This window comes from Streptomyces sp. NPDC102406 (genome assembly GCF_044765725.1).
Lineage (GTDB): Bacteria > Actinomycetota > Actinomycetes > Streptomycetales > Streptomycetaceae > Streptomyces.
Window position 1 is genome coordinate 1 of sequence record NZ_JBIWKP010000016.1, and the last position, 53,522, is coordinate 53,522.

A 53,522-nucleotide genomic window follows, 5' to 3' on the forward strand; every position below is an offset into this window, starting at 1 on the left:
CCGCCGCCCCAGATGCCGCCGCCCCGGATGCCGCCGCGTCGGGCATCCCAGAGGCCCCCGCCTCGGCCTCCTCCTCCGCCTCCTCAGCCTCCCCCCCCCCCCCCCCGCGCCCAAAGGCCCCCCCCCCCCCCCCCCCCGGCGGCCCCCCCCCCCCCCCGCCCCCCCCCGGGGGGGGGGGCGGGGGGCGCCCCCCCCGCCACCTGTCGCCGAGGCGAGTTCGCGGATGCTCAGACGCGGTCGGCCGCGATCAGGACGTACTGGAACGACCCGTTCCTGTAAGAGTTGATGAACGCCTCCTCGATCCCCGTGACCAGCGAAGAAGTGGCGCGCAACTCCCAGTAGGGGAGCGTGTCGGGGGTGAGGTCGATGACGGCCTGCGGCACGAGGCGGTTGTCCGCCATGGCGCGCAGGTAGTCCCGGCGCGAGTGGATGTTGCACTCGAAGTGCGCGTTGATCTGGGACACCCACTTCGAGGGCTGGCCGTACCGCGGGTTCCAGCAGCCGGTGATGGTCACGTAGCGACCCCCGACCTCGAGAACGCGGGAGTGCTCGGCGAAGAGGTCGTGCAGGTCCACGTACATGCTGGACTCGTTGTTCCACGAGGCCGCGACCTGTCCGCTCTCGAACGGCGTGTCGAGCATGTTGCAGACACGAGCGCGGACGTGGTCCTCGATGCCGAGCTCGGCGGCACGCGCGTTGGCGAAGTCGGCCTGCTTGGCCGACAGGGTCACTCCTTCGACCTTGCACCCGAAACGCTGGTGCGCCATCACCATCGAGCCGCCCCGGCCGCAACCGGCGTCCATCAGGGTGTCGTCGCGTCCGATGTCGCCGAGGTGCTTCAGCAGGAGGTCGGCCTGCGCCGACTCCAGCCGGTGGAGCTCGGCGATCAACTTCTGCTCGCTGTCGGGGCTCCTGCCGTCGCCGAGCGCGGAGCGGTCGACCTCACCGATGCCGTAGTGGTGGTGATAGAGCCCGTCGACATCGCCGAGCCGCAGGTTCACGGGCCGCGCTTCCTTGTCCCAGTAGCGGGCGATGTCACCCTGGTAGGGCGTGGCCGGGCTGGGGAGGAACAGGGACATGTTCTGGGCGGGTTCGGTGAGTTCGGTGCTGGTCACAGAGGGATCCAATCTCCTACCAGAAGTCGGGCAGGCTGTAGCGATATGTGTTGTTCTGGTGCCAGTGGTGGTTGCCGTCGACCCACGCGGCGACACCGCGCAGGAAGCGCTGCACGTTCGGCAGCGGGCAGTCGGCGGCCAGCGCCGCGGCGTGTTCCTCGAAGTCGTGCATGAGGTCGTTGTGGACCTCGACCGATTTCAGATAGGCGTCCCGGTCGGAGAGGCCCTCACGTTCCGCGATCACGACCGGCAGATTCAGGTGCCGGCCGGGAGCGTCGAGTTCCTTGGTGTAGGAGTACAGGTCGTTGACGATGGTCGTCGCGTTTCCCGCGAGCGCGATGACCTTCTGCATGGCTGGTTGCGCGTGCAGATCCGCAGGCAGTTCGTAGCCGCCGACGGTGTCGGTGATGGTGGGGCAGGGACGGAAGTTGTTGAACTGGCGCATCGCCAGGTACTCCCACACCTCCGGCACGGCGTCGAGCTGCGCCCAGGCGGCCTCGGCGAGATAGCCCATGTGCAGCCGGGCCATGTCGTGCCGGAACCGGTCGGCCTGGGACGGGCTGCTCGCCCGGACGAAGTACTCCATCGCGGAGCGGTACGCCCGTCGCGGCGCGTCCGCGTGGAGCGACTTCTCCCAGTCCGGGCTGTACTCCCGCGTCGTGTGCAGGGGGTCGAGGGCGGTGTGCGCCAGCAGCAGGCGTTCGCCGAGGCCGATGGGCGAACCCCCGTGATCCTCGCAGTAGCAGTCGTCCACCGCGTTCTCGGCCACCATCAGCCGCGTGGCGATCATCAGGTGGTCGACGGTGGGCGCGTCGGGATGGCAGCCGACCATGTAGCTGCCCACGGAGAACCCGTCGAACTCCTCCTCCCAGTCGTCGGGGTACAGGGAGACCTCGTCGAGCGCCCAGGACTTGATCCTGCGGCTGACCTCCTCGACCCGTACGGGATCGGGGTCGGGCACCGGGTGGTGGTACAGGCCGGGGATCGGCGTACCGTGCGCGGCAGGCGGCGCCGGGGCGGGAGCCGGGGGTTCGGGGTGGTGCGAGGGCCGTGGACTGAGGCGCAGGCCCGCCGTGCCGAGACCGCTCGGGCCACGCAGGACCCGCTCGAAGCCGGTGCTCTGCGCCGGGACCGGGACCGGCACCGTAGTGGGCGCCGAGGCCGCGGCCGGCGGTGTGTCGGAGGGAGGCGGGGCGGGCGCGGGTGCCGGGGGCGTGGCGGGCGGAGAGGGCGCACCGGGCGGGCCGCCGGTGAGGGCGACGATGTCGCGTGCGCGGGCCGCGGCGTCGAGGAGGACCTGCGCCCCGTAACGGGGGTGTGTTTCCGGTGGGCTCGGCTGAGGAGGCGTCGGCTCAGACGGGGGCATCCATGTCTCCTTGAGGGCTCCTTGCTGGGATGGGCGGCTCTCCCTGGCCGCTTCGGGGCAGACGTGATCCACCACGCGGTCCACGTCCCGACGCCGAGGCGAAGGCGGTCCGCCGTGCGGTGCGGTCGGCTCCGCTACCTGGGCCAGTGCGAGATCTGCACGTTCTCCAGGACACCGACCGCGTCCGGCACGAGGATCGCGGCGGAGTAGTAGGTGCTGACCAGGTACGAGGTGATCGCCTTCTCGTCGACGCCCATGAAGCGGACCGACAGCCCCGGTTCGTACTCGTCCGGCAGGCCGGTCTGGCGCAGACCGATGACGCCCTGGTTCTCCTCGCCGGTACGCATGATGAGGATGGAGCTGGTCCGCTCCTTCGTGATGGGGATCTTGTTGCAGGGCAGGATCGGCACTCCGCGCCACGCCAGGACCTGCTGGCCACCGACGTCGACATGGTCCGGGTAGAGTCCGCGCGCGTTGAACTCGCGACCGATCGCCGCGATGGTCCGCGGGTGGGCGAGGTAGAACTTCGATCCGCGACGGCGGCAGAGGATCTCGTCCAGGTCGTCCGGTGTCGGTGGGCCGGAGTGGGTCTGGACGCGCTGCTTGAAGTCGGCGTTGTGGAGCAGGCCGAACTCCCGGTTGTTGATGAGCTCGTCCTCCTGCCGCTCACGCAACGCCTCGATGGTGAGCCTCAGTTGCTCCTTGGTCTGGTTCATCGGGTTGTTGTAGAGGTCGGCGACCCTGGTGTGGACCCGCAGGATCGTCTGCGCGGCGGAGAGTTCGTACTGGCGGGGATTGGTCTCGTAGTCGACGAACGCGCCGGGCAGCTCCTGCTCACCGCGGTGGCCGGCCGACATCGCGATCTCCGCCTCGCCCTTGCGGTTCTGGCGGCGATGCGAGAGTGACGTGAACGTGTCGACGTGCTCCCGCAGACTCGGCGCGCCGGCCATGACGGCGGCGAAGTCGGCGCGCGACAAGGTGAGCAGCGTGCCCGGTGTCTCGGCGACCGCGGTCTGCTCCCAGCGGGCGTCCTCGTCGAGCAGGGCGTCGTCGCCGAACCGGTCGCCGTCCGCGAGGACGTCGAGGGCGACCTCGGCGCCGTACTGCCCGACGGAGGACTGGCCGACCCGTCCGTGGGCGATCAAGTGCAGCCGGTCCGCCGGCGCCCCGCGCTCGACCAGGATCTCACCGGCCCGGAAGTCGCGCTGGACGCACCGTTCGGCGAGGGCGGTCAGCACGTCGACGTCGTCGAAGCCCCGGAGCGGGGCCAGTTCACCGAGTTCCCTGGGGATGACCCGGACAGTGGCGCCCTCCTGGACGAAGTCCGCCCTGCCGTCGCCGACGGTGTAGGTCAGGCGACGGTTCACCCGGTAGGTCCCGCCCGTGGTCTCCACCCAGGGAAGCATCCGCAGCAACCAGCGAGAGGTGATCTCCTGCATCTGCGGGGCGGACTTGGTCGTGGTGGAGAGGTTGCGGGCGGCGGCCGTGCCGAGGCTGGTCTGCCGGGGCGGCTCCAGGCGAGCTTCCTGAGTCGAGTCAACGGTCATCGGGAGGAGCTCTCCTTGGTCGGGCGGCGGCGCGGATGCCTGGGTGCGAACGGGAGACAGGAGTAAATACCCGGACAGGTACGGGAATTCGTCCGGATTTCGTGAGAACTGTAAGGTCCGCGCGGGTCGTCGGAGCAAGCGAAGTCGACGACATTAACCCGATACGCTGATCGCGGCGGCCTGAATGTTTGCGCAGGTGACGGTGGGAATCGGCCCAGTTCCCGCGATCTGTCCTCGCGCACGGCGGGCAGGCGTTCGCCCTCCGGGAACCGGTGCGGCGCAGGGCGCACCGGACCGGCGTAGCAGCAGGTCAACGGGTGAGCGCAGGCGTTCGGGGCGGACACCGGTTCGCTGGCGCTGCCGTTCACGCGCGTCATGGCCGCCCGTATGCGTCGCGGCCGACCCGGTGCCACGACGTCGGAAACCGGACAGGTACCGTCCCCGGTCCTACGGTGCCAAGGTGCGCGAGACGTCGAACTCGTTGCCCTCGGGGTCGGCCATGACCACCCAGCTCCGGCCCGCGCCCTGGCCCACGTCCGTCGTGGTGGCGCCGAGACCGAGCAACCTGGCCACCTCGTCCTCGGTGCCGGCGTCGACGGGACTGATGTCGAGGTGGAGGCGGTTCTTCACGGTCTTGCCCTCGGGGACCCGGATGAACTGGAGGGTGGGTGGCATCTGGCGGGCCCGGACGTCCTCGACGTTCGGCACCCAGGAGCCGATCTCGACCTTGCCCTCGCTCCGGTCGATCACCTCGAAGTCCAGGACCTCGCACCAGAAGGCGGCGAGCCGCTCCGGATCGTGGCAGTCGATGGTCAGCTCGGTGAACCTGCTTGTCATGACTCCCCCGGGGCGGTGCGGACGTGACCTTGAGTATGCCTCCCGCCCGACGACGGATCACCGCCCTGACGCCGACGGCTCGCAGCACCCTCGTCCTATGGTGGGCCGATGCGCGTACAACCCATTGACCGCCCGGCCGACCTCGACGTCGTTCGCGAGTCCTATGACCAAGTAGCTGACAACTACGCCGACTTGATGGTGACGACCGGTATGGGGGACATCCGCCGTCATCCCTGGCTCAAGGCGCCCATCGACGCCTTCGCCGACAGCGTGGGCGCCCTCGGACCCGTCCTCGACGTCGGCTGCGGCCCCGGCACCGTCACCGGTTACCTGGCCGAGCGCGGACTCGACGTGTCCGGGGTGGACCTCTCGCCCCGCATGATCGAGAACGCTCGCCGCCTCTACCCGCGATGCCGCTTCGGCGTCGCCTCCGCCACCGAACTCGACCTCGGGGAGGCGTCCCTCGGCGGCGTGCTCGGATGGTGGTCGCTGTTCAACCTTCCCCGAGAGGTACTGCCCCAGGTTCTCGACCACTTCGCGTACGCCCTGAAGCCGGGCGGATACCTGCTCACCGCCACGCACGTCGGTGACGAGGACGTGGAGCGCACCGAGGCGTACGGAGGGGTCCCCGTTCGGTGGACCACGCACCAGTGGCGGCCGGAGCGACTCGTGGACCTGATCGAACAGGCCGGGCTGCGCACGGTCGCCGAACTCCGGCTGGCGGCCGACGGGCAGACCGGACCGGGCGTGGTCGTCATGGCCCGGCGCCCCGCCTGACGAGCAGAGGGTACGTCCCTTCGCCGACCGGGCCGCCTCCGCCGCCCGGTCAGGCGGCCGGGGTCCAGTCGGCGGAGTCGGCGGACCGGGCGTCGCGTTCGCGGCGCTGGTGGCGCTTCTCGACGGCCCTGGCGAGGGCCCAGGCGACGGCGGTGACGGGGAGCGCGGCCCACAGCGCGTAGAGAGCGGGGTCGTACCGGTCGGCATCGAGCAGGACCGAGGCGGCGGAGCCGGTCATGGCGAGTGCGAGATGCCAGCACAGGATGCGGCCGACGTGGCGGGCGAGGGCTATGGCGGTGTGGGTGGTCACCGGGTGACTCCTGGCGGGGTGCCGGCCGTGCGGGGCCGGGGGGTGGTGTGCCGGGCAGGAGTGGGGGGAGATGGCGCGTGGAACTGACGGTGAAGCTGTGGGGTGATCTCAGAGTGCCCGTCGGGCGTGACGTGATGCCTGCCTGTTGCAGCCATTCTCGAAACAGGCTGATTGCAGGGCAAGTTGCTGCCTGAAAGGGAATGGATCGGTATGGAAGGTGTTCTTCCGTTGGTTCGGACCTGGCGTGAAAGGGAACGGCGTCGCCGCCCCGATCACGCCTCGGCGGGCCACGCCCTCAGGTGCCCGTGCCGTTGTTCAGCGCCGCGGTGATGAGCCGCCGCAGCAATCCCGCGCCGCCCTTGCCGCCCTTGGTGTCGGCCGCGACGATGACGGCGACGCCCACGGCGCCGACGGCACCGAGCAGGAGGAGGACGTCACGCACGGGCATGTGCGTGAAGACGCTCAGAGCGACGGCCGCGGCGAGGAACGCCACGATGACCAGCGCCTGCGCCATGCCGAAGAACGAGGCAGCGGCGGCGGCCGGTGGAGCGGAGGCGGTTGCCTCCTTGGTGCTTTTCACTGGGAAGACCCCCATGGGCTGAGGCCGACGGCGGTCGTCGGACCGCCGCCGGACTACGGGTCGCTTACTCACCGGGCGTGGTTCAGGTACGCGTGTGTGCGCGCAGGGCCCGGGCCAGGCGCCGGTCGGGACGGGGCACGATCACGCAGGGGGCGCCGTCGTCGGCGAGCCGGTCGACCTCCATCTCCAGGCCCCCCGTGAGCGGGGAGGCCGCGTCGGGTCGCGGGTACATGTAGCGGGCGAACGCCTCGATCTTGCTGAAGAAGGCGTCGTCCAGTTCCGTGCCGAGGTCTACGTTGACCTGGTGCCACCAGTGGGCGGCTTCGCGCTGTTCGCCGAGGGCGGTGTGGTGCAGATGGAGGCAGTACGCGGCGGCGCGATGCCCGGCCCCGGCCGCCAACTGCCACCAGAATTGCGCCGATTCGGGATGCTGTCCGGTCAGATGGAGCAGCGAGGCGAACACCGCGGCGCCTTCGACATCGAGGTTGTCCTCCTCGACGGGCAGGTCGGGGTCGCCCTGGGCGAGCTGGTCGACGTGGTGGGCGGCGTGCGGCGCGCTGAGGATCCAGCGGGCGATCACGGTCAGCCGCTGGGCGGCCTGCGCGACGCGGCGGTTGTCGGCGCTGGCCCGCGTACGACCGGCGTCGACGGCGAGCTTCTCCAGTGCGGCGCCGACATCGAACCTGCTGGGTGTGGTCACCGGCATGGCCGCGTCGGCGAGCACCTCATCGATCGTCTTCATCGTGTCCCCCCTCTTCTACTAGGTGTTCTGGGTGATCGAGGCGGCCTTCTTGCGGCGGTCCCCGTCGACGGGCAGGTGGAGCAGAACGCGCAGGCGCTCACGCCCCTTGCGTACGTGGTAGTCCACCGTGCGCGGATCGAGACCCATGTAGCGGGCGATGCGCGGGACCGGGTAGTTCAGTACGTACTTGAGCACGATCGCGTTGTACTGCCGCGTGGGAAGTTCCAGCATTGCCTCGTACAGCCCGGCGTTGCTGGGTGCCAGCTCCATCTCCGCGCGTATCGCCGCCAGGTTGCGGGATATGGGGGCGTTGATGACGAACGCCGGTGGCCGTCCGTCCCGGTCGAGGCGCTCGGTGACGTGCCGGCTGAGGACGGCCATCGCGCGCTGTTCGATGTCGGCCTCGGTGAGCAGTTCGCTCCAGGTCGTCAGGATCTCCAGGAACACGTCGTGCACGACGCGTTCGGCGGCGGCGCGATGGCCGAGGTGAAGCTCGGCGAAGGCGTGGAAGAACTCCTGCTGGCCGAGGTAGAAGCCCTCGAAGTCGATGGGCAGTCCTGTGCTGGGCGCGGAGGTCGGGTGGGGGCCGCCCTGGTGGGCGAGCCCGAACGCGTCCGTCAGCGCGTGATCGTCATTGGTCACGCGAGCCTCGCAGTGATCATTGCCTGTCCCTGTGCATACCGAAGGGTGGCGCGTGCCCCCACCAGGGGCGCTCACCGTCGAGCCGGGGCGGCTCATGTGACCACCATGTCGAGAATCGCGCCCGTTCACTCAACGTGATGCGAACAAAAATCACTTAGTGATCATGGGGCAGTGCGCACCGTGTTCACGATTGCCGCACATCAGTCCAGAGTGGGGTCCTGAGCAGCGGGAGTGAACTGTCGTTTACCTGCACATGATGGGTTCCGGGGCATCAAGTGGCATTCATCACAACCCAGTTGGGCGAAGTCGGACACCTCTCGTACGAGACCGGAACCCTCCGTGCGCATCCTGCGGCACGAGCGAACAGGAGTGATGCGACGTGCGGTCTCACTCCTCGGTGCCGGTGGAGGTGTGCGGGGCCCCGACCGGCTTGGACTCCGGGGAGCCGCGCTGACGCAGATAGACGGAGAGGATGGCCATGGAGGCGACGGCCAGGAGCTCGGACTGCCAGTTCTGGAGGGTGCGGCTCCAGAAGTCCGCGGACGTCAGGTAGGAGGCCCAGCCGATGGGGCCCTGAAGTTGCCTGAGCTGCTGCTCGTTGTAGGCGGCGACGCCCGCGACGGACTGGCCGAACCACGACAGAAGGAAGATCGCGGCCATCACCAGGCCGAGCGACCGCGAGAACACGGCCTGACGGAGTCCGCTCACCCCGGCCCAGCGGGGCGAGTCCGCACGGGCATGCGCCCCCATGCGCTGCTCCTCGTCGGATTCCGGCCCGGCCTCGGCCATGCTCTTCGATTCCGGCGAACCGCGTTGCAGCAGCCACACGGTGGCGAAGATGTAAAGAAAGAACTGTAGGTACTCGGACTGCCAGTTCTCCGTCACGTCCACGGCGAAATCCGAGGACGCCAGATAGCCGGGGAAGCCGATCTGCGCGAGGCCGTCGGTGGCGAGCTGATCGTTGAACTCCGACCATCCCGCGACGGCCTGCCCGGCCAGCGCGAGCAGAAAGGCGAGACCGAAACCCAGGCTCATCCCGTTCTCGTGCACGAAACCACGCACACCGTGCTTCTTGGCTTGGTCGTTCCTCTTGTCCTTCTTCTTGTCCTTCTTCTTGTCGTTCATCGCCGCATCAGTCCTACGGCGATGAAGTAGGCCAGACCGCCCAGTACGCAGATCAGGCAGAGCGCGAACATGGTGCGCATCCGTCAGCTTCCCTTCACCGCGCACTGGTACGGCTGTCCGGCGCGGGGCCTGCACCCGGCGGCGACGACCTTCCAACCCTCGGGGAACCGTGACAGGAACAGGGTGTCCGAGGCCAGCACGGCCCGTGCCTGGCGGCCGTAGACGTCGACATCACGCACGGGCCCCGCGGGCGAGAGGTCCTGTGTGCCGATGGCGTCGGCGCACGGCTTCTTCTCCGACCGCACCACCTCGCTCCGCGTTTCCGGGGCGAGGGCCGCACACAGCGCCGCATGCTCCCGGCCCGCCAGATGCCGTTCAAAGGCGTCGGCCGCCGCCGAAGCGTCTGCCTCGCGTTCCCCGGCACCGCCGCCACAGGCGCTCAGGAAAAGCGCGAGCGCAGGGCAGGGGAGAAGGAGCCGACAAAGTCGCCGATACCTTTTCTTCATTCGACGCCCTTTCCGGGAGAGGGGGGTGCTGCCCATCGTGGGCCCGCACGCACCGCTGTTCCCGGCAGACACGCCATTCGTACCGGCCCCCGACCTCCGTGGCCGCTACGGCTGACCGAAGCGTTCCACCGGACCCCAGGGGCCGGGTTGCTCCTCGATCACCCGCATGGCCTCGTCGATGGCCGCCGGGGCGATCCAGGCCAACGGTTTCACTTCCCGCACCAAAGGCTCGTTGTCCGGGCCGCGCCCACACTCACGTCCCTGGAGCAGCCAGGGCCGGACCCCGGTGCCTCGATGGCGCGGCAGGTGGCAGTAGTCGTAGAGGCGGCGTGCCACCCAGATGCGTACCGGCCGCTCCTGCCACCACGGCTCGACGTCCAGGGAATTGGCGGACAGGCCGGGCAGTGGCACACCGGTGAGTTCGTCGCGGCTGGACCCGACTCGTAGGTCCGTCTCCGGGCCGAGGGACCAGCGGACGTAGAGATGCTTCTGCCGACGCACCTCGTCCGCGACGTCATCGAGGGTGTGCAGGGTCGTCAGTGCCGTGTGCATGTTCCTTTTCCCTGGAGGTCGGTGCCGAGGCGACGCCCCGCCGGTCAGGCGCGGGCGGCGGCCACGGTGATGATCATGCCGCTGCGTGGGCGGGTCGGGATGCGGTTGAGGGGGATGCTCAGATCCTGTGGCGGGACCGTGTACGGCAGGTCGGCCAGCCGCTGGGACAGGGTCTCCAGGATTCCGACGGTCATGGCCTCGCCGGGGCAGCGGTGCCCGGCGCTCGGATCGCCGCCGCCCTGCGGGATCAGTTCGTCCCGGCCGGGCGGGTGGTCGAGGAACCGCTCGGGGCGGAAGGCGTACGGGTCTTTCCACAGGTGTTCGTCGTGGTTCTGGCCGTAGACGTCCAGCAGGACGAGTCCGCCCGCCGGGACCGTGCGCCCTTGCCAGGTCAGGTCGGTGACGGCTCGACCGCCCAGGAACGGGGCGAAGGGGTAGAAGCGACGGACCTCGTGCGCGAAGGCGGTGGCGAACGCGGTGTCGCCCGCCCTGAGCCGGTCGGCGTTGTCGGGCCGGCGGTGCAGGGCGTGCGCGGCGAAGGCGACGAACCAGCTCAGCGCCGCGGTCGGCCGGATGACGTTGAGCAGTTCCACCGCGGCGATCCGCGGCGGCAGTTCGGCGCCCGAGGCATCGGTGTGGTGGCAGACCCGGTCCAGCACGGAACCCGCCCGCACCTCGCGTCGGCCCGCCCGCGTCTGGGTGACCAGGTCGGCGAACCACCGTTCCTGGCGGGTACGGGCTTGCCGCGCGCGCCAGTGCCGGGCGGTCGCCGTGGCGAAACCGTCCACCATCGCCACGAGGTCACGCGCCAGCACCCGTTCCTCGTCGTGGGTGAGGGGGACGCCGGCCCAACGGCAGACACCGCGCGTGATCACCTCCGCGGCGGCGTCGAAGAGGACCACCTGAGGCTGTCGGCCCCACAGCGGTGCGGCTTCGTCCCAGGCGGCGGTGATGTGCTGCGCGGACCCGGCCACCGCCTCCGCCTCCAGCAGGGGCAGGAAGAGCGACTTGCGGTGCCGGTGCGCGTCGCCGTCGAGAGTGTGCACGGCCCCGTGGCCGAAGAGGGTGCTCAGTACGGGGCCGGGCAGCGCGCCGTGCCGCCGGACGTGTCGCTCGTCGTAGAAGAAGCGGACCGCCTCGGGGCCGCGCACGACCAGCGCCGGCCGGCCGAGGACGCGCAGGGCCAGCGTGGTGTCGCCCTGGGCGCGCGCGAGATCGGGCAGCCAGGCGTAACCCTCGCTCAGCGCGGCCAGCGACTCGGGAACCAAACGATGAGGACTCATGTCCGATAAGTTCCCAAAACGGCTCCGGCAACACAGGCACGCCCGCCCCACGCGTCACGACAGTCACCCGGGACGTACTCCGGTCAGGGCGAGGACACTGCGCGGGCAGTCGGCGCGGGGATGAGCGGCGCGGGGATGAGCGGCGCCCCTCTCGTCCGCCGCCCCCCGGCCTTCTCAGCCGAGGCCGCGATGGGCGGCCCACAGGGCCCCGGCCCGGTCGGCCGCGTCGGCGACCAGGGCCGCCAGCTCGGGTTCGTCGGGGACGGGGAACGAGACGTATGCGCCCCGGCCGCCGCCGACGGGCCGCCCGTAGGCCTTCGCTGCGAGTCGGCCGTCCGGGAGGAGCCGGACGTTGAGTGTGGTCAGCGTGAACGTCTGACCGCGTCGGGTGTCCGTCCAGCGCAGCGCCTGCGGAATCGTCACGTTGATGGCCAGAGCGCTCACTTCGAGGTCGCTGCTCATGGACGGATGATCTCACGTGTGGCGCGAGGGACGGCGGCGATCGGCAGCCGCCGGGGGGAGTTGGGACGACGGGCAAGCGATCAGGAATCGAGAAGCGCGGTGCCCGGACTGCCTCTAATGTGCCCGTCATGGACCTCACGATTCACACGAGCTCTCTGCCGCACGACGACCCGGACGCGTCGCTCGCCTTCTACCGCGACGTCCTCGGCTTCGAGGTACGCAGCGACGTCGGTCAGGGCAGGATGCGCTGGATCACGGTCGGTCCGCCCGGGCAGCCCGACACGGCGCTCCTCCTGGCGCCGCCCGCCGCCGACCCGGGCATCACCGAGGACGAGCGCCGCACGATCACCGAGATGATGGCCAAGGGCACCTACGGCTGGATCCTGCTGGCCACCGGGGACCTCGACGCCACGTTCGAGAAGGTGCAGGCCGGCGACAGCGAGGTGGTCCAGGAGCCGACCGAGCAGCCGTACGGCATTCGCGACTGCGCCTTCCGCGACCCCGCGGGCAATCTGGTCCGCATCCAAGAACTCCGCTGACCCGCACGGGCGTCGACGCGACACCGGGCGTCCGTGGGAGTGGCGGAGGAAGCTGAGAAGAGGGGGAGGGTTCTCATGTGTCAGCCCGAGTGGCGGCGCGCACGTGTGCAGGCGCAGCGCCTGACGGATCTCGCGCGACTGCGCCGCGTCCGTGACCGGATCGACCGGCAGTACGCGCAGCCGCTGAACGTGGAGGAGCTGGCCCGCGACGCGCACATGTCCGCCGGGCACCTCAGCCGGCAGTTCCGGGCCGCGTACGGCGAATCGCCGTACGCGTACCTGATGACACGTCGCATCGAGCGCGCGACCGCACTGCTGCGACGCGGTGACCTCAGCGTCACCGAGGTGTGTTGGGCGGTCGGCTGCGCGTCGCTCGGCACGTTCACCACCCGCTTCACCGAACTGGTCGGCGTGCCGCCCGGCGTGTTCCGGCACCAGGCGGAGGCCGGGGGCGACCGCGCCGACGCGGGGCCCGCGGTCACCGTCGAGGGGATGCCGGCATGCGTGGCGAAGCAGGTGACAAGACCGGTCAGGAATCGAGAAGCCCCGGACGCCCGTCAGCCCGTAGCGTCATGACCATGGCCCGCGGGCGCCACCGGTTCGCGCCCCAGCCCACCCTGACCACGTGCTACGAGAGGAAACCACCATGTCGTCCACGAAGTCGGCCGCCGAGAGTTACGACGGATTCACCGCCGAGGAGCGGGCGGCGATGAAGGAGCACGCGCAGGAGCAGAAGAAGTCGGTGGCGCGGCGGGGCGCGTCCCGGGCGGAGAAGGAGGCGGCGGCGGAGAAGGACGTACTCGCGAAGATCGCAGAGATGCCGGACGCGGACCGCGTCCTCGCCGAGCGGATCCACCAGATCGTCAAGGCCGCCGCCCCCGGCCTCGCCCCCAAGCTCTGGTACGGCATGCCCGCGTACGCCCGGGACGGCAAGGTCGTCTGCCACTTCCAGAGCGCGCAGAAGTTCAAGACCAGGTACGCCACGCTCGGCTTCAGCGACGAGGCGGCGCTCGACGACGGTGCCCTGTGGCCGACGGCCTTCGCGCTGAAGGAGCTGACGGCCGCCGGCGAGGAGCGCATCGCAGCGCTCGTCAAGAAGGCGGTGGGCTGACCCCCGTCGCCCCCTTGCCGGAGATCACAGCAATCGGTCGACCAGCCCGTCGATGTAGTCCGGGGTGAGCGGGCCCATGCCGAACAGGACGCGGATGTACATGGGGGCCAGGATGTGGTCCAGCACGCCGAGCGCGTCGGGGACGGACTCGCCCCGTTCGCGGGCGCGATCGAGCATGGACTGCAGTTGCCGCATGCGCTCGGCGCGCAGGGCGTCACCGGCCTGTCGGCCCTGCTGACCGTTGCCGGAGAGCGCGACGGCCAGGTGCAGCACCGCCGGACCGTCGGGCCCGGTGATCTCGCGGGCCACGTTGGCGGCGTACGTGCGCAGGTCACCGGCGAGACTGCCGGTGTCGGGCATCGGTGACTGCGCGTTGAGGCGGGTCAGCGCCACGTCGGCGAGCAGCGCTTCCAGGCTGCCCCAGCGGCGGTAGACGCTGCTGTCCGCCACGCCCGCGCGGGCCGCGACGTCGCCGACGGTGAAGTGGCCGTAGCCGCGCTCGCCGACCAGTTCGGTGACGGCCCGGTGCACCTCCGCGCCGACGCGGGCGCTGCGTCCGCCCGGCCGCCGGGCCGACTGTCGCTCGTTCATGCCACCACCTTAACGCAGTCGGTACTTGCGTTTGCGAGGCGACCCTCTCTATAGTCCACTAACGCAGTCACTGACTGCGTTAGTGCGCTCGGGTGTGCCGTCATGTACGTCGACCGCGGCCGGGCGCGACATCGATCGAGAGGAATTGCCATCTCCGTATCGCATGCGACCGCGGGCAGCCGGTCGAACCGGGCCGTGCTGCTCACGGTGACCTGCCTGGGCCAGTTCATGGTCCTGCTCGACAACACGATCGTCGGAGCGGCGCTGCCCGACATGCAGCAGCGGCTGCACACGCAGTTGACCGGTCTGCAATGGATCGTCGACGCCTACGTCCTGCTGGTCGCCATGCTGTTGCTGTCCGGCGGCATCTTCGCCGACCGGTTCGGCCGCAAACGGGTGTACCTGACCGGGGTGGTGGTGTTCACCGCCGCGTCGGTGCTGTGCAGCCTGGCCCCCTCGATGGGATGGCTGGTCACCGGCCGGGTGTTGCAGGGCATCGGGGCCGCGGCGCTCAGCCCCGCCTCGCTCGCCCTGCTCGCCGCCGCCCACCCCGTGCCGCAAGACCGCGTCAAGGCGATCGGACTGTGGGCCGGGTTCAGCGGCATCGGCCTGGCCGCGGGCCCCGTGGCCGGCGGCCTCCTGACCGAGGTTTTCGGCTGGCCCGCCATCTTCCTGGTCAACCTGCCCATCGGTCTCGCCCTCCTGTTCCTCGGCCTGCGCAGCCTTGAGGAGTCCCGCAACCCGAACGCCCCCGCCATCGACGTCCCAGGAACGGTGCTGTCCGTCCTGGCGGTCGGGACGGCGACGTACGGGCTGATCGAGGGCGGTGCCCACGGCTGGACGTCACCGGTGATCCTCGGCAGCTTCACCGCAGCGGTACTGCTCCTGGCCGCGTTCCTCGCGGTGGAGGCGCGTCACCCGGCGCCGATGCTGCCGCTGCGGCTGTTCAGACAGCGCCTGTTCACCGTCTCCAACACCGCCATGGTCGTCGTCGGGTTCGCGCTCATGGGCTCCTCGTTCTTCTTCTCCCAGTTCTTCGTGTACGTGCAGGGCAGCTCGCTTTTGCGCGCCGGTCTCCAGACCCTGCCGGTCTCCCTCGCCATGGTGCTCGTCAGCCCGTACGCGGGTCGGCTCGCCGCCCGGTACGGCTTCCGCGGCGTGGTCGGCGTCGGCCTCGCGCTGGCCGGGCTCGGGCTGCTCGCGCTCGGCACGGTGCACGCCGACACCGGCTACGGCAACGTCTGGTGGCGTCTCGGTGTCGTCGGTACCGGCTTCGCCCTGACCTTGTCGCCGCTGACCGGAGCCGCCATCCAGGCGGTCGACCCGCAGGAGGGCGGCCTCGCCTCCGGCATCAGCAGCACCACCCGGCAGATCGGGGCGGTGCTCGGCGTGGCGGTCCTCGGAGCCGTCGTCCGCGGCCAACAGTCCGGCGGTGCCTCCTTCGAGACCGGTCTCGACAGTGCCTTCGTCGTCGCCGGTGCCGTCACCTTGGCGACCGCCGCGGTCACCGGCCTGTGGCTGGTGAGATCGACACCCGCGAAGGGCCCCGCGGCGCAGCGACGTTCCGCCGATCCGGCCCCGGTCACCAGCGTCGACGAAGCACCCGCCGAGAGCCGTTGACCTCACCCCCGCCCGGGACACAGGCTGTCGCCCCCACACCTCCTCGCGAGCGGGGGCGACAACCTGTGCGCGGTCAACCCACGCTGACCATACGGGCCTTGCTCGGCACCCCGGCCGAGTTCAGCGCGAACAGCAAGTAACTGCCCGGCAGTGCCACTCCCGGGTCGGAAGGGATGCTGAGGGTGTAGGACGTGGCGCTGTCACGGGTGAACGTGAGCGGTACGCGCCGCTGGTCGTTGTCGGTCGAGTGCGTCGCCGCGCCCGCCCGTACCAGGGCGAACGAGGTGACCGCCGAGTCCGTCGTCACGGGCAGGGCCGCCCCGGCGGCCACGTGGGCGGGGACCGTGCCGGTGATGACGGGGCGGGGGCGCTCGGTGCCGTCGGCGTTGAGCAGATAGGGCGGCGTGAAGACGGCCCCGTCGGCGTGGTTGGTGGCGCAGTCGCCGCACAGGCCGCCGCCCCCGGAGAAGATGCGCCCGTCGGGCAGCAGATTGGCCACGCTGTGGTAGTTGCGCGGCACCGCCATGCTCGCCATCCGGGTGAACCGCCCCGTCGCCGGGTCCCAGATCTCCGGTGTGAGCGAGGAGGTCGCGTCGCTGAACGGGACCGGGTAGGACTGCCCGCCGAACACGGCGACCTTGCCGTCCGGCATGACCACGCTGTTGCTGAAGGAACGGGCGAAGTCCATGTCACCGGTGCGCGCGGCGACCGGTGTGCCGCCGCCGCTCAGGTCGACGGTGTAGGCGCGCCGGGTGGCCGTCGTGTTCTCGTAGGCCGTCGCGCCGCCGAGGGTGAGGAGTTTGCCGATGTCGTAGGCGACGGCGTTGCCGTTCATGGCGTCCGCGCTGTCGGCCCGCGTACCGGCGGCGGTGACGGAGCCGTCTCCCTGGGTGGAGATCCAGTTCATCTGCTTGCTCGGCCCGAGCTGGAGGACCCGGCCCCCCGAAGTGGCGTGCAGCCACTGGTGGTTGTCGGCGCGGTAGGGCCCCGCCGGGTCGGCCGTCATGGTGGTGGTCACCGGCACGCCGGGCAGTTTCCGCCAGGTGCCGGTGGCCGCGGACCAGACCTCGCCGTCCTTGCCGCCCTGGCCCCCGCTCCAGGAGCCGCCGAGGACGAAGGCGTCACCGGTGGAGAGCAGGGTCATGGCCTGGTAGCCGCGGGCGATGTTCATGTCGGTGGTGGCCGACCAGGTGTCGGTCGCCGGATCGTAGATGCTGGCCCGTTCGGCGTTGCTGCCGCCGGTGACCAGGACGCGGCCGTCCTTCAGGACCGCGATGCCGGGACAGAACATGTCGTGCTTCGTGTTGTCGACCCGCCGTTGTGTGACGGCCCCGGTGGTGAGATCCATGATCGCGGTCTGGGTGTAGCCGTTGCTTCCCCCGAAGCGGTCGACACCGTACGCGGACCACGCCAGCAGCTTGTTGTTCGGCAACAGGGCGGTCGCCACGGGCACCAGCGGGAAACCGGTGACCCGGCCCCAGGAGCCGGCGGTCGCCGGATTCGCCGGAGTGCTGAGCCGGATCTCCGCCGCCGACGACCACGGCCCGCGCCCGCCCGCCTCCGTCGTGGCCGTCAGACGTACGTACCGCGCGCTGACCGTACGGGAGAAGGTGGCGCCCTTGACGGTGTCGTCGTCCTTCCAGGTACCGCTCGCGACGGGCGCCCCGAACGTGGTGCCGTCCGTGCTGGTCGTGACGGTGTAGGCGCCGATGCGGCCGTTGGCGCCCGACCTGCGCGGCTGATAGGTGAGGGCCGAGACGTCGCGTGCGCTCTTCATGTCGATGGTGACGCTGTGCGGCAACGGCGCCGCGGTGCCGGAGTAACGGCTGTGCCAGATGGTGTCCCCGTTGCCGTCGAGGACGTTGGCGGCGACGTCCGCCGAGGCGCTCGCCTCCTGGTCGCTCGCCGTCGCGGTCCACCCGGTGCGCGGCAGGTCGACCACCGAGGCGGGGGAGCCGGGATCGCCGAGCAGGTTGATCTCGGCCGCCGACGACCAGGGGCCGCGGTTCCCGGCCTCGCTCGTCGCGGTGAGCCGCACATAGCGGGCGCCCTGCGCGGCGAAGCTCAGGGTCTTGGCGGTCGCGTCGTCGCCCAGGGTGCCGGAGGCCACGGCGGGGCCCCAGTTCGTACCGTCGGCGCTCAGATGAATGGCGTACGAACCCACCCTGCCGTTGGCGCTGTTGGTACGGGGTTGGTAGACGAGCGCGGATACGACAGCGGTGCGGTGCATGTCGACGGTGAGGGTGTGCGGCAGAGGCGCGGCGGTGCCGCTCCACCTGCTGTGCCAGAGGGTGGCGGCGCTGCCGTCGAGCACGTTCACGGCGCGCCCGTCCTCGGACGCCGTCTCCTCGTCGCTCGCGGACACGGTCCAGCCGTCCCTCGGCAGTACGGGGGCGGTCGGTTCCACGGCGTCGGCCGGGACCACCGGCTCGTGCGGCGCCGCCATCGGATGGTGCGGGTCAGGGGCTTCGGCGGAGCCGATGGCCGCCGTGGCGCGACCGCCTCCCGTCAACGGGAGCAGCGCGGCGACGACGGCGGCGAGCGCGAGGGCGATGAGCCCGGTGGATCTGAGTCGGCCGTGCGGAAAGGGCTTGAGCAGACGGGTCAGCATGAGATCCCCCCGGAGACTCCGCGACAGGTGCGCAGATGAGGGCATGACCATGCCAATAGGGCGGGGGAGTGTAAAGGGTGCGCGCGCCCTTGTCGGCGCGGCGGGCCCGTGCGGCCGGGCCCGCCGCGTTCACCGGTCTACCGGGAGACTCACCAGGCGCCGACGGCCGACGAGGTCTGCCGCGGCAGCGCGGGGAAACCGGCCCAGTCGAGGCGCAGGACCGCCAGGTCGTCCGTGTGGCGGTCCGCGTTGCGCCGACGCACCTCGGCGATGACCCGGTCGAGATGGGCCCCCGTGTCGGCGTCGGCCCCCGTGTCGATGATGCCGAGCAGGCCCTCGACGCCGAGCCGCTGGGACTCCTCCCCGTCGTGCCCCTCCACCAGCCCGTCCGTGTACAGGGTCAGGCTGCCGCGCGGGGGCAGCGGGAGGACCGTGGGCGACCACGAGCGGACACCGGGAGCGAGCCCCAGCGCGATCCCGTGCACCGCGTCCAGCTCCACGGTCCGTCCGCCGACGGTCAGTAACGGGGCGTGGTGGCCCGCCAGATGGATGGTGGCCGTCGCCGCGACATGGTCGATGGTGACCAGGCTGCACGTGGTGAACAGGTCCGGGGAGCTGCGCTCGGCGACGTGCATACGTTCCAGAAGGCTCAGCAGGGCCTCGCCCCGGTGCCCGCCCAGCGTCAGGGAGCGCCAGGCGATACGCAGGCACACACCGAGCGCGGCGGCGTCGGGGCCATGGCCGCTGACGTCACCGATGATGGCGTGGACGCGCCCGTCGGGCGTCTGCACCACATCGAGGAAGTCACCGCCGAGCAGCGCCTGTTCGCGGCCGGGGAAGTACCGGCTGACCGCGCTGACCTGCTCGGAGTCCAGCATCGGCTGCGGTAGCAGGCCACGCTCGAGACGGGCGTTCTCCTCGGCCCGCAACCTGCCCGCCTGGAGATTGGCGTTGGCGCGCTCCGCCTGCTTGCGGTGCACGGCGTAGCGCACGGCACGCTGGAGCAGCTCCGGGTCCACCTTGCCCTTGACGAGGTAGTCCTGGGCGCCCGCGGCGAGCGCCTCGACGCCCGCCTGGGACTCGGCGAGGCCCGTCAGGACGATGACCGCCGCGTCGGAGGCGGTGCCGAGCGTCGCCTCGACCGCGGCGAGCCCGGACGCGTCCGGCAGATGGAGGTCGAGCAGCACGCAGTCGGTGGGCTGTTCGGCCAGCTTCCGCCGCGCCTCGGCCAGCGTGCGACAGTGCACGAGCGTGTGGTCGAGGACGGTGTCGATGAGCAGCTCCTCGACGAGGAGCGCGTCGCCGTCGTCGTCCTCGACGAGGAGGATCCGGTACGGCGCTGTGGTCCCGGTGATCGCTGTCATAGCGGTTGCGGCGCTCCGGAGTCGTCCGCTGACGCGGGAGGCTGAAGGGGAAGGGTGAACGAGATCGCTGTGCCGTCGCCCTCGACGGGATCGATGCGGATCCTCCCGCCGTGGAACTCGACCGTCTTCTTGCACATGGCAAGGCCGATGCCGGTGCCCGGATAGGCGTCACGGGTGTGCAGGCGCTGGAAGATGACGAACACCTTCTCGCGGAACTCGGGGGCGATCCCGATGCCGTTGTCCCGCACGGTGAAGCGCCAGTCCCCGTCCTCCTGACGGACCTCGACCCTGATGCGCGGCGGGCGATCGGGGGAGCGGAACTTCAGGGCGTTGGAGAGCAGGTTCTGCCACAGCAGCCCGAGCTGTGTGGCGTCACCGACGACCACCGGCAGCGGATCGTGCTCGACGCTCGCGCCGCTCTCCTCGATGACGACGCTCAGGGAGTCCAGCGCCTGCGCGAGGCTCTGCTCGAGGTCGACCTTCGACTTCTCGTTGTGGACGCGGCCGACGCGGGAGAACGTGAGCAGGTCGTTGATGAGGACCTGCATGCGGTTGGCGCCGTCCACGGCGAAGGCGATGTACTGGTCCGCCCGTTCGTCCAGTTGGTCGCCGTAGCGCCGCTGCAACAACTGCGTGAAGCTGGAGATCTTCCGCAGCGGTTCTTGCAGGTCGTGCGAGGCGACGTAGGCGAACTGCTCCAACTCGGCGTTGGACCTGCGCAGTTCCTCGGTCTGCCGGTCGAGCTGGGAGCGGGCCCGCTCGCTCTCCTCCAGCTCGTGGACCAGCCGGCGGCGCATGGTCTCGATGTCGGTCGCCAACTGCTGGAGGTCGGCCGGGCCCGTCGCGGGCACGGCGCGCCCGAACCGGCCACTGCCGACCTCCCGCACGGCCGCGCCGATGCGGCCCAGCGGATCGGTGACCCCGCGACGCAGTGCCTCGAAGGCGATGGCGAGGGTGGCGGTCAGGAGCACCGCGATGGCGAGGAACACCCCGTTGCGCAACCGCTGCGCCCACCGGAGGTCATCGTCGGCCTGTGCGCGCGCCGCACGAAGGTGGTCCTGTTGCACGGTGAGCGCCGACCGCAGGTTGTCGAAGAGCCGCTTGCCCTCCTCCGTGCGCTTCTCCGCGACCGTGACGGCGTCGCCCGAGGCCGCTGCCGCCACCGGCCGCGCCACCTCACGCTGCCAGGCGGAGACCCGCTCCCGCACCAGGGCCAGGTCGTCGCGGGCGGTCCTGTCGTCCCGCGTCACGTCCGACAGGGCCCGCACCGCGGCCTGTTCGTCCTTGACGCCCTGCGTGTACGGCTCCAGGAAGTCGCGGCGGCCGGCGAGGCCGTAGCCGCGGATACCGGTCTCCTGGTTGACTAGGGCCGCCTCCAGGCGGACCGCGCTGATCAGGGCGGGGGAGCGGTACCGCACCAACTGCTCGGTGAGCTGGGACGAACGCGCCAGCGCCCATACGCCGAGAGAGCCCAGCACGACGAGCGCCACGGCCGTGACACCGACCCCCGTACGGAGCCAGCGCCGGGTCGTCCAGCGCGATATCGCGGACGGTCCGTCCGCGACAGCGACAACACTCATGCTTTCTGAGCTCCTTCGCGTGCCTTCGGCCGCTCGCAAGCCGTCGCGGCGACGACACTTTACGCCACCGGACAACACTTGTTGTCCAGCGGGGCGCACCGCTATACGGTGGCGTCATGCTTGAAGCCGACGTCACTCCGCCACCCGGTGAGGAACGCCTCGCGTTGCTCGCCGTGCAGGCGGTCGACGAGCTCGTGGGCGGCCTGGAACCACACGTCGCCTACCCTTCGGAAGCGAATTGGCACCCGGACGACGCGAGACGGCCGGCGCTGCGCCGGCTGCGCGTCCTGACGCATCTCCAGAACGCGGTCAAGGAACTGGAGAGCATCGCCGCCCGCGAGGCCGCGGCGGCCGGTGCCGGATACCCCCAGATCGGCGAGGCGGCACACCTGAGCCGCCAAGGCGCACGCCGCCGCTGGCCGGGGCTGATGAACGGCAGCACCCCCTCCTACCCCTCCTTCCTCTCCCGGAGCACAGAGCCATGATCACCACCGCCCGCCCGTACGACGTCCTCCTCGTCGAGGACGACTTGGCGGACGCCATGCTCATCCAGGACGCCCTGGCCGAACGCGGTGCTCGCAACCTCACCCAGGTCGAGGACGGCATCGCCGCGCTGGACTACCTCCGCGACCCGGCGAACCCCAAGCCCGACCTCATCGTCCTGGACCTGAACATGCCGCGGATGAACGGCCGTGAGCTCCTGGCCATCCTCAAGGACGACGAGAACCTGCGCGCGATCCCCGTCGTGGTCCTGACGACGTCCTCGGCGCCCGACGACGTCACGGACGCCTACAGCCGCCACGCGAACGCCTACGTCACCAAGCCGGTGAACCTGGAGGACTTCGAGGCCGCGGTGCGCAGCATCGACGCCTTCTACCTCGACACGGCCGCCAAGCTCCCCAGGGACGGAGGCGCTTCCTAGTCGCCGGTCGTGCCGTCGAGCATCTCGCGCAGGATGTCCAGGTGGCCGTTGTGGCGGGCCGTCTCCTCGGTGAGGTGGAGGAGGATCCACCGCAGGTCGACATGGAGACCGTCGCGGACGGCCCGCCGCGCCCGCTGGTCCAGGTCGGTCGCCGCGACCAGTTCGCGGTAGCGGGCGCTCTGCGCGGCGTACTCGTCGAGCAACTGGGCGAGCGGGAAGTCGACGGCAATCCGCATCTCGCGGTCCGGGTCCTCGTCCGTCCAGGGGCCCCGGTCCTCCTCACCGAGGAAGACCACCTGGAACCAGTGGTACTCGACCCAGCGCAGATGGTTGATCAGCCCGCTCATGGTCATCAGCGGTGAGCCCGGCAGGAGCGCCTTGCGGGCGTTCTCCGCGCAGACGCCGTCACATTTGGCGCGGGCGGTGCCGCGTGCGTAGTCGAGGAACGTGGTGAGCTGGGTGCGCTCGTCCCACGCGGATGGTGTGTCGTCGATTCTGGTCATCGCGTGCAGCGTCCCCGATCTTCGCGTCCGGTGTCGAGGGATGGGCGGTGCGTCCCTGTAGGGGCCCGCCCCGTACGTACGCCGCTGCCCCGGCACGGTGACGGGCTCCGGTGGAGCCGGTCGTTCGGGCCGGGGCAGCTTTGACGGGTGATCAGACCTGCGGGTCCGGGGCCTGGGCGGACGAGGTGCGCAGACCCGAGACGGTCATCGCCACGACCAGCAGAGCGGCGAACGTGGCGACCACCGCCAGGAGTGTCGGCAGCGGCGCCGGGACGCCCTCGGGCCGCAGTACCCGGGAGAGCGTGTCGGAGCCGAGCCGGCCGTCGAGGAGATGTCCGACAGCCAGCGCGCCGGCCACCAGGGTCCCCGCCACCGCCACGGACAGCGAGCCGCTCACAAAGAGCGCGATGCCCGCCGCGGCACAGACGGCGGAGACGCCGAGCGCCGCGGAGACGCCGAAGGCGGACCCCTGCGACCAGTCCATCGGGAGATGGGCCGCCGCGCAGAGCAGCATCAGCACGCCCGCGGCCCGCCGCATCCACGTCTGTGGCGTGGCGCTGTCCGGCCTCTTGCGTGGGCGCGCTCCCTCCGCCGTCGTGCCGGACTCGGCGGACGCGGGTCCCGCGGGCGCGGGGTTCGGCGCGGGCGGCGTCTCCGGAACGGGCGCCGTGGACATCACCACGGGCGCGCCGCCCCTTCGTTCGTCCAGGCTGCCGATGAGCTGCATCAGGTCCTCGACGGACCTGCTCGTCGCGGCGGCGTGCACCGCCTCGCTGCCGGTACGCGGGTCGTGCGACGAGCGGGAGAGCAGCCGGATGAGGCGGGTGACCTCCGGGACGGGCCGCTGTTGCGCGGCGTGCCGGATGGCCTCGTCCATGTGGTCCTCGGGGTGCTCCGGCGGCCCGAGGAGTTCCACCAGGCGGGTCACGTCGTCCACGGGACGGGTGACGGCGGCCAGCCGGAGGATGGACGCGGCGGTCGGCGTGCCGTCAGGCGTCTGCTCCAGGCGGGTCACCAGGTCGGCGATGTCGTCCAGGGGCCGCGACTCCACGGCGATGCGGAGAAGCCTCTCCACCGCCTCGGCGCCGCCCTCGGTGTTGCCCTCCGCCTCGACATCACCCTGAGCCTGAGCATGCGCCTGGGTCTCGGCCGGGGCGGCAGCCTCGAAGGGAGGGACGGCGGGGGGTTCCGCCGGAAGGGCCGGGACCGCCCCCTCGTGGGTGATGCCGATGCCTGGGTCGGGGGTGTGCCGTGGTGCCTGGTCCGTCGGAGCGCCGACCGTGCCGACGTTCGCCGCCTGCGGCCATGCCGCCGGCCGGACAGGAGGCGGGGGCGGCGCACCGAGCTGCGCGGTGCCCCAGTGGGCCGGCGTCGTGACCAGGGGTTCGCCGGCCTCGGGAGTCTCGGGCTCGGCAGAGAATGACTCAGCCGTCATCTTCACTTCTCCATTTCAGCGGGCGTCCTCGCCCCGCGCATGAGCGTGATCCCGTTCTATGCACGCTCCTTCCGCGCCGCCACCGGTGGGCGCCGCCTGGCGGTACGTACTGGGCCGCTTCGGGGAACACGTGAGGTGCGCGCCGCGACTCTCACACCGACCCGAGGAGCCCGACATGCCATCGACCACCGACGTGCCACCGTCCATGGAGCCCGTGTACGCCCGCGTCCGGCAGGAGGTCGCCGCGCGGGCCGACCGCCTCTGGGACGTCGCCCTCGCGCTGCATCGCGAGCCGGAGACGGCCTACGAGGAGCACGCGGCGGCCACCCTCCTCACGGGTGAACTGGAGCAGGAGGGTTTCGAGGTGGAGCGCGGCCCCGCGGGACTCCCCACCGCCTTCGCCGCCCGGACGGGCTCGGGGGCGGGCCCCCGCGTGGCCCTGCTGATGGAGTACGACGCCCTGCCGCTGCTCGGCCACGCCTGCGGCCACAACCTCATCGCCTCGGCCGGCCTCGGCGCGGCGCTCGCGGCGCGGGCCGCCCTCGGCGACATCGAGGGAACGCTGCTGGCCGTCGGCACACCGGCGGAGGAGAGCGGGGGCGGCAAGGTGGCCGAGGTGGCGGCGGGCCTGTTCGACGGGGTCGACGCGGCCCTGATGTTCCATCCGGGGGTCTACGACTGGGCGTGGGCGCCGCTGACGGCCAGCGCGCAGCTCAGGATCGGCTTCCACGGCCGGGCCGCGCACCCGACCGGCAACCCCACGGAGGGCATCGACGCGCTCGGCGCGCTGATCCAGTTCTTCAACACGCTCGGTGTGCTGGACAGGCGGCTGCCCCAGGGTTCGCACGTCCAGGGCATCGTGACGGACGGGGGCCGGGCCACGAACATCGTGCCGGAGTACGCCGAGGGACTGTTCGGGCTGCGCGGCGGGACGAGCACCGCCCTCGCGGAGCTGGTGGAGGAGCTGCGCTCCTGCGCGGAGGGCGTGGCCCGGGCGACCCGTACGAAGGCGGAGGTGACGGAGGTCGGCGGCAGGTACGAGCACTTCCGCGACAACGAGGTGCTCTCGGGCGCGTTCGCGCACCACCTGAAGCGCGCGGGCATCGCCCTGTCGCAGCCCACACCGGGCATCTATCTCGGCTCGTCCGACATCGGCAACGTCAGCACCCGGGTGCCCGCGATCCACCCGTTCGTCGCCATCATGGGCTCGGAGAACTCCGACCACACCCCGGAGTTCGCCCGCGCGGCCGCCGGTCCGCGCGGCCGGGCGGTGATGCTGGCCGCGGCCGAGGCGCTGGGGTGCACCGCGGCCGACGTCCTGCTCCGCGCCGGTGTACGGGACGAGGCGTGGGCCGCGTTCCGCGAGAAGGCGGCCCAGGGGCTCTGAGCGGCCGGACCCGGGTCAGTCCTCGACCGCCACCCGCACCGTCCTGACCTCGGTGTCGGCCGCGTCCGGCACGACCATTCCGGCGTCCACTCCCTCGCGCAGATACCGCAGGACCTCGTGGTTGAGCCGCTCGCCGGGCAGGGCGGCCGGGATGCCGGGCGGGTAGGGCGTGAGCATCTCGGCGGTGACGCGCCCGGCCGCCTTTTCCCACGGCACCTGCTCGACCCGCCCGAAGAAGGCGTCACGCGGCAGCATGACCTGCTCCAGGCGGAGCGTGGCCGGATCGGGCACCTCCACCCGGGTGGCGGGCCGCAGTTCGCCGGCGCGGGCGGCGACGTCGCGCAGCGCGGTGATCAGCTTCTCCGTGCTGTCGGCGTCGTCCGCGTGCGTGAGCTGGGCGCTGGTGCGCCGGTGGTCGGACAGGTGCAGGTTGATCTGGTGGTGCTCGCGGATCCAGTCGGCGACGCGGTAGCCCGTGGTGCCCAGAGCGGTGATGTCGACGATGACCTGGAGCGGGTCGAGGTCGTGGGCGCGGCCGGGCCCGCAGAAGTCGTCACGGCCATGGACGTGCATGCCCTCGATGTCACCGATACGGGCCCGCACCGTTCCGGCCAGGGAGAGAGTGTCGTCGTAGAGGGCGCGGCCGTGCTCCACCATCTGGCGCCGCCAGCCGTCGAGCGCCGCGTACAGGAGCACGGAGGGGCTGGTCGTGCCCAGGAGGTCCTCGCGGTTCTTGAGCACCTCGGGTTCGATCAGGTTGCCCTGGAGGTGGAAGACCGAGCCCTGTTCGAGGCCGGAGCCCATCTTGTGCACGGAGGTGACGCACACGTCGGCGCCCGCGTCCATGGCCCACGTCGGCAGGTCGGGGTGGAACGGCAGATGGGCGCCCCACGCCTCGTCGACGATGAGCGGCACGCCGTGCTCGTGACAGGCGTCGGCGATACCGGCGAGGTCGGAGCAGGTGCCGTACGGCGTCGGGGTGGTGACCAGGGCGCCGCGCGCGTCGGGGTGTTCGGCGAGGGCGGCGCGGAAGGCGTCGGCCGACGGCGGGTGGGCGAGGTGGCGCTCGGCGTCCCACTGCGGGTCCACCCAGATCGGCACGATGCCCGCGAGGACCAGACCGGAGACGACCGACTTGTGCGCGTCACGCCCCACGAGCAGCTTCTCGTACGGCCCCGCGACGGACAGCATGGCGGCCTTGACCGACAGGGAGCTGCCGCAGGTGGAGAAGAACGTGTGCTCGGCGCCCACGGCGTCGGCCATCAGCTCCTGGGCCTTGCTGAGGACGCCCTTGGAGGACTGACGGTCGTCCAGGCCGCTGGTGGCGAGCACGTCCGAGCGGAACACGGCGTCCCCGAGGACGGCCCGGACGCGGGGATCGGCGCCGCGCCCCTGCTTGTGGCCCGGCGGGGTGAACGGAGTCTGTCCCTCTGCGTGGTACGCGGCCAGCGCGTCGAGCACGGGTGCCTGTGAGTGGTCCATGGGACTCCGGATTCCCCGAGTAATCGGGGCAAAAACCCCACTGCCCCGGGCGGCGGACGTGCGCAACATGTCCGATTAGTCCCGTTGGTCCAGGGGTACTCGGTTCCCATGATCACGGTTGGGGTCGAGGAAGAATACCTGCTGCTGGACCCGGACACCTGCCTGCCGGTACCACTCGCGGAGCAGGTACGGACGGCGGCCGGACTCGGGCCCATCGCCGAGGACGGGGAGATCCAGCCGGAGCTGCTCCAGGCGCAGGTCGAGGTCGCCACGCCGGTCTGCACCGGCCTGGACGAGGTCGGCGGCCACCTGTTGAGGCTGCGGCACGCGCTCGGCACGGCCGCAGAGAAGAACGGCTGCCGCCTCGCCGCCTGCGGTGTCGCCCCCTTCCGTACGGAGGCACCCGTACCGGTGACCCACGATGCCCGCTACCTGGCCCTGCGCACCCAAGCCCCGCAACTCGTGGCCGAGCAACTGGTCAACGGCATGCACGTGCACGCGGCCGTACCCGACAAGGAGACAGGCGTCGCCGTCCTGAGCCGCGTCAGGGTGTGGCTGCCGACCCTGGTCGCCATGTCCGCGAACTCACCCCTCTGGGACGGCAAGGACACCGGCTTCGCGAGCTGGCGCACGGTCGTCTTCGGCCGCTGGCCCGTCAGCGGCCCACCGCCCCGCTTCACCTCGCTCGACGACCACGACCGTCGCATCCGGTCCCTCCTGGAGACCGACACCATCACCGACACCGGACAGCTCTACTGGCAGGCCCGCCTCTCCGAGCGCTACCCCACCATCGAGGTGCGCTGCGCCGACGTGCAGCTCCGTGCCGACGCGGCGGTCATGTTCGCCGGGCTCGTGCGGGCCCTCGTCGCCACCGCCCTGCGCGAGCAGGAGGCGGGCGTCCCGCTCCCGGACTGCCCGCACGAACTGCTCCAGGCCATGAACTGGCACGCGGCCCGGCACGGCCTGGCCGGCCGCCTCGTCGACCCGTCCGGCCGGACCCGCCCGGCGGGCGACGTGCTGTGTGCGCTGCTCGACCATGTCACCCCGGCCCTGGACGAGGCGGGGGACACCCGCGAAGTGACGTCGCTGGTGCACCGGTTGCTCCAGGAGGGCACCCCCGCCGACCGCCAGCGCCGGGCCCTCGCCGAGGGCGGTCTGCCCGCACTGACCGAGCTGATCACCGGCGAGACCGTCGCCACCTGACCCGCGCCCACGCAGCCGAAGCGCCCGGCCGACCACCTGGCGTCTCGTGACGTGGTCCGGCTCGGGCGCGGGCTGTTCCGGACTCGGCCCGGGTCCCCCGGCCGGGCTACGGGTGACTCTCAGTCCCCGTACGCGGCGGTCTAGACGCCGCCCACGTCGGTGCCGGTGGCCGCGTCGAGCGGGTCGGCGAGCTTGCCGTTCTGCGGGTTCACGGCGTCGGGGCGGTCGTCGCCCTTGCAGAGCCCCAGGGCGTCCTGCGGCAGGGCGGCATTCCCGACGAGCGGGATGGCCTGGATGATGTGGAGGAGACCCTGCACGGTCGGGCAGACGAGATCCGTGATCTCGGAGGTCTGGCCGGTCGTGGGGGCCGGGGGCGGCTCGGTCACGGCGGCGACGCTGGGTGCGGCGAAGGCGCCGAGGACCGCGGCGGTGGCCAGACCGACACCGGCGAGGCTGATGCGAGTGCGCATGATTCTCCCTGGAACGAAACGGTGGTGCTGCTTGCGTCCCATTCATCCGGCTGCCCTTGCGGGCCGCACCTCGTAGGCGTCCGTTCGGCGGGGCCGGACAACCACCCGGGGGACGGAAGGGAACGCGGCGGCCTGTCGCGCCCGTCCCCGTACCCGACAAAAACGGTGCGGAGGAAGTCGGGTGACCGAGGCCGCTGCCGCCGCACGATGGGGACATGGACGACACGACCCTGGTATCCCGTTTCCTGCGCGACGGCTTCGTGAAGCTGGAGGGCGCCGTCGCGCCGCGCGTGGCCGCGGACTGCGCGCGGCTGCTCTGGCGGGAGACGGGCTGCGACCCGGACGACCCGTCGACGTGGACGCGCCCCGTGCACTGGGTACCCGGCATGGCGCAGGGACCGTTCGCCGCCGCACCCAACTCCCCGTCCCTGCACCACGCGTACGACCTGCTGGTCGGCGAGGGGCGCTGGGAGCCGCGCTACTCGCTCGGCACGTTCCCGCTGCGCTTCCCGCACGAGGAGGAACCGGACGACGCGGGCTGGCACATCGAGGGGAGCTATCTGCCGGAGGGCGAGAGCTGGTACTTCACGAACCTGCGCTCCCGGGGCCGGGCCCTGCTGATGCTGTTCCTGTTCAGCGAGGTCGGTGAGCGGGACGCCCCGACGCGGATCCGGGTCGGCTCCCACCTCGACGTGCCGAAGGTGCTGGAGAAGTACGGGGAGGACGGGGCGAGCGGGCTGACTCTCGCCCCCGATCTCGTGGCGGCCTCCGACCACCGGCCGATCGCCCTCGCCACCGGGTCCCCGGGCGATGTCTACCTGTGCCACCCGTTCCTGGTGCACGCGGCGCAACCGCACCACGGCGTACGGCCGCGCTTCATGGCCCAGCCGCCGCTGCTGCCGGCCGCGCCGTACGCATGGGAGCGGGCCGACGGCGCGTACTCACCCGTGGAGACGGCGATCCGCAGGGGCCTGGGCCGGGACACTCCCGGCCCCGACGAGGACGGCATCGGGTAGACATGACCGGCGACCGTCGCGGCCGGTCGGTCGTGAGCGGGCAAGAGGGACGAGGGAGGATCCGGGCATGCTGGAGCGGCTGAACCAGGCCATGGAGCACATCGAGCGCCATCTCGACCGGACCGTCGAGGTGAAGGAGGTGGCGCGCATCGCGGCCACCTCCGAGTACCACCTGCGCCGGATGTTCTCCGCGCTCGCGGGCATGCCGCTGTCGGAGTACGTCCGACGCCGTCGGCTCACCCTCGCGGGCGCCGAGGTGCTCGCGGGCCGCGAGACGCTGCTGGACATCGCGACGCGCTACGGCTACAGCTCCGGGGAGGCGTTCGCGCGGGCGTTCCGCGCCATGCACGGCATCGGGCCGGGTGAGGCCCGGCGTACGGGCGCCGCGCTCAACTCCCAGCCCCGGATGGCCTTTCGCCTCACCATCGAGGGGAGCAGCAGTATGCGGTACCGCGTCGTGGGCAAGGCGGACTTCACCGTCGTCGGGTTCAGCACCCGGGTACCGCTGGTGCACGCGGGACCGAACCGGTCGATCATGGATTTCGTCCGGGGGATCGACCCGCGGGCCCTGGAGCGGCTGGCGAAGCTGTCGGACCAGGAACCGCACGGCATCGTCTCGGTCTGCGACGACCTGGACCCCAGCCGCGCCGAGGGCACCGAACTCGACTACCACCACGGCGTGATCACCTCCCGAGCAGCTCCGGAGGGCACGACCGCGTTGCCCGTCCCGGCCGGCACCTGGGCGGTCTTCACCACCTCCGGGCCCGCCCCGCGGGCCATCCAGGAACTGTGGCGGGACGTGTTCACGGAGTGGTTCCCCTCCAACCCGTACCGCACCCGCACCGGCCCCGAGATCCTGCGCACCCGCCTGTCACCGGACAAGACCGAGGCCGACGCCGAACTGTGGCTCCCGGTGGAACCCGAGCACGGCGCCGCGGCGGCCCGCGGGTGAACGGCGCGGCCGGAAACCTCCCACCGCACTACGCGGAGGCGGCGACGAGGGCCGCGGTCGCCTCCCACAACTCCCGCTGTACCGGCGACCCCGAGGGCCGCCGCCGCAAGACCGTCGCCCTCACCGAGCGGGGCCCCACGACCCTGACCGCAGCGGAACAAGCCGGAGCGCAGGTACTCCGCCGATGCTTCGACACACTCGAACCGCGACAACTGGCCACGCACGGAGACCCGTTGACGCACCTCGGCGCGGCCCTCACGGAGAACGAAGCCCGCTGAGCCCGACCGCGGGACACCGTGTGTCCGCCGTCGGACGCCGGGCAACGGTAGGGAATGGGCGACATAGTGGTAGGCACCTGTTCGTGGACCGACCCGGCGCTGATGCGCAGCGGCTGGTATCCGACCGGGCGACGGGACGCCGAGGGACGGTTGCGGTACTACGCCGAACAGTTCCCGGTGGTCGAGGCCGACGCCTCGTACTACGCCCTGCCTCAGGAACGGGTCAGTCACCTGTGGGCGGAGCGCACCCCGGACGGGTTCACCTTCGACGTGAAGGCGTTCTCGTTGCTGACGGGGCATCCCACGCGCGAGGCGGTGATGCCGGACGGGCTGCCGTCCGACGGCCGGGATCCCGGCGTGCTGGACGAGGTGTGGGCGAGATTCGCCGAAGGCATCGCACCGCTGCGGCGAGCAGGGCGGCTCGGCAGCGTACTGTTCCAGTTCCCGCCGTGGCTGCGGCCCGGTGAGGGGGGCGATCAGGCCCTGGCGCAGACGGCGCGGCGCACAGCGGGCTGGCCGGTCGCGGTGGAGTTCCGGCATCCCGACTGGTGGCGGGCGGACCGGGCGGAGTCGACGCGCGCGCGTCTCGCGGACCTCGGCATGGCCGCGGTCGCCGTCGACATGGCGCAAGGACTCACGTCCTCCATGCCCCCTGTCACACCCGTCGCCGACCCCCGGCTCGCCGTCGTACGGTTCCACGGGCGCAGCACGTCATGGGGCCGGGGAAGCAAGGAGGACCGCTTCCGGTACGCGTACTCAGATGACGAACTGGCCGAGTGGCTCCCGCGGTTGCGGCGACTCGCCGAAAGCGCCGAGCAGGTCCACGTGCTGTTCAACAACTGCTGCGGCGACGCCGCCGTGCGGGCCGCCGGGCAGATGAGCCGACTGCTGCACGAAGCACGGCTGCACGCGTGACCTACTTCGGGTCGGCACGGTCCGGGGCCACCGGTGAGGGTGGACCCGGACGGGGGAAGGTCAGCCGGTCGGCGGCTTGACCCAGCCCTTCTTGACCAGTTGGTCACAGTGCCACTTGCCGTACGAAGGGCTCTCCCCCTTCTGCTTGGTCGCCTTGAGGCAGTCCTGGTACGGGAACGGGGGCCCCTGCACAGGAGATGCGGGAGCGGCCTGAGCGGCAACCGCCGACAGACCGAGCCCACCGGCGGCCACGACCAGGGCCAGGGCCAAACTCATCCGACGCACAAAGTTCTCCTCTTCTCACACCGAAGCGGAACGCTCCGGGGATCTACGCTGCTTGCGCTGCCCTGCCTCGGCTCAACCGCCGAACAAGATCAGCGATCATTCAACGAGCGAGGTCGTCGCCAGGACATCCCCCATGCGCCTGATTCGACACGGCTCACCCTCAGCGGGTGGCCCGCCGGTCCGGCCTCACTTCAGGTGGCGGTCGAAGAACTGGGCCGCTGCCTCCCCGGCGAACTCCGGGACGCCCGTGTGGCCGCCCATGTTGGCGTACAGGGACTTCTCCTTGGAGCCGAAGGCGTCGAACAGGTCGAGGGCCGCCTGCCGGTCGTTGCCCTCGTCGTCCCACTGGAGCAGCACATGCACCGGAATGGTGACCCGGCGGGCCTCCTCGATGATGGCGCGCGGCACGAGACTCCCCGCGAAGAGGCCGGCGGCCGCGAGGCGCGGCTCGACCGCCGCGAGGCGGACGCCGATCGAGATCACGCCCCCCGAGTACCCGACCGGGCCGTCGATCCCGGGCAGCGCCAGCAGGGCGTCCAGAGCGGCCTGCCATTCCGGGACCGCCTTGTCGACCAGCGGGAGGATGAGGGCGTCGACGGTCTCCTCGCCGACCGGCTCACCGGCCTGCATCGCCCGGCGCACCTCGGCGCGGGCCTGGCCCGCGGCGGCCCGACGGGGCCGCTCACCGCTGCCGGGGAGTTCGATGGCGGCAGAGGCGAAACCGTCCGCAGCGGCCCGCCGGGCCCGCCCCACGAGCCGCGGGTACATCGTGCCCAGCCCGAGGGGGGTCTGGCCGAGCAGGATCAGAGGCACCGGCACCGGCGCGGACGCGGGCGTCCACAGGATGCCGGGGATGCCGTCGAGGACGAACGCGCGCTCGAGAGTGCCGTCGTCGAGACGCTGTTCAGAGGTGAAATGCATGGTCGTGCCTTTCGAGAGGGCCTGGAACGGCGCTCCCGGACGACCTATCGTCCGACCGTGACCACGGAGGAGAGCACCCATGTGGATACGTTCACGGGTACCACCTCCTCGTTCTCTCGCACGGCCGCAAGAAAGGTAGCAGCGGACACCGCGCACCGCCGAACGGTTTGACGCGCGGGCCCCGCAGCCGAAGGGCGGCGGGGCCCGCGCTGGACGGAGGGCGCTGTCAGAACTGGTCGTCGTCCACGTCGTAGCGTCGACCGGACAGCCGCATCGTCCGCGGGGCCTTCGCCGCCGTCGCCACGTCGACCCCCGGCCTGCCGGCCTCCACGACGAACTCGGCGGCCGTCGCCACCGAGCTGCCGTCCGGCTGCCACACGGTGTCGACGGTGCGCAGCGACGCCAGCATCCGCTCGCGCGTCACGTCGCACAAAACGTACGCGCGACGGTTGTCGATGTACTTCCAGTGCGGGCTCTCGGCCATGATCGGGTCGTACGTGGCGTGGAACCCGGCCACGTCGGCGTCACCGCCCGACGTGATCGACGAACCGGTGATCTCGGCGCCGACCACGGGGGAGTCCGGGTCGTCGAAGTCCGGCTTGAGGTCGCACACCCAGGTGGCGTGCCGGTCGCCGGTGAGGACCACCGGGTTGTCGGCGCGCCCCGAGCCGAAGAACTCCAGGAGACGGCGGCGCTGAGCACGGTAGCCGTCCCAGTTGTCGAAGTCGTAGACCTCCTCGGGACCCGCCTTGCGGTCGTTCTGCGCCCACATCACCTGGTTGGCGAGGAGGTTCCAGCGGGTGCCGGAGCGTTCCATGCCGCGCTTCAACCACCGCTCCTGCGCGTCACCCGTCATCGAGCGCGACGCGTCGTAGGACTCGGCGAGCGTGGCGATCTGGTCGCTGCGGTACTGGCGGGTGTCGAGGACGTGCACGGTCGCGAGCTGCCCGTAGCCGATCGAGCGGTACAGCTGCATGTCCAGGCCGCGGGGGAGCGAGGAGCGGCGCAGCGGCATGTGCTCCCAGTATGCCTTGAGCGCGGCGACACGACGGGCGCGGAACACCTCCGGGGACTGGACCTCGGGGTCCTGGGGCACGTCGTCGGCCCAGTTGTTGTCGATCTCGTGGTCGTCGAGGGTGACGATCCACGGCGCGTGGGCGTGCGCCGCCTGGAGCGCGGGGTCGCTGCGGTACTGCGCGTGCCGATTGCGGTACTCGGTGAGGCTGTACGGCTCGCCGGTCCCCTCGTGACGGCGGACGGTGGTCGCGCTCGGCTTGGACTCGTAGATGTAGTCGCCGAGGAAGGCGATGAAGTCCACGTCCTCCTGCGCGGCGTGCTGCCAGGCCGTGAAGTAGCCGTCCTGCCAGCTCTGACAACTGGCGAACAGGAAGCGGAGGTGGGAAAGGCGGGCGTCGCGCGCAGGCGCGGTACGCGTGCGGCCCGTCCCCGACACCTGCGTGCCCGCGCGGAACCGGTAGTAGTACTCGCGGTCCGGACGCAGCCCGTGCACCTCGGCGTGGACGCTGTGCGCGTGCTCGGCGCGGGCGACCTCCACGCCCGAGGCGACGACGCGGCCGAAGCGCGGCGAGTCGGAGACCTGCCAGTGCACGGGCACGTTGCGCTGCGGCATGCCGCCACCGGCGAGCGGGTCGGGGGCGAGCCGCGTCCACAGGACGACACCGTCGGGCTGCGGGTCACCGGAGGCGACGCCGAGCGTGAACACGCCGGACGGCAACCGATCGGCGCTGCCGCTGAGTTCGGCGGCCGTCGCGGTGGAGGGGGCGAGCAGCGCGGGCGCGGCGAACGCGCCGAGCGCGAGACCGCCGCCGGCGAGGACGGTACGTCTGGCCGGGGTGGGGCTGTGGCTCACGGGTTCTCCTTCGCGGGTGGGGAAGGTGAGGCGACCCGGATGAGCCTGCTGACACGGAGGGACGGCCGAGCGACGAACAGCCCAACTGGGGACGGTGGTTGGTTGAACCCGAGGTGCGGGCTGCGGGCCGGCGCGCTCGGACCGGAAGGCACCGCTTCAGCCGCGCGAAGTCCCCTGCGTCAAAGCCGAGCGCCTGCCCCTCGTAGACGCGGAACGAACCGAACGCGGCCTCGACCTCCTCGAACCCCGAGTTCAACCTCCTCGAACCCCGAGTTCAATGGAGTCCGAGCGGTAGATCTCGCCCATCGTGACCCACCGAGACCTTCCGCTCGTCGGCCGAGAGGCCGCGAAGGGTCCACAGCCCGTACAGGGCCAACAGCGGCTTGCCGAGCACCCATTCGCCAGGGCGGTAGTCCTCCGCGCGTACGAGCCTGCGGGCGAGATCGGGGCGCAGCCGCCGCAGGTACGCGCGGGCCTTGAGCGCGTGCGCGGGCTGCGAGACGATCTTGATGCGGTCGACGTCCTCGATCAACGGGATCACGTTCGTGATGTTCTCCCACGTCGTGGCGCTCCGGTCCTCGACCAGCACCATGCCCTCGTACCCGAGGACGGACTTCGCGTAGAGGGCCATCAATCGCGCCTCTGGCGCGCTGCCGCCGACCGGACCACCGCTGAAGATCAGGCGCGTGCTCCGCGCACGGTCAGCGGCAACGGAGCGGACGCCGGCCCGGACGCGCCAGCGGTTGACGAAGTTCGGATGCGCTCCGGAATCGCGGTACCCCAGCACGACCACGGCTTCGGACGCGCCCTCGCAGTCTCCGACGAGGGCTCGCGACCAGCGCCGGTTCAACCACTCGCCCCAGAGAAGAGTCGCGACCCCAGCCATCGCCAGTCGTGTGTCTCGCCGCATGCGGTGACTCTAAAACAGCGTTCCGAACCGCAAGTCGAAGAGGTATTGCGGAGAACGTGTGAATGCCGCCCGGATCGGGGTACTCCGGCGGCTCAGGAGCTCGACTCGTTCCTCTGGAGGCAGGCGTATGACGTTCAATCCGTTGGAGCAGCGGGGGATTCCGCTGGATCGCCAGTTACGTAATTGGCGTGAGTTGCATGTGGACCCGATCGATCCGGACCACTGCGACCCGTACACCAGGTGCCGGATCATCACGATGAACGGGATCGAGGTGGAGGCGATTCTGTTCAGTCATCAGATGGCGCGTCACACCGCGGATCCGGAGGTGAAGCGGCAACTGGCGCGGGTGCGCTATATCGAGGCGCAGCAGCAGAAGGTGGTGAACTGGCTGCTTCCGGGGGTCTCCTCGGTACTGGAGACGACGATCGCCTATGAGCAGGTGGCGGTGGATCTGACGGCGTGGGTGGCGCGAATGGAGCCCGACCCGTATCTGAGGCAGGCGTATCAGTTCGGGGTGCTGGAGGATTTCGATCACCTGTACCGGTACGCGAATCTGTACGAGATGATCGAACACCGCAAGGCGGAGTCGGTCGTGGAGGGTTTGACCGAGGTGATGCCGGGCCGGCCCACCCGCTTCCACCACCGCGACCCGGTCGACAACGTCCGTGACCCGTACGCCAAGGACCGGACGGATCCGCTGTCGAAACTGCACGCGCTGACGATCATGTCGGCGGAGCAGCAGACCATGAACTTCTACATGAACACCGGGCCCACCTACATGGAGCCGATCGCCCGGCAGTTGTATCAGGAGATCGGGCTGATCGAGGAGGAGCACGTCACCCATTACGAGTCCCTGGTCGATCCGGGGGAGACGTGGTGGGAGCAGTTGGTCAACCACGAGTACAACGAGTGCTACCTCTACTACTCCTTCATGGAGCAGGAGAGCGACCCGAAGGTCAAGGCGGTCTGGGAACTGCACCTGAACATGGAGCTGGAGCACCTGCATCAGGCGTGTGATCTCATGCGCCGGCATGACGGCCGCGACCCGGCTTCGGTGCTGGCCCCGGCTCTGCCCGACGTGCTCACCTTCGAGCCGAACAAGGGTTACCTGCGGGAGTTGCTGGCCACGCAGATGGATCTGACCACGCTGGGCACCGGCTACGTCCGTGAGGCGCATGAGCGGTTCGAGCGGATGCAGGAACAGATCCACGGTGGCGAGGCCCCGCCGTCGGACCGGGTGATGACCCAGCACGGTGAGATGTTCGGCCGGGAGTACCGGGTGCAGTCCGAGGGTGAGCACCCCGACCCCGCCCAGCGTGAGAAGTAGAGGGGAGGGCTGGCATGTCTGAGCTGCATACCCCGCATGCCGGGGACGATCACGCGTCCGACGCTGATGTGGTGGCGTTGTTGATACGCCAGCACGGTGACATCCGCAATCTCTTCGACGAGGTGGAAGCCAGTACGGGCGCGGAGCGCCGGGATGCGTTTCGCCGTCTGGTGCGGTTGCTGGCGGTGCACGAGACGGCGGAGGAGGAGGTCGTCCACCCCTTCGCGCGCCGGTCGCTGGCCGGTGGTGAGCAGGTGGTGAAGGACCGGCTGGCGGAGGAGAAGGCCGCGAAGGAGACGTTGTCGGCGTTGGACGATGCCGACACGGATGATCCGAAGTTCCTGCCACAACTGCTGGCGTTGCGCAGGGATGTGCAGGAGCATGCGCGGGCCGAGGAGCGGTACGAGTTCTCGCACATTCGGCGTAGTGCGGATGCGGCGAAGTCGGCGTCGATGGCCAGGGCGGTCAAGGCGGCGGAGGCGATGGCGCCGACCCGGCCGCATCCGGGTGTGGAGTCAGGTGCGGCCAATATGGCGCTCGGCCCGGTCGCGGCGCTGATGGACCGGACCAAGGACGCCGTCCGCAGGGCCATGGGCAAGGATTGATCTGCGGCACCTGGATGACGCGCGGCGTGCTCCGGGACCCCGGGGTGGTCGGCACAGCGGTGCGCTGCCGACCCCCCGGGACGCTGTCGAGCAGACGCTAGGCGACAGGCGACAGGCGACAGGCGACAGGCGACAGGCGGCAGGCGGCAGGCGGCAGGCGGCAGGCGACAGGCGATAGGGACAGGCGGCAGGCGGCAGGCGACAGACGACAGACGACAGACGACAGACGACAGGCGACAGGCGACAGACGGCAGACGGCAGATCGCAAGTAGACGCGTACAGACATTCGGGGCGGAGGACTCCCATGAAGAAGCTGTGGTGGGCGGTTCCGGCCGTCGCCGCCGGGGCAGCGGCCGTACGACGGGCACGGCCGGGCGGCGCGGCCGATGACGGGGCGGACGATCGCTGGCTGACCGTGACGGTCAACCGGCCGGTCGGGGACGTGGGCTCGGAGGTGAAGCCGCCGCCCCCGCTGGACGGCCTCGCGGACCGGATCGACGTGCGGATCACGCCCGCGCCGGGCGACCGCGGCACGGAACTGGCCGCCCGCTTCAAGGAGTCCGTCGCCGCCGCGTCGACCTCGATGCCCGCGCGGCTGGCCGGGCAGGACCCGCGTCAGGAACTGCGGCGGGCGCTGCGGGACGCGAAGTCCCTGCTGGAGGCCGGTGAGGTACTGCGCCCCGACGCGCCGCCCACCACGCGCCCGACACCGGGCGGCAAGCTGCTGGAACTGTTCACCCGGCGCTCGGGTGGGGAGGGAGTGCTGTGAAGGCGCTGTGCTGGGAAGGCGTGAACAAGCTGTCCGTGGAGAACGTCCCGGACCCCGAGCTGCGCAACGACCAGGACATGATCGTACGGCTGATCGCGGGCACGACCTGCGGCTCGGACCTGCACCTCATCGGCGGTTACATCCCGGCGATGCGCGCCGGTGACGTGATCGGCCACGAGTTCGTCGGCGAGGTGGTCGAGACCGGCCCCGGCGTACGCAGGCACAAGGTGGGCGACCGGGTCGTCGTCTGCTCGTTCGTGGGCTGCGGACGCTGCTGGTACTGCGCCCACGACCTGTGGTCCCTGTGCGACAACACCAACACCGATCCCGGGATCGGACAGGCTCTGTTCGGCTACGAGACCGCCGGGATCTTCGGCTACTCGCACGCCATGGGCGGTCTGCGCGGCAGCCACGCCGAGTACGTCCGCGTCCCCTTCGCCGACTACGGCGCCTTCACCGTCCCGGAGGGCATCGACGACACCAGCGCCCTGTTCGTCTCCGACTCCGTACCCACCGGCTGGATGGGCGCGGACCTCGGAGGCGTCAAGCCCGGTGACGTGGTCGCGGTCTGGGGCTGCGGCGCGGTCGGGCAGATGGCCGCCCGGGCCGCCGTCCTGCTCGGCGCGGAACGGGTCGTTTCCATCGACCGCATCCCCGAGCGCCTGGCGATGACCGAGCGGTACACGGGCGCCGAGACCATCGACTACACCGCCACGGACGTCGCGGCCGAACTGCGTGAACGCACCGGTGGACGCGGCCCCGACGTATGTATCGAGGCCGTCGGCATGGAGGCGCACAGCGATGGCCCCGCCCACCTCTACGACCAGGCGAAGCAGCAGCTCCGCCTCCAGACCGACCGCCCCACCGCCGTACGCCAGGCCATCCACGCCTGCCGCAAGGCGGGCACGGTCTTCATCCTGGGCGTCTTCGCGGGCGCCGTCGACAAGTTCCCGCTCGGCGCTGTCATCAACAAGGGCCTCACCGTCCGAGGCGCCCAGATGCACGGCCAGCGCTACATCCCCATGCTTCTGGACCGCCTCGCCGCGGGCGAGATCGAGACGTCCCACCTCGCGACCCACACCCTCCCCCTCGACGAGGCCCCGAAGGCGTACGACATGTTCAAACACAAGACGGACGGATGCGTCCGCACGGTCATCCGCCCTTGAAGGACCCACACCCCGCGACGCGGACCGCGGCGGACGCCCTGCCTCTCGCCGCGGTCCGCGCGGTCTCGCACGACCGGCGCTTCCTGTCTGTCGCTCGCTCGACGGCACGGACTACCGCGGAATCTCCCGTGCTGCCTCGCTGACGGGTGAGCGGTGACGTTGAGAAGCGCGGTGAATCTGCGTCCGTCCGTCGGAAGGTGTCGCCACGTACATGAGCGGCTCGGGGTAGCCGTTTTGCGAGAAGTTCTGCCACGGTCGACTCTGCCGACGCCATTACGCCGGTGATCAGAACACCTACGGTGCCACCTGTCATGTCCCGCGCTACGCCCTGGAACGCCCTGCCCGGCTGCTGGCCGCCCACCGCCCACTGACGCCCCAAGCCGTCCGCTGCACACCCGAAACGGCTCGCGGGCGTTGGGCTCGTGTCGACAAGCGGCCCTGTCTTCTGCGGTGTGTGCGCCTATGTGGGTGGTGAGGCGGCGTGTCAGAGGCCTGTGGTGTAGAGGGTGCCGTGGGCGCCGCCCACATTGGTCGCACAGCGGTCCAGCGATGTGACCGTCATCCCGACCGACGAACTGGAGATCGTATGAAAACGCTCCTGCGAGGCGTGGGGCTGGGCCTGCCCCTGGTGGCCGGCCTGATCGCCATGCCGGGCGCACAGGCCGCACCCGGTGACGACGGCGACATCAAGGTCCACAAGGTCACCACGCGGGTCAACGACGAGCGCACGAATTCCCAGGTATGCCGCTTCTACCTGGACGCGTTCAACTTCGACAAGGTGCGCACCGTGCTGTGGGAGATCCACGAGACCGCCCCCACCGGCGATGACCGGGTGATGCGCGGCGAGCTGCGCATGCGCGACGGGCGGGGCTTCACCTACCCGATGGCGTTGCCCAGGGGCCACTACAAGGTGACCTGGACGTACCCGCGGGGCAAGGCCGCGGGCGAGTCGAAGCCCTTCCAGGTCATCTGCGACAACCCGTGGACGCCTCCGCGCCCGGACCAGCCGAAGCCGGCCGCGGGGCCCACGCCCTCCGGCGCCAAGCCAGCCGCATCCACGCCTTCCAGCGTCAAGCCCAAGCCAGCCGCATCCACGCCTTCCAGCGTCAAGCCCAAGCCGGCCCCGGCCAAGCCCACGAGCGTCAAGCCCAAGCCGGCCCCGGCCAAGCCCACGAGCGTCAAGCCCAAGCCGGCCCCGGCCAAGCCCACGAGCGTGAAGCCCAAGCCGGCCCCGGCCAAGCCGACCGGCGGTGGCAACAGTGGTAAGAAGACGGGCGGCGGCGGCACAGCGGTCAAGTGACCGAGCCGTCCACGGGCGCGCGCGTCTGGGCCGACAGGCCGGACGCGCCGCGGCCGTGCCGTTGATGGCGCTGCCCCGCGCCGCCCCCTATCCCAGCGCGAGCATCGCCTCGGTGACTTTGCCGACCACCACCTCAGGGAGTGCGGTGGCGGCCTCTTCGGGGATGAGCAGCCGCGCTCCAGGTACTTCACACGCGATCGCCTCGCCGTTGCCGACGGGGAAGAACCGGTCCTGGCGGCCGTAGATGGCGAGCGTAGGCATGTCGATTCTGGGACGCCGATCCCCGCGAGGTGCGCACGCCCCCCCCGCCGAGCGTGTCAGCAAGAGCCGCCGCGTCAGCAGCGAGATCACACAGGGTGTGGCTGGGCGCCTGCGGATCCGTAGTGGCCGACTCCCCGCTGTCCCTCAGGTCGTACCGTACGACGAGGCGCCCGCAGACGGCGAGACGTCGGCGGAGCACGTCCGGCCAGGAGAGCATCGTCGTTCCGCCCGCGAGCAGGACGAGCAGGACGAGCAGCGCGTCGCCGGCGCCGAACGACTCATCGCCAGTGCCCTCGCGAGGCGGCGGCAACACGGCGAACACCACCGGCCTCCCATAGAAGATCGCCAGAGGGTCCCGGCTGACGACGCGCTGAGCGGCGTACGGAACGCGACCGACGCCCCCTCCCTTGACCCGATCCCACTGGGAACCACGTTTGCGCCGTGCAGGCCCTCTTGCCGGGTTCGCGCCGGGCTTTCACACTGCGCACCACGGACGTAGGGGAGGCGGGGGAGCGATGGCACGACGACGGAGCCGACGTTTACGGAAGCGGACGCGTCAGCAAGTCCAGGGCTGGGGTGTCGCGGTCGCGGTCGCCGCCACGGTGTGGGTCGGATTGCATTGGGCGGCGGTGTGGCCGGTCCTCGCGGCGGTGCTGGGCGTCGTCGTCCTGAGCGGGGCCGGCTGGGGCCTGTTGAGGGCGCATCGGCGTGCGGTCGGGGAGGACCGGCGGTGGCGTCTCCAGGAGGAGGCGCGGGCGCGGGAGTTGTCGATGGCGCAGGTCGACGCCTTGTCGTGGCAGGAATTCGAGCACTACGTCGCCGAACTGTGTCGGCGTGACGGCTGCACGCGGATCGAGGTCAGCGGCAAGAGCGGCGACCTGGGCGCCGATGTCGTCGGCTACCTGGCCGATGGCCGCAAGCTGGTCGTGCAGTGCAAGAAGTACGCGCCGCAGCGCAGCGTGTCCTCGCAGGACATGCAGAAGTTCGTCGGCACAGCCCGCCTCGAACACGGCGCCGACGTCGCCCTGTTCGTCACCACTTGCCGCACCTTCACGAAGGCCGCCCAGGGCTTGGCCCTGCGACAGAACGTCGTCGCCCTCCACCGCGACCTGCTGGGCGCGTGGGTCAAAGGCGCGCACTTGGAGACGCTGATCCCGCTGAACGGACGCGGCGATGGCACCAGGCGGCGCGCACCCGCCTGATGGCGCCGCGTGTGCCCCGCAGCAGTAACCGCGTGTGCCCCGTAGCAGTAACGCGTAGGCCCGTCCGGTCCCTTGCATCACCCCGTCTTGAATCACCCCGTGACGACCGGCCGGTGGCGGGCGGCACCCATTGCGCCGTCGTCCTCCCCACCACCCACCGCCCACCGACACCCGGCAACCGGACTCACTCGGAAGCAGGCACACATGCGCAAGACACGCACTGCCCTCACCGTCCTCGCCGTCTCGGTGGCAGCGCTGACAGGCACGACCACCGGCGCCACCGCCACCGCCACCCCCACCGCTACCGCCACCCCCACCGACAGCTCCGCGCCCAGCCGTGCGGCCGCGACTCCGTGCACCGTGCCCGACGCGTTCTGCGCCACCAACAGCAGCGGCGACCAACTCGTTCTGTACTGCGGTGAGTCCGCGAGGATGCCGTGGAGCGGCGTCGGCTACTGGGACAACCGCCTTCCCGGAGGCGGCACAGTCAAGATGTTCGACTACTACGGCTCCGTGAATCATTTCGCGGACGCCGACTCCGGTCCCACCGAGATCAACTGGAGTCTCGTCTGGAGTATGCGCGCCTACTGCTGACACCTGCTCGACGCGCGGCGCGTACCTGAGCGCCGCGGAGTCGGCCAGCACTCCGGCGCGCCCCTACGACACAGGCTGGGGCGGCAATCGGCGAACTCACCCAGTGGTGGCGGCCGCGTCGGCGCCCCCAGGGAGGTCACTCGGCTCGGTGGCTGTGGTTGTGGCTGTGGCCGTGGCCGTGGTCGTGGTCGTGGCGGACGGTGTGCGGTAGGCGCGAAGCGGTGCGTTGGCCACGGACACCGCGGCGATCGCCACGATGGCGGACAGCCCGCCGAAGACGAGGGAGAAGGAGGCGGAGGTGGCCGACGCCAGGAGGCCACCGCGGAAGTTGCCGAGTTCGGGTCCAGCGACGCCGATGACGTGTTCCACCGACGAGACCCGCCCCCGGTACGCGTCCGGGGTCTCCAATTGGACGAGGGCACCGCGGGTGATGACGGACACGGTGTCGGCGGCGCCCGCCACGGCCAGGCAGCCGAGAGCCAGCCACAGCGGCCCGGCCAGACCGAAACAGGTCAGTGCCAGACCCCATACACCGGCTGCGCCCAACTGCACGAGGCCGCCACGGCGCCAGCGCGTCACCGTGCCGGAGAGCAGACCCGCCGTGATTCCCCCGACCGCGACGGCGGAGAGGAACAGGCCGAGCGTCTGCGGGTTTCCCCCGAAGCGGACCTCGTTGACCAGTGGAAAGAGCGCGATAGGCATGGCCAGCAAGGTTGCGGACAGGTCGGTGGCCATCGAACCCCACAGCGTCGGGCGCCGCAGCACGATCCGCCAACCACCACGCTCCGCCCTGCGCTTGCTCCCTGCCGCCCCGGCGCCTTCGGGCCGGATGGCAGGCAGGCGGATCACCGCGAGCAGCGAAACGGCCATGGCCGCGGCCTGGGTCGCGTACGCGGCGGGGAAACCCCAGCGCGCGATGATCAACCCCGCCGTCGCGGGCCCGGCCAGCATCGCTGCCTGGAAGGAGACGTTGGTCAGCGCGAGACCGGCCGCGACCTGGTCGCCCGGCAACAACCGGACCGGAAAGGTGCGCCGGGCAGGGGCTCCGAGGGCGCTGCAACTCGTACTCGCGGCTACCAAGGCCAACAGCAGCAGTACGTTGCGGTTGCCGGCCAGGGACTGGGCGCAGAGTCCTGCGGCGGCCAGCAGTTGCCCCGCGGTGGTGGCCCGCACCACCGCACGGCGGTCGACGGCATCGGCCAACGTGCCGCCGAGCAGCCCGAACAACACCATCGGCAGGCCCGTGGCGAGCCCGATGGCGCCGGTGCCCACCGCACTGCCGGTCAGGTCCCAGACCTGGGCCAGCACCGCCACGTTGGCCGCTTGCCCGCCGAGTTGGGAGGCCGAGGTGCCGATCCACAGGTCGCGAAACGGCTGACTGCTGCGCAGCGGCCGGGTGTCCAGGAACCGGACATCAGCAAGCCGCCTCTTCATGGCGTCGGCTCGATCAGATGGTGGAGGATCCGCTGTCGCATCGACCGACGTTCCAGCGCCCGCCGCACCTCCTCGACCACGGCGGTCATCGCGTACGGGACCTCGCCGTCCAACTCGGCGACCGTCTCGTGGGTGGCCCGCCACTCCGCCTCCAGGAACGGCACCAGCGACCGGCCTCGCTCGGTCAGGTCGATTCGCCGGGTACGGGCGTCGGGCCCGGGCTCGGAGGTGACCAGATCCTCCTTGCGCATGGCGGTGATGGTCTGGCTGATCGCCGAGTGCGATCGGTCCAGCGACTTCGCAAGCTCGCGGATGGTCAGCGGCCCGGTATGGGCGAGCCGGATGAGCGGATACGCGAACCGGGGTCGGACCCCGTGGATGCCGCGCTCGACGTAGACCTGCTCGATCTCGGCGTCCATGGCCGCGAGGAGCTCGTGGAGAGAGTGCCAGGGGTCGGGTACTGCCGTGGGATCCGAATATGTCACAGCGCTAATATAACAGCGCTGGAATAATTGCAGGGCGCGCCGGAGGCCGGTCGCCTCCACGCGGAGAAGGCCAGGTCAATGCCATGGCCGACCAAGAAGGCAGCGGTGGCAGCGGTACCGCTTGCCGTGGCGTTGAGTTGTCAGATCTGGAGCAGGTCGGTCGAGACCGTCCAGAGGTGCTTGGCGGTGGCGGGATCGAGTGCCCATGCCTTGACGCCGTGTGGGTGCTGCGCGAGGTCGGCGTCGTTCGGCACGGTGGACGCCTCTTGTGTCGACCGGCCTCACACACGAAGCCGCATCACGGGACGTCTACGTCGAACGGCTGAGGAGCGCCATCGGTCTCCTGCCGCGCTGAGGACGCCTACCGCAGCCGCGTGAGAGAGGTCGGCCGAACAGTCAGGCCCGCTCGCCCGGGTGTCGACTCTCCTGGCGATCTCCGCGACCAACAGTCAGCGACCACGTCACCGTCGTCGGTGCGCTGACGGCGACGGTTCCCGCCTTCTCCGCCCCCGCCAGAGCGAGCTGGTTGTACGTCGTGTTCACCTTGCCGTCGACACAAGGGAGTTGGAAGGAGGAGTTCACGGGCTTGACCACGACCTTCACGTCCCCCCTGCCCTCGCACCGCACAGCGACGATGAGCGCGTCGCCCTTGGTGCCCTTGGTGCCCTTGGTGAAGGACATGGTGCGACCTCCCTGCGTGGCACCCTGGCGGCCGGCCAGTGTCTCGCCGGACGTCAGCTCCGGCGGTACCTTCACCGGCGTCTGTTCGGTATCAGTGGGTGCGGACGGGCGCGGCGGAGTGGTCGGCGCGGCATGGGAAGCCGTTGCCGTTGTGGCGGTGTGATGGGCCGAGCAGGCTCCCGCCAGGGGCAGGGTGGCTGACGCGAGCATGGTCAGGCCCAGCAGTCGCCGATTGCGCACAACGTGCTCCCCCCGAAGCACCGGCCGAGGCGGTGCGGCGTATAGAGCGTCACAGTATGCCGCACACCGAACTTCAGACCCGGCTCGCCCGCCGGCGCTACGGTGCGAGCACGATCCTGCCGAAGACCTCACCCGCGTCCATCTTCCGGTGCGCCAGTGCGGCCTCGCCCAGCGGCAGCACCTCGTGCACCACCGCTTCGATCTCACCACGGGCGGCTGCGGCGAACAACTCCCCGCGCGTGGTGCCCAGTTCGGCCGTAGGGACGGTGGCTGCGCTGAAGGCGGCGAACGACATCGACTTCTGGAACGCTGCCATGATCTTCGTACCGAAGTCGGCAGGCGGCTGACCTGCGACCGCGCCCACGGCCACCATGCGGCCGTTGGGGTTGAGCCTGTCGAAGAACGACGGCATGTCCTTGCCGGCCACCACATCGATGATGACGTCGTACCCCTCGGGCGCGTCGGATCCACCGTCGCCTGAGCGGTCCAGGACGTGGGTCGCGCCGAGGCGCCGCAGGCGCTCGCCGCGCGCGGTCGACGATGTCGTGACCGCCACCGCGGCGGCGCCACCGCGGGCCGCGAGTTGCACGGCCATGATGCCGATGCTGCCGGCCGCCCCACGCACGAGGACCGTCTCGCCGGGAGCGAGATGCGCATGGCGCAGCCCGAAGTGGGCCACCGCTCCGGCACTGCCCAGTGTCACCGCCGCGGCGGCGGACAGCCCGGCGGGCAGAGGGAGGACCTGCCCGACCGGCGCGAGGGCCTGTTCGACGTAGCCTCCGCCGGTACCGGTGGCACCCCACACACGCCGCCCGAGCCATGACGTATCGACACCGTCCCCGACCGCCGTGACGGCGCCGGCCACCTCGCCCCCGGGGATGTGCCCCTCCTTGCAACCGTACGAGGCCAGCGCCCCGCTCCGGATCAAGGTGTCGACCCCGCCCACACCCACCGCCTCGGTGGCGATCAGCACCTGCCCGGCGGCCGGAACGGGCGCGGGCAGGTCCACGACAGCCAGCCCCTCGGGACCCCCGAAAGCCTGAATCACGACTGCTTTCACGAACGATCGACTCCATTTCTCGCGCGGGCCCGCGGCACCACCTTGTGGCGGCGCACGGAGCAGGCCCGTCGCCGCAGCACGGGCTACGAGCTGTACGGGCCGGGCCCCACCCACGTCTCGGACCGTAACGGACGCCCCCGTCCGTTTGAGTAAAGTGAGAGTGATGACCGATCCTTCGCCTCACTCGCTACGTTCCGACGCCGCGGACAACCGCGCGCGCATTCTCGAGGCGGCCCGGACGCTGTTCTCCGCCGAGGGGCTGGACGTTCCCATGAGGGAGGTCGCGCGGCGCGCCGGGGTGGGGCCCGCCACCTTGTACCGCCGCTTCCCCACCAAGCAGGTGCTGGTCGCCGAGGCGTTCGCCGACCAGTTGAACGCGTGCCGCGTCATTGTGGACGAGGGCTGCGCGGAGCCGGATCCATGGCGTGGTCTGTGTCAGGTGATCGAGCGGATCTGTGAGCTGCACGCTCGGGACCGCGGCTTCACGGAAGCGTTCCTGTCGACTTTTCCGGAAGGCGCGGATGTCGACGCGAGCCGCGAGTACACGGTGGCGGCGGTCGCCGCGTTGGCGCAGCGAGCCAAGGAAGCGGGACGCCTGCGGTCCGACTTCGTCCTGGACGATCTGATCCTCATCCTCATGGCCAACAAGGGGATTCGTGCCATGTCGGGCGCCACCCAGGTCATGGCTTCCCGACGCTTCGCGGCACTGGCGATCCAGGCGATCGAGGCCCACCCCGGGCGCACACCCCTCCCGCCCGCCGTTCGACTGGCCTCCGGCGAGCTGCCGACCGGGACCCAGGCGTAGCGACAGCGATCGCGCGTCAGTCCCCCGTGCGCGGTTGCGGCAGGTGGCTGTTGATGAGGTCGGCGGCGGTCTGCGCGTCGTCGATGGTGATGACGAACCGCGTGCCGTTGGTCAGGTCGAGCCACAAGGCGTCGCCCTCGCGCAGGGAGACGGCCTGGACCCCGGGCTTCCAGCGGTAGCCCCATCCACCGATCTCCAGGGGGCGGGTCCAGCGCGCCGACGCCCTGTCGATGCGGGACAGTGGGATGCGGCGACGCAGGAAGGGCATGAGGGCCGAGGCCACGGTCACCTCCTGCGGGGACGCGGCGACCTTGACGGCGCCGGTGGCGAGGAAGGCCGCGGCGGCGAGGAGCAGCCACAGGCACAGGACGAGATGCGGCGGGCTGACCACGGCGATGACGAGCAGCGCGATGGCCGTGACGACGCCGACGGCCAGCATCCAGCGGCTGTAGAGCGAGCGGTACCACACCGAACTCCCTTTGCCTTGCTTCCTGTTGGCGGTCACGCGTTCCTCCGCTTCCTCCGCTTCCTGCGCTCCTGAGATGCCATGCCCTTGGTCGGCCTCATGTATCCCGTCGGGCGACGGCCGTCGTCGCCTGCCACGTACCCGGGCGCACCCCTGTCGCCTTGGTGAAGAACACCGAGAGATTGGACGGGTCGGGGAAGCCGAGCGCGTCGATGGGCGGCCAGGTCGCTCAGCTCGCCGCGGCGACCCGGCCGCGCCACCCACTGCCCGGTCATAGCTCTCCACACTCCCCGTTCGTGTCAGCAACCGCCCGATGCGGAAGGGGCAGCGGTGCCGATCTGCAGCGTGGCCGGTGTCGAACAGCAGCCGCCGGACTCCCCGCTCACCGCAGGTTCGTCGAACAGGCCGGCGCCGCCGCACACCCCGGTCTCCGGGAGGGTCAGTTCGACGCGTTCGGCGGCGGCCCGGTCACCGGCGAGGGCGGCGGTGACGGAGCGGACCTGCTCGTATCCGGTCATGGCGAGAAAAGTGGGGGCGCGTCCGTAGGACTTCATGCCGACGAGGTAGACGTCCTTCTCGGGGTGGGCGAGCTCGCGCACCCCGTGCGGGTAGACGGTGCCGCAGGAGTGGACGTTGGGGTCGATGAGCGGGGCCAGTTCGGTGGGGGCCTGGAGGCGTTCGTCGAGGCCGAGGCGGAGTTCGTCGAGGAAGGTGAGGTCGGGGCGGAAACCGGTGAGGGCGATGACCTCGTCGACGGCGTCGAGGCGGCGGCCGTCCTCGGCGACCAGGACCAGCCGACCGGTCCCGGCCCGCTCGACGACGGCGGTACGGAAGCCTGTGACGGCGTCGGCGAAACCGTCTTCGACGGCGGCCCTGGCGGCTTGGCCGAGGGCTCCGCGGGCCGGGAGCTGGTCGGCTTCGCCGCCGCCGAAGGTGGTTCCGGAGATGCCGCGGCGCAGGACCCAGGTGGTGTGCGTACCGGGGGCGTCCTCGGCCAGGTCGGCGAGGTGGGCGAGGGCGGTGAAGGCGGAGGCGCCGGAGCCGACGACGGCGGTACGCCTGCCCGCGTAGCGAGCTCGTACGGTCGGGTCGCCGAAGTCGGGGACGCGGTAGGAGATGTGGGCTGCCGCCGCCTTCTCGCCGAGGGCGGGCAGGCCGTCGCCGCCCAACGGGCCGGGTGTGGACCAGGTGCCCGATGCGTCGATGACGGCGTGGGCCAGAAGGCGCTCCTCGCGGCCGTCGGTGTACTGGACGTGGACGGTGAAGGGCTGCTGGTCGCGGTCGGCGTCCACGACACGGTCACGGCCGGCACGCGAGACACCGGTGACCGACGCTTCGTAGCGGACCGCCTTGCCCAGGACCTCGGCGAGCGGTTGCAGGTACTGCCCCGCCCAGTCGCCGCCGGTCGGGTAGGTGGCGCCGTCGGGCGCGGTCCAGCCGGTGGGCGCCAGAAGCTTCTCGGCGGCCGGGTCGACGACCTCGGCCCAGGTGGAGAACAGCCGGACGTGCGACCAGCCGCGCACGGCGCTGCCCGCGACGGGCCCGGCTTCGAGGACCAGCGGTTCGAGGCCGCGCTCGACGAGGTGGGCGGCGGCGGCCAGGCCGATGGGGCCGGCCCCGATGACCACGATCGGTAGGGCGGCGGGCGTGCTCTCGCTCATCACGTTCTCCAGGGGAGGGGCAGAGGGGCATCGTGGGGTGCGTCGGTGTCGTGCGTCGACGTCGCTTCGATGTCGTGCGTCGACGGCAGCGGCGTATTGATTCGATGTTTGTCGATGCAGTCACCTTGCTCTACGGCTTCGATAGGTGTCAATATCGACGCATGTCGAATTTGAAGGTGGCGGAGCTGCCGGTCCTGCACCAGCCGGACGAGGTCGCGGTGCCGTGTTGCCCACCGCTGACCGAGGGGCCGATGAGTGCGGAGCAGGCCGAGACGGTGGCGCGGATGTTCAAGGCGCTCGGCGACCCGGTGCGGCTTCGACTGTTCTCCGCCGTGGCCTCGCACGAGGGCGGCGAGGCGTGTGTCTGCGACATCTCCGACGTCGGGGTTTCCCAGCCGACCGTCTCCCATCACCTGAAGAAGCTGAAGGAGGCGGGCCTGCTCACCTCCGAGCGGCGCGGCACCTGGGTCTACTACCGGGTCGAGCCGAGCGTCCTCGCGGGGATGGGGCAACTGCTGACCGCAGCGGCCCGCTGAGCGGGCCGGTCGCGCCCGTACGGCCACGCGAAGTGGCCGCAGCGCCTTGACGGACGCTGCGGCCACTTCGCGACGCTGCCTGCCGATCAGGCCGGGCGGAACTTTCGCCGCCAGGACAGCGATACGTAGACGAGCGCGACCAGGACCGGCACCTCGATGAGCGGACCGACCACCCCGGACAGCGCCTGCCCCGACGTGACTCCGAAGGTGGCGATGGCGACCGCGATGGCCAGCTCGAAGTTGTTGCCCGCCGCGGTGAAAGCGAGCGTGGCCGTCCGGTCGTACGCGAGGCCGATCGCCCGGCCGAGCGCGAAGGTCCCGAACCACATCAGCGCGAAGTAGGCCAGCAGAGGCAGCGCGATCCGCACGACGTCGAGAGGCTGTGAGGTGATGGTCCGTCCTTGCAGAGCGAAGAGGACGACGATCGTGAACAGCAGACCGTACAGCGCCCAGGGCCCGATCCTCGGAAGGAAGCCGGCCTCGTAGCGCTCACGGCCAAGCCTCCGCTCGCCGATCCGGCGGGTCAGGAACCCGGCGAGCAGGGGGACACCGAGGAAGACGACCACGTTCAGGGCGATCCTCCACATCGAGATGTCGAGATGCTCGCCCTCGCCCAGGCCGAGCCAGCCCGGCAGCAGGTCCAGGTAGAACCAGCCGAGCAGGCCGAACGCCAGGACCTGGAACACCGAGTTGAGCGCGACCAGTACGGCGGCGGCGTCGCGGTCGCCGCAGGCGAGGTCGTTCCAGATGATGACCATGGCGATGCAGCGGGCGAGACCGACGATGATCAACCCGGTGCGGTACTCGGGCAGATCCGCCAGGAAGATCCAGGCCAGCGCGAACATCACGGCAGGTCCGACGAGCCAGTTGCTGACCAGGGAGGACGCCATCAGCCTGCGGTCGCCGGTGACGGCGTCGAGCTTGTCGTAGCGGACTTTGGCCAGTACCGGATACATCATGACCAGCAGGCCGACCGCGATCGGCAGTGAGACGCCGCCGATCTCGACCGCGGCGAGCGCGTCGTTCAGCCCGGGGACCAGCCGACCGAGCCCGAGCCCGAGAGCCATCGCGAGGAGGATCCACAGGGCGAGGAAGCGGTCGAGGGTGGACAACTTCCCTACGACGCTTGCCTCCTCACCGCCCGTTCCGGCGGTGGTGACCGGGTTGGTGGACGTCATCAGCAGGCCCGCTTCCGGCCGGTCTCCACGGTTTCCCGCGCCGTCGTGGCCAGTTCGGCGAAGGAACCGGCCAAGGTCTCGATGACCTCGGGCCTCAGCCGGTAGTAGACGAAACGGCCGCACGGTTCGGTGTCCACGAGGCCCGCCTCACGCAGCACCTTCATGTGGTTGGAGAGGTTGGTCTGCTTGGCGCCGGTCTCCTCGACCAGGTGCGTGGTGCAGAGCGTCTCACGGGCGAGCAGGGTCACGATCCGGAGCCTGAGCGGATCGGCCAGCACCCGCATCAGATCAGTGTCGACTGATGTCAGCATGGGCTGATACTTTCACATCATCCGCGACTGATACCGGTCCACCCTGCCCGCCTTGCCGCCCTCGCCCGCCCTCACCAGTGAAGGACCGACCGAACAGTGACGAACCCCGCGCCGCTCGCTTCCGTGCTGTTCGTCTGCGTCCACAACGCCGGGCGTTCCCAGATGGCCGCCGGATTCCTCCAGCACCTCGCCGGTGACCGCGTCGAGGTCCGCTCAGCCGGTTCGCTGCCCGCCGACCGGGTCAACCCGGCCGCCGTCGAGGCGATGGCGGAGGCCGACATCGACATCTCCGGCCACAAGCCGAAGATCCTCACCACGGAAGCCGTCCGCGCCTCCGACTACGTCATCACCATGGGCTGCGGCGACGCCTGCCCGGTCTTCCCCGGCAAGCACTACCTCGACTGGCAGCTTGACGACCCTGCCGGGCAGGGCTTGGAGGCCGTACGGCCGATCCGCGACGAGATCAGGAGTCGCGTCGAGGAACTGGTCTCCGAGATCGACGCGCGGACTCTGTGACCCCGGGACGCGGTGATCGTTTGCAGGCCATGAAGAAGAGACTGTCTGTCATGTTCGTACTGGGTCTCACCACGCTCGGCTGCGCTGGTGCCGTGCCTGCCCAGGCCGCGGACCCCGCCCCGCCGGGAAAGGGCCCTCTGGGCGGGGTGCCCGCCGCCGCGGGGCACGTCATCCAGGGCGTCGACTGGGCCGCCAAGAAATGCGCCACGACGCTCGGCCGGCGCGACAACTGTGTGCTGAGCCAGTCACTGGAAGGCACCACGCAGCCGCGCGACCGGCTTCGCGGCCGGTGACTGACAAGGACGAGGTCGGCGCCGTCCCAGCGCTCTGCCGCCGGACCGGCGCGCCTTCGGAACCGCAGGAGGGCCGCGCCTTGTTCCGGCGCGGCCCTCCTGCGGCGTCCCCCGATCTAGGACCGGGGTGTGGGTTGCCCGCTCCGGTGGCGGGGCTTCGGCTGACGGGGTGGGCGGGTGAGGGTGATCTGCCGGACGAGCTGCTGGAAACAGGCGAGTGCGGCCAAGGTGGGCAGCGCGGCGGTCATGGCGTCAATGGGTGTGTGGGGTGCCTGCGCGACGCACAGGAGCGTGGAGACGGAGGAGAACAACAGGACCACGCCCCAGGAGTGGACCGCCCGGCGTTGGTGCAGGGCGGCCCGCAGGATCGACAGGGAAGCGACCATCCAGGGCCCGTAGACCAACAAGGGCCACCACCGGACGGCGCTGCCGGACGTGCGATAACTGGCGAGATAGCGCAATGGGTCGTAACTGACGATGCCGCCGAACACGCACACCATGGACACGACGACGGCGGCAAGCGCGGCGAGAAAGAAACTGGCGGTACGGGCAGGAGCGAACGACCGGCCGCGCAGACGTGAACGGCGGCGACGACGTCGCCGCCGCCGCGGCGCCGCGGGCCGTAGATCGGGCAACTCCGCGGTGATATCGACCAGGCCGGTCAGTGGATCGCCGGTGTCATCGGCGTCGTCGGCGCGATCGGGATGATCGAGGTGATCGAGGTGATCGGTGGCCTCTACCACCCTCCGCTCGCTGTCCGCCGGAGCGTAGGCGGCGCCGCTCCTCTCCTCTTCGATGGCATCGTGCAAAAGGTGGGCGAGCT

General features: G+C 70.8%; 59 protein-coding genes and 2 pseudogenes (1 of these 61 running past the window's edge). 24 read left to right on the forward strand and 37 right to left on the reverse strand.

What is annotated here, in order from left to right; translation table 11 throughout:
- Window positions 1-227: 227 nt before the first annotated feature.
- From ACIRF8_RS34925 to ACIRF8_RS34940, 4 genes are all read right to left on the reverse strand, one after another.
- Window positions 228-1,115 (reverse strand): geranyl diphosphate 2-C-methyltransferase, encoded by an 888-nt coding sequence (locus ACIRF8_RS34925; protein ID WP_404221784.1) that lies wholly within the window; start codon window positions 1,113-1,115, stop codon window positions 228-230.
- Window positions 1,116-1,131: 16 nt separating this feature from the next.
- Entirely contained in the window at window positions 1,132-2,481 is a 1,350-nt protein-coding gene (locus ACIRF8_RS34930; RefSeq protein WP_404221786.1) for a family 2 encapsulin nanocompartment cargo protein terpene cyclase, read from the reverse strand.
- A gap of 134 nt (window positions 2,482-2,615) precedes the next feature.
- Entirely contained in the window at window positions 2,616-4,028 is a 1,413-nt protein-coding gene (locus ACIRF8_RS34935; protein ID WP_404221789.1) for a family 2B encapsulin nanocompartment shell protein, read from the reverse strand.
- Between the two features lie 447 nt (window positions 4,029-4,475).
- Window positions 4,476-4,865 carry a VOC family protein gene (locus ACIRF8_RS34940; protein ID WP_404221791.1) on the reverse strand — a complete coding sequence of 130 codons (390 nt, stop codon included), beginning with the start codon at window positions 4,863-4,865 and terminating at the stop codon, window positions 4,476-4,478.
- 108 nt (window positions 4,866-4,973) lie between these two features.
- Between ACIRF8_RS34940 and ACIRF8_RS34945 the strand changes: the two genes are divergently transcribed.
- The gene (locus ACIRF8_RS34945) at window positions 4,974-5,642 is read left to right on the forward strand and encodes a class I SAM-dependent methyltransferase (protein ID WP_404221793.1); all 669 of its coding nucleotides are present in this window, start codon (window positions 4,974-4,976) and stop codon (window positions 5,640-5,642) included.
- Between the two features lie 49 nt (window positions 5,643-5,691).
- Here ACIRF8_RS34945 and ACIRF8_RS34950 read toward each other — a convergent pair whose 3' ends face one another.
- The 9 genes from ACIRF8_RS34950 to ACIRF8_RS34990 all read right to left on the reverse strand — a co-directional run bounded on the left by ACIRF8_RS34950 (window position 5,692) and on the right by ACIRF8_RS34990 (window position 11,844).
- Entirely contained in the window at window positions 5,692-5,952 is a 261-nt protein-coding gene (locus ACIRF8_RS34950) for a hypothetical protein (protein WP_404221795.1), read from the reverse strand.
- Between the two features lie 295 nt (window positions 5,953-6,247).
- Window positions 6,248-6,532, reverse strand: coding sequence for a hypothetical protein (locus ACIRF8_RS34955; protein WP_404221797.1), 285 nt, complete (start codon window positions 6,530-6,532; stop codon window positions 6,248-6,250).
- Between the two features lie 82 nt (window positions 6,533-6,614).
- A complete protein-coding gene (locus ACIRF8_RS34960; RefSeq protein WP_404221799.1) occupies window positions 6,615-7,274 on the reverse strand; it encodes a hypothetical protein in 660 nt (219 codons plus the stop codon).
- Window positions 7,275-7,292: 18 nt separating this feature from the next.
- The gene (locus ACIRF8_RS34965) at window positions 7,293-7,916 is read right to left on the reverse strand and encodes a sigma-70 family RNA polymerase sigma factor (protein WP_404221801.1); all 624 of its coding nucleotides are present in this window, start codon (window positions 7,914-7,916) and stop codon (window positions 7,293-7,295) included.
- A 387-nt stretch (window positions 7,917-8,303) separates the two neighbouring features.
- Window positions 8,304-9,041 carry a DUF6766 family protein gene (locus tag ACIRF8_RS34970; protein WP_404221803.1) on the reverse strand — a complete coding sequence of 246 codons (738 nt, stop codon included), beginning with the start codon at window positions 9,039-9,041 and terminating at the stop codon, window positions 8,304-8,306.
- 83 nt (window positions 9,042-9,124) lie between these two features.
- A complete protein-coding gene (locus ACIRF8_RS34975) occupies window positions 9,125-9,346 on the reverse strand; it encodes a hypothetical protein (RefSeq protein ID WP_404221805.1) in 222 nt (73 codons plus the stop codon).
- A gap of 306 nt (window positions 9,347-9,652) precedes the next feature.
- The gene (locus ACIRF8_RS34980) at window positions 9,653-10,099 is read right to left on the reverse strand and encodes a DUF6098 family protein (protein ID WP_404221807.1); all 447 of its coding nucleotides are present in this window, start codon (window positions 10,097-10,099) and stop codon (window positions 9,653-9,655) included.
- 44 nt (window positions 10,100-10,143) lie between these two features.
- Window positions 10,144-11,382: a cytochrome P450 gene (locus tag ACIRF8_RS34985; protein WP_404221809.1), complete on the reverse strand. Its 1,239-nt coding sequence runs from the start codon at window positions 11,380-11,382 to the stop codon at window positions 10,144-10,146.
- A gap of 174 nt (window positions 11,383-11,556) precedes the next feature.
- Window positions 11,557-11,844 carry a hypothetical protein gene (locus tag ACIRF8_RS34990; protein WP_404221811.1) on the reverse strand — a complete coding sequence of 96 codons (288 nt, stop codon included), beginning with the start codon at window positions 11,842-11,844 and terminating at the stop codon, window positions 11,557-11,559.
- A 128-nt stretch (window positions 11,845-11,972) separates the two neighbouring features.
- On the opposite strand from ACIRF8_RS34990, the gene ACIRF8_RS34995 reads away from it, so the two are divergent.
- From ACIRF8_RS34995 to ACIRF8_RS35005, 3 genes are all read left to right on the forward strand, one after another.
- Window positions 11,973-12,383, forward strand: coding sequence for a VOC family protein (locus ACIRF8_RS34995; RefSeq protein ID WP_404221813.1), 411 nt, complete (start codon window positions 11,973-11,975; stop codon window positions 12,381-12,383).
- 75 nt (window positions 12,384-12,458) lie between these two features.
- A complete protein-coding gene (locus ACIRF8_RS35000) occupies window positions 12,459-12,959 on the forward strand; it encodes a helix-turn-helix transcriptional regulator (RefSeq protein WP_404221815.1) in 501 nt (166 codons plus the stop codon).
- A gap of 70 nt (window positions 12,960-13,029) precedes the next feature.
- Window positions 13,030-13,494 (forward strand): iron chaperone, encoded by a 465-nt coding sequence (locus tag ACIRF8_RS35005; protein ID WP_404221817.1) that lies wholly within the window; start codon window positions 13,030-13,032, stop codon window positions 13,492-13,494.
- A 24-nt stretch (window positions 13,495-13,518) separates the two neighbouring features.
- Here the strand turns inward: ACIRF8_RS35005 and ACIRF8_RS35010 are convergent, their stop codons facing one another.
- A complete protein-coding gene (locus tag ACIRF8_RS35010) occupies window positions 13,519-14,085 on the reverse strand; it encodes a TetR/AcrR family transcriptional regulator (RefSeq protein ID WP_404221819.1) in 567 nt (188 codons plus the stop codon).
- Window positions 14,086-14,235: 150 nt separating this feature from the next.
- Here ACIRF8_RS35010 and ACIRF8_RS35015 point away from each other — a divergent pair, with 150 nt between their 5' ends.
- Window positions 14,236-15,705, forward strand: a complete 1,470-nt coding sequence (locus tag ACIRF8_RS35015; protein WP_404222003.1) for an MFS transporter — start codon at window positions 14,236-14,238, stop codon at window positions 15,703-15,705.
- 73 nt (window positions 15,706-15,778) lie between these two features.
- Here the strand turns inward: ACIRF8_RS35015 and ACIRF8_RS35020 are convergent, their stop codons facing one another.
- From ACIRF8_RS35020 to ACIRF8_RS35030, 3 genes are all read right to left on the reverse strand, one after another.
- A complete protein-coding gene (locus ACIRF8_RS35020; protein ID WP_404221821.1) occupies window positions 15,779-18,316 on the reverse strand; it encodes a discoidin domain-containing protein in 2,538 nt (845 codons plus the stop codon).
- Window positions 18,317-18,465: 149 nt separating this feature from the next.
- Complete coding sequence (locus ACIRF8_RS35025; RefSeq protein ID WP_404221823.1) at window positions 18,466-19,680, reverse strand: PP2C family protein-serine/threonine phosphatase; 1,215 nt, start codon at window positions 19,678-19,680, stop codon at window positions 18,466-18,468.
- Window positions 19,677-21,260 (reverse strand): ATP-binding protein, encoded by a 1,584-nt coding sequence (locus ACIRF8_RS35030; RefSeq protein ID WP_404221825.1) that lies wholly within the window; start codon window positions 21,258-21,260, stop codon window positions 19,677-19,679. The genes ACIRF8_RS35025 and ACIRF8_RS35030 overlap by 4 nt, the downstream gene beginning before the upstream one ends.
- A gap of 116 nt (window positions 21,261-21,376) precedes the next feature.
- Here ACIRF8_RS35030 and ACIRF8_RS35035 point away from each other — a divergent pair, with 116 nt between their 5' ends.
- Both ACIRF8_RS35035 and ACIRF8_RS35040 read left to right on the forward strand, forming a co-directional pair.
- Window positions 21,377-21,745, forward strand: a complete 369-nt coding sequence (locus ACIRF8_RS35035) for a hypothetical protein (RefSeq protein ID WP_404221827.1) — start codon at window positions 21,377-21,379, stop codon at window positions 21,743-21,745.
- On the forward strand, window positions 21,742-22,182 hold the full coding sequence (locus tag ACIRF8_RS35040) for a response regulator (RefSeq protein WP_404221829.1): 441 nt from the start codon (window positions 21,742-21,744) through the stop codon (window positions 22,180-22,182). Before ACIRF8_RS35035 ends, ACIRF8_RS35040 begins: the two co-directional genes overlap by 4 nt.
- Here ACIRF8_RS35040 and ACIRF8_RS35045 read toward each other — a convergent pair.
- Entirely contained in the window at window positions 22,179-22,685 is a 507-nt protein-coding gene (locus ACIRF8_RS35045) for a DinB family protein (RefSeq protein ID WP_404221831.1), read from the reverse strand. The two genes, ACIRF8_RS35040 and ACIRF8_RS35045, sit on opposite strands and share 4 nt — an antisense overlap.
- Before the next feature lie 151 nt (window positions 22,686-22,836).
- Window positions 22,837-24,120: a hypothetical protein gene (locus ACIRF8_RS35050; RefSeq protein WP_404221834.1), complete on the reverse strand. Its 1,284-nt coding sequence runs from the start codon at window positions 24,118-24,120 to the stop codon at window positions 22,837-22,839.
- Window positions 24,121-24,295: 175 nt separating this feature from the next.
- On the opposite strand from ACIRF8_RS35050, the gene ACIRF8_RS35055 reads away from it, so the two are divergent.
- Entirely contained in the window at window positions 24,296-25,507 is a 1,212-nt protein-coding gene (locus tag ACIRF8_RS35055) for an amidohydrolase (protein ID WP_404221837.1), read from the forward strand.
- 15 nt (window positions 25,508-25,522) lie between these two features.
- Here the strand turns inward: ACIRF8_RS35055 and ACIRF8_RS35060 are convergent, their stop codons facing one another.
- Complete coding sequence (locus ACIRF8_RS35060) at window positions 25,523-26,989, reverse strand: aminotransferase class I/II-fold pyridoxal phosphate-dependent enzyme (protein ID WP_404221839.1); 1,467 nt, start codon at window positions 26,987-26,989, stop codon at window positions 25,523-25,525.
- Window positions 26,990-27,097: 108 nt separating this feature from the next.
- On the opposite strand from ACIRF8_RS35060, the gene ACIRF8_RS35065 reads away from it, so the two are divergent.
- Window positions 27,098-28,192 carry a glutamate--cysteine ligase gene (locus ACIRF8_RS35065; protein WP_404221841.1) on the forward strand — a complete coding sequence of 365 codons (1,095 nt, stop codon included), beginning with the start codon at window positions 27,098-27,100 and terminating at the stop codon, window positions 28,190-28,192.
- 140 nt (window positions 28,193-28,332) lie between these two features.
- On the opposite strand, the gene ACIRF8_RS35070 is transcribed toward ACIRF8_RS35065, so the two are convergent.
- On the reverse strand, window positions 28,333-28,662 hold the full coding sequence (locus ACIRF8_RS35070; RefSeq protein WP_404221843.1) for a hypothetical protein: 330 nt from the start codon (window positions 28,660-28,662) through the stop codon (window positions 28,333-28,335).
- 215 nt (window positions 28,663-28,877) lie between these two features.
- Between ACIRF8_RS35070 and ACIRF8_RS35075 the strand changes: the two genes are divergently transcribed.
- The 4 genes from ACIRF8_RS35075 to ACIRF8_RS35090 all read left to right on the forward strand — a co-directional run bounded on the left by ACIRF8_RS35075 (window position 28,878) and on the right by ACIRF8_RS35090 (window position 31,823).
- Window positions 28,878-29,678, forward strand: a complete 801-nt coding sequence (locus ACIRF8_RS35075; RefSeq protein ID WP_404221845.1) for a phytanoyl-CoA dioxygenase — start codon at window positions 28,878-28,880, stop codon at window positions 29,676-29,678.
- 67 nt (window positions 29,679-29,745) lie between these two features.
- Entirely contained in the window at window positions 29,746-30,630 is an 885-nt protein-coding gene (locus ACIRF8_RS35080; RefSeq protein ID WP_404221847.1) for a GyrI-like domain-containing protein, read from the forward strand.
- Entirely contained in the window at window positions 30,627-30,908 is a 282-nt protein-coding gene (locus ACIRF8_RS35085) for a hypothetical protein (RefSeq protein ID WP_404221849.1), read from the forward strand. The genes ACIRF8_RS35080 and ACIRF8_RS35085 overlap by 4 nt, the downstream gene beginning before the upstream one ends.
- A gap of 54 nt (window positions 30,909-30,962) precedes the next feature.
- On the forward strand, window positions 30,963-31,823 hold the full coding sequence (locus ACIRF8_RS35090) for a DUF72 domain-containing protein (protein WP_404221851.1): 861 nt from the start codon (window positions 30,963-30,965) through the stop codon (window positions 31,821-31,823).
- 60 nt (window positions 31,824-31,883) lie between these two features.
- Here the strand turns inward: ACIRF8_RS35090 and ACIRF8_RS35095 are convergent, their stop codons facing one another.
- From ACIRF8_RS35095 to ACIRF8_RS35110, 4 genes are all read right to left on the reverse strand, one after another.
- Window positions 31,884-32,108 (reverse strand): hypothetical protein, encoded by a 225-nt coding sequence (locus ACIRF8_RS35095; protein ID WP_404221854.1) that lies wholly within the window; start codon window positions 32,106-32,108, stop codon window positions 31,884-31,886.
- Between the two features lie 186 nt (window positions 32,109-32,294).
- Entirely contained in the window at window positions 32,295-33,029 is a 735-nt protein-coding gene (locus ACIRF8_RS35100; RefSeq protein WP_404221856.1) for an alpha/beta hydrolase, read from the reverse strand.
- Window positions 33,030-33,255: 226 nt separating this feature from the next.
- Window positions 33,256-34,899 (reverse strand): alkaline phosphatase D family protein, encoded by a 1,644-nt coding sequence (locus ACIRF8_RS35105; RefSeq protein WP_404221858.1) that lies wholly within the window; start codon window positions 34,897-34,899, stop codon window positions 33,256-33,258.
- Window positions 34,900-35,173: 274 nt separating this feature from the next.
- Window positions 35,174-35,809 (reverse strand): YdcF family protein, encoded by a 636-nt coding sequence (locus ACIRF8_RS35110; RefSeq protein WP_404221860.1) that lies wholly within the window; start codon window positions 35,807-35,809, stop codon window positions 35,174-35,176.
- 127 nt (window positions 35,810-35,936) lie between these two features.
- Between ACIRF8_RS35110 and ACIRF8_RS35115 the strand changes: the two genes are divergently transcribed.
- The 4 genes from ACIRF8_RS35115 to ACIRF8_RS35130 all read left to right on the forward strand — a co-directional run bounded on the left by ACIRF8_RS35115 (window position 35,937) and on the right by ACIRF8_RS35130 (window position 39,676).
- Complete coding sequence (locus ACIRF8_RS35115; RefSeq protein ID WP_404221862.1) at window positions 35,937-37,136, forward strand: hypothetical protein; 1,200 nt, start codon at window positions 35,937-35,939, stop codon at window positions 37,134-37,136.
- Between the two features lie 14 nt (window positions 37,137-37,150).
- The gene (locus ACIRF8_RS35120; RefSeq protein WP_404221864.1) at window positions 37,151-37,741 is read left to right on the forward strand and encodes a hemerythrin domain-containing protein; all 591 of its coding nucleotides are present in this window, start codon (window positions 37,151-37,153) and stop codon (window positions 37,739-37,741) included.
- A gap of 304 nt (window positions 37,742-38,045) precedes the next feature.
- Window positions 38,046-38,510, forward strand: a complete 465-nt coding sequence (locus ACIRF8_RS35125; RefSeq protein ID WP_404221866.1) for a hypothetical protein — start codon at window positions 38,046-38,048, stop codon at window positions 38,508-38,510.
- The gene (locus ACIRF8_RS35130; RefSeq protein WP_404221868.1) at window positions 38,507-39,676 is read left to right on the forward strand and encodes a zinc-dependent alcohol dehydrogenase; all 1,170 of its coding nucleotides are present in this window, start codon (window positions 38,507-38,509) and stop codon (window positions 39,674-39,676) included. Before ACIRF8_RS35125 ends, ACIRF8_RS35130 begins: the two co-directional genes overlap by 4 nt.
- Before the next feature lie 187 nt (window positions 39,677-39,863).
- On the opposite strand, the pseudogene ACIRF8_RS35135 reads toward ACIRF8_RS35130, so the two are convergent.
- Window positions 39,864-39,989: pseudogene (locus ACIRF8_RS35135) on the reverse strand (phosphotransferase); the annotation flags it as partial.
- A 273-nt stretch (window positions 39,990-40,262) separates the two neighbouring features.
- Here ACIRF8_RS35135 and ACIRF8_RS35140 point away from each other — a divergent pair.
- Entirely contained in the window at window positions 40,263-40,976 is a 714-nt protein-coding gene (locus ACIRF8_RS35140; RefSeq protein ID WP_404221870.1) for a hypothetical protein, read from the forward strand.
- Window positions 40,977-41,063: 87 nt separating this feature from the next.
- On the opposite strand, the gene ACIRF8_RS35145 is transcribed toward ACIRF8_RS35140, so the two are convergent.
- Window positions 41,064-41,237: an alpha/beta fold hydrolase gene (locus ACIRF8_RS35145; protein ID WP_404221872.1), complete on the reverse strand. Its 174-nt coding sequence runs from the start codon at window positions 41,235-41,237 to the stop codon at window positions 41,064-41,066.
- A gap of 515 nt (window positions 41,238-41,752) precedes the next feature.
- Between ACIRF8_RS35145 and ACIRF8_RS35150 the strand changes: the two genes are divergently transcribed.
- Together ACIRF8_RS35150 and ACIRF8_RS35155 are read left to right on the forward strand one after the other, a co-directional pair.
- Window positions 41,753-42,439, forward strand: coding sequence for a restriction endonuclease (locus ACIRF8_RS35150; RefSeq protein ID WP_404221874.1), 687 nt, complete (start codon window positions 41,753-41,755; stop codon window positions 42,437-42,439).
- Window positions 42,440-42,643: 204 nt separating this feature from the next.
- Window positions 42,644-43,033 (forward strand): hypothetical protein, encoded by a 390-nt coding sequence (locus ACIRF8_RS35155; protein WP_404221876.1) that lies wholly within the window; start codon window positions 42,644-42,646, stop codon window positions 43,031-43,033.
- Window positions 43,034-43,129: 96 nt separating this feature from the next.
- On the opposite strand, the gene ACIRF8_RS35160 is transcribed toward ACIRF8_RS35155, so the two are convergent.
- From ACIRF8_RS35160 to ACIRF8_RS35180, 5 genes and pseudogenes are all read right to left on the reverse strand, one after another.
- On the reverse strand, window positions 43,130-44,467 hold the full coding sequence (locus ACIRF8_RS35160; protein ID WP_404221878.1) for an MFS transporter: 1,338 nt from the start codon (window positions 44,465-44,467) through the stop codon (window positions 43,130-43,132).
- The gene (locus tag ACIRF8_RS35165; RefSeq protein ID WP_404221880.1) at window positions 44,464-44,952 is read right to left on the reverse strand and encodes a MarR family winged helix-turn-helix transcriptional regulator; all 489 of its coding nucleotides are present in this window, start codon (window positions 44,950-44,952) and stop codon (window positions 44,464-44,466) included. Before ACIRF8_RS35165 ends, ACIRF8_RS35160 begins: the two co-directional genes overlap by 4 nt.
- Before the next feature lie 140 nt (window positions 44,953-45,092).
- A pseudogene (locus ACIRF8_RS35170) lies at window positions 45,093-45,221 on the reverse strand (oxidoreductase); the annotation flags it as partial.
- A gap of 127 nt (window positions 45,222-45,348) precedes the next feature.
- Window positions 45,349-45,633: a hypothetical protein gene (locus tag ACIRF8_RS35175; RefSeq protein ID WP_404221882.1), complete on the reverse strand. Its 285-nt coding sequence runs from the start codon at window positions 45,631-45,633 to the stop codon at window positions 45,349-45,351.
- A 337-nt stretch (window positions 45,634-45,970) separates the two neighbouring features.
- Window positions 45,971-46,933, reverse strand: a complete 963-nt coding sequence (locus ACIRF8_RS35180; RefSeq protein ID WP_404221884.1) for a zinc-binding dehydrogenase — start codon at window positions 46,931-46,933, stop codon at window positions 45,971-45,973.
- 163 nt (window positions 46,934-47,096) lie between these two features.
- On the opposite strand from ACIRF8_RS35180, the gene ACIRF8_RS35185 reads away from it, so the two are divergent.
- Complete coding sequence (locus tag ACIRF8_RS35185; RefSeq protein WP_404221886.1) at window positions 47,097-47,738, forward strand: TetR/AcrR family transcriptional regulator; 642 nt, start codon at window positions 47,097-47,099, stop codon at window positions 47,736-47,738.
- A gap of 16 nt (window positions 47,739-47,754) precedes the next feature.
- Here the strand turns inward: ACIRF8_RS35185 and ACIRF8_RS35190 are convergent, their stop codons facing one another.
- Complete coding sequence (locus ACIRF8_RS35190) at window positions 47,755-48,243, reverse strand: hypothetical protein (RefSeq protein ID WP_404221888.1); 489 nt, start codon at window positions 48,241-48,243, stop codon at window positions 47,755-47,757.
- A gap of 260 nt (window positions 48,244-48,503) precedes the next feature.
- Entirely contained in the window at window positions 48,504-49,865 is a 1,362-nt protein-coding gene (locus tag ACIRF8_RS35195) for an NAD(P)-binding domain-containing protein (RefSeq protein ID WP_404221890.1), read from the reverse strand.
- Between the two features lie 161 nt (window positions 49,866-50,026).
- Between ACIRF8_RS35195 and ACIRF8_RS35200 the strand changes: the two genes are divergently transcribed.
- Window positions 50,027-50,401, forward strand: coding sequence for an ArsR/SmtB family transcription factor (locus tag ACIRF8_RS35200; RefSeq protein WP_404221892.1), 375 nt, complete (start codon window positions 50,027-50,029; stop codon window positions 50,399-50,401).
- An 86-nt stretch (window positions 50,402-50,487) separates the two neighbouring features.
- Here the strand turns inward: ACIRF8_RS35200 and arsB are convergent, their stop codons facing one another.
- Together arsB and ACIRF8_RS35210 are read right to left on the reverse strand one after the other, a co-directional pair.
- Window positions 50,488-51,579, reverse strand: coding sequence for an ACR3 family arsenite efflux transporter (arsB, locus tag ACIRF8_RS35205; protein ID WP_404221894.1), 1,092 nt, complete (start codon window positions 51,577-51,579; stop codon window positions 50,488-50,490).
- Window positions 51,579-51,890: an ArsR/SmtB family transcription factor gene (locus ACIRF8_RS35210; RefSeq protein WP_404221896.1), complete on the reverse strand. Its 312-nt coding sequence runs from the start codon at window positions 51,888-51,890 to the stop codon at window positions 51,579-51,581. Before ACIRF8_RS35210 ends, arsB begins: the two co-directional genes overlap by 1 nt.
- Window positions 51,891-51,986: 96 nt before the next feature.
- On the opposite strand from ACIRF8_RS35210, the gene ACIRF8_RS35215 reads away from it, so the two are divergent.
- The gene (locus ACIRF8_RS35215) at window positions 51,987-52,406 is read left to right on the forward strand and encodes an arsenate reductase ArsC (RefSeq protein ID WP_404221898.1); all 420 of its coding nucleotides are present in this window, start codon (window positions 51,987-51,989) and stop codon (window positions 52,404-52,406) included.
- Window positions 52,407-52,456: 50 nt separating this feature from the next.
- A complete protein-coding gene (locus tag ACIRF8_RS35220) occupies window positions 52,457-52,699 on the forward strand; it encodes a hypothetical protein (protein ID WP_404221900.1) in 243 nt (80 codons plus the stop codon).
- A gap of 116 nt (window positions 52,700-52,815) precedes the next feature.
- On the opposite strand, the gene ACIRF8_RS35225 is transcribed toward ACIRF8_RS35220, so the two are convergent.
- A protein-coding gene (locus tag ACIRF8_RS35225; protein ID WP_404221903.1) for a DUF2637 domain-containing protein crosses the window boundary here: on the reverse strand, window positions 52,816-53,522 show its 3' portion. It continues 172 nt past the right edge of the window; 707 of the gene's 879 nt are visible here — the last part of the coding sequence; its start codon lies beyond the right edge, outside the window — the gene reads right to left on this strand; the stop codon is at window positions 52,816-52,818.

What these genes read in the sequence shown, in the direction of transcription:
- ACIRF8_RS35220 (WP_404221900.1), top strand. Translation starts at nt 52,457, where the DNA reads ATGTTCGTACTGGGTCTCACCACGCTCGGCTGCGCTGGTGCCGTGCCT.
- ACIRF8_RS35075 (WP_404221845.1), top strand. Translation starts at nt 28,878, where the DNA reads ATGGACGACACGACCCTGGTATCCCGTTTCCTGCGCGACGGCTTCGTG.
- ACIRF8_RS34985 (WP_404221809.1), bottom strand. Translation starts at nt 11,382, where the DNA reads ATGAGTCCTCATCGTTTGGTTCCCGAGTCGCTGGCCGCGCTGAGCGAG.
- ACIRF8_RS35115 (WP_404221862.1), top strand. Translation starts at nt 35,937, where the DNA reads ATGACGTTCAATCCGTTGGAGCAGCGGGGGATTCCGCTGGATCGCCAG.
- ACIRF8_RS35090 (WP_404221851.1), top strand. Translation starts at nt 30,963, where the DNA reads ATGGGCGACATAGTGGTAGGCACCTGTTCGTGGACCGACCCGGCGCTG.
- ACIRF8_RS35185 (WP_404221886.1), top strand. Translation starts at nt 47,097, where the DNA reads ATGACCGATCCTTCGCCTCACTCGCTACGTTCCGACGCCGCGGACAAC.
- ACIRF8_RS35210 (WP_404221896.1), bottom strand. Translation starts at nt 51,890, where the DNA reads ATGCTGACATCAGTCGACACTGATCTGATGCGGGTGCTGGCCGATCCG.
- ACIRF8_RS35140 (WP_404221870.1), top strand. Translation starts at nt 40,263, where the DNA reads ATGAAAACGCTCCTGCGAGGCGTGGGGCTGGGCCTGCCCCTGGTGGCC.
- ACIRF8_RS35005 (WP_404221817.1), top strand. Translation starts at nt 13,030, where the DNA reads ATGTCGTCCACGAAGTCGGCCGCCGAGAGTTACGACGGATTCACCGCC.
- ACIRF8_RS35055 (WP_404221837.1), top strand. Translation starts at nt 24,296, where the DNA reads ATGCCATCGACCACCGACGTGCCACCGTCCATGGAGCCCGTGTACGCC.
- ACIRF8_RS35060 (WP_404221839.1), bottom strand. Translation starts at nt 26,989, where the DNA reads ATGGACCACTCACAGGCACCCGTGCTCGACGCGCTGGCCGCGTACCAC.
- ACIRF8_RS34995 (WP_404221813.1), top strand. Translation starts at nt 11,973, where the DNA reads ATGGACCTCACGATTCACACGAGCTCTCTGCCGCACGACGACCCGGAC.
- ACIRF8_RS35200 (WP_404221892.1), top strand. Translation starts at nt 50,027, where the DNA reads ATGTCGAATTTGAAGGTGGCGGAGCTGCCGGTCCTGCACCAGCCGGAC.
- ACIRF8_RS35155 (WP_404221876.1), top strand. Translation starts at nt 42,644, where the DNA reads ATGCGCAAGACACGCACTGCCCTCACCGTCCTCGCCGTCTCGGTGGCA.
- ACIRF8_RS35000 (WP_404221815.1), top strand. Translation starts at nt 12,459, where the DNA reads ATGTGTCAGCCCGAGTGGCGGCGCGCACGTGTGCAGGCGCAGCGCCTG.
- ACIRF8_RS34970 (WP_404221803.1), bottom strand. Translation starts at nt 9,041, where the DNA reads ATGAACGACAAGAAGAAGGACAAGAAGAAGGACAAGAGGAACGACCAA.
- ACIRF8_RS35050 (WP_404221834.1), bottom strand. Translation starts at nt 24,120, where the DNA reads ATGACGGCTGAGTCATTCTCTGCCGAGCCCGAGACTCCCGAGGCCGGC.
- ACIRF8_RS34940 (WP_404221791.1), bottom strand. Translation starts at nt 4,865, where the DNA reads ATGACAAGCAGGTTCACCGAGCTGACCATCGACTGCCACGATCCGGAG.
- ACIRF8_RS34960 (WP_404221799.1), bottom strand. Translation starts at nt 7,274, where the DNA reads ATGAAGACGATCGATGAGGTGCTCGCCGACGCGGCCATGCCGGTGACC.
- ACIRF8_RS35150 (WP_404221874.1), top strand. Translation starts at nt 41,753, where the DNA reads ATGGCACGACGACGGAGCCGACGTTTACGGAAGCGGACGCGTCAGCAA.
- ACIRF8_RS34980 (WP_404221807.1), bottom strand. Translation starts at nt 10,099, where the DNA reads ATGCACACGGCACTGACGACCCTGCACACCCTCGATGACGTCGCGGAC.
- ACIRF8_RS35175 (WP_404221882.1), bottom strand. Translation starts at nt 45,633, where the DNA reads ATGTCCTTCACCAAGGGCACCAAGGGCACCAAGGGCGACGCGCTCATC.
- ACIRF8_RS35025 (WP_404221823.1), bottom strand. Translation starts at nt 19,680, where the DNA reads ATGACAGCGATCACCGGGACCACAGCGCCGTACCGGATCCTCCTCGTC.
- ACIRF8_RS35030 (WP_404221825.1), bottom strand. Translation starts at nt 21,260, where the DNA reads ATGAGTGTTGTCGCTGTCGCGGACGGACCGTCCGCGATATCGCGCTGG.
- ACIRF8_RS34935 (WP_404221789.1), bottom strand. Translation starts at nt 4,028, where the DNA reads ATGACCGTTGACTCGACTCAGGAAGCTCGCCTGGAGCCGCCCCGGCAG.
- ACIRF8_RS35125 (WP_404221866.1), top strand. Translation starts at nt 38,046, where the DNA reads ATGAAGAAGCTGTGGTGGGCGGTTCCGGCCGTCGCCGCCGGGGCAGCG.
- ACIRF8_RS35110 (WP_404221860.1), bottom strand. Translation starts at nt 35,809, where the DNA reads ATGCGGCGAGACACACGACTGGCGATGGCTGGGGTCGCGACTCTTCTC.
- ACIRF8_RS34945 (WP_404221793.1), top strand. Translation starts at nt 4,974, where the DNA reads ATGCGCGTACAACCCATTGACCGCCCGGCCGACCTCGACGTCGTTCGC.
- ACIRF8_RS34930 (WP_404221786.1), bottom strand. Translation starts at nt 2,481, where the DNA reads ATGCCCCCGTCTGAGCCGACGCCTCCTCAGCCGAGCCCACCGGAAACA.
- ACIRF8_RS35065 (WP_404221841.1), top strand. Translation starts at nt 27,098, where the DNA reads ATGATCACGGTTGGGGTCGAGGAAGAATACCTGCTGCTGGACCCGGAC.
- ACIRF8_RS35080 (WP_404221847.1), top strand. Translation starts at nt 29,746, where the DNA reads ATGCTGGAGCGGCTGAACCAGGCCATGGAGCACATCGAGCGCCATCTC.
- ACIRF8_RS35035 (WP_404221827.1), top strand. Translation starts at nt 21,377, where the DNA reads ATGCTTGAAGCCGACGTCACTCCGCCACCCGGTGAGGAACGCCTCGCG.
- ACIRF8_RS35120 (WP_404221864.1), top strand. Translation starts at nt 37,151, where the DNA reads ATGTCTGAGCTGCATACCCCGCATGCCGGGGACGATCACGCGTCCGAC.
- ACIRF8_RS35160 (WP_404221878.1), bottom strand. Translation starts at nt 44,467, where the DNA reads ATGAAGAGGCGGCTTGCTGATGTCCGGTTCCTGGACACCCGGCCGCTG.
- ACIRF8_RS35070 (WP_404221843.1), bottom strand. Translation starts at nt 28,662, where the DNA reads ATGCGCACTCGCATCAGCCTCGCCGGTGTCGGTCTGGCCACCGCCGCG.
- ACIRF8_RS35020 (WP_404221821.1), bottom strand. Translation starts at nt 18,316, where the DNA reads ATGCTGACCCGTCTGCTCAAGCCCTTTCCGCACGGCCGACTCAGATCC.
- arsB (WP_404221894.1), bottom strand. Translation starts at nt 51,579, where the DNA reads ATGACGTCCACCAACCCGGTCACCACCGCCGGAACGGGCGGTGAGGAG.
- ACIRF8_RS35040 (WP_404221829.1), top strand. Translation starts at nt 21,742, where the DNA reads ATGATCACCACCGCCCGCCCGTACGACGTCCTCCTCGTCGAGGACGAC.
- ACIRF8_RS35045 (WP_404221831.1), bottom strand. Translation starts at nt 22,685, where the DNA reads ATGACCAGAATCGACGACACACCATCCGCGTGGGACGAGCGCACCCAG.
- ACIRF8_RS34990 (WP_404221811.1), bottom strand. Translation starts at nt 11,844, where the DNA reads ATGAGCAGCGACCTCGAAGTGAGCGCTCTGGCCATCAACGTGACGATT.
- ACIRF8_RS35145 (WP_404221872.1), bottom strand. Translation starts at nt 41,237, where the DNA reads ATGCCTACGCTCGCCATCTACGGCCGCCAGGACCGGTTCTTCCCCGTC.
- ACIRF8_RS35100 (WP_404221856.1), bottom strand. Translation starts at nt 33,029, where the DNA reads ATGCATTTCACCTCTGAACAGCGTCTCGACGACGGCACTCTCGAGCGC.
- ACIRF8_RS35195 (WP_404221890.1), bottom strand. Translation starts at nt 49,865, where the DNA reads ATGAGCGAGAGCACGCCCGCCGCCCTACCGATCGTGGTCATCGGGGCC.
- ACIRF8_RS35010 (WP_404221819.1), bottom strand. Translation starts at nt 14,085, where the DNA reads ATGAACGAGCGACAGTCGGCCCGGCGGCCGGGCGGACGCAGCGCCCGC.